A 55870-nucleotide genomic window follows, 5' to 3' on the forward strand; every position below is an offset into this window, starting at 1 on the left:
GGTGGGGGTGTCGGGGGCGCGGGGGCCGAGGGAACAGCCGGCAAGCGTTGCTACGATCGCAAGCCCGACCAGCCACTGGAGTCCATTTCTCATGGGTTTGATTCTGCTTGAAGCCCTCGCCGCGGGACTCGTCCTGATCTTGATCATCTGGTGGACCATGTTTTCCGGGCGTAACAAGGGTGAATTGCATGACGACCCCGACGCCGAGCGTGAGGACAAGGATTCGCCGCCCAAAGTGTGAATTGCTCGTGTAGCCACACGGCGCGGCCCACTGTCGGACAAGCACCCCATTGCTACAACTTTAGTAGCAATCATCGCAGCATTCACGGGCGATGGCGAAAGTTTTCTTATTTTCCGTAGGGCTTTGAGCACGTACCATCGCATACCCGCCGGGGGCTAAGCTGTGGCCCGCTTGATTCAACCTTGAAAGGGATCGCCATGAAAAAGTTCGTTCTTGCAACCACCGCAGCTGCCCTCGTCCTGTCCGGCTGTGCCGGCGGAATGACCGACACCCAGCGCAACACCGGCATCGGTGCCGGCATCGGCGCACTCGGCGGCGCCGCCATCGGCTCGGCCACCGGCGGCAACCGCGGTGCCATCGGCACGGGCGCGGTGGTCGGCGCGGCAGCCGGCGCACTCGGCGGCTACCTGTGGTCGCAGCGCATGGAAAACCAGAAGCGCCAGATGGAAGCCGCCACGCAGGGCACCGGCGTGGCCGTGACGCAGACGGCCAACAACGAGCTCAAGCTCGCCATTCCGAGCGACGTGTCGTTCGACGTGGGCCGCTCCAACATCAAGTCGAACTTCGCGCCCGTGCTCGACCAGTTCGCCAACGGCCTGCGCAACAACCCGAACGCCGAGGTGCGCATCATCGGCCACACCGACAGCACCGGCTCCGACGCCATCAACAACCCGCTGTCGGTGGACCGCGCCGCCAGCACGCGCGACTACCTGGTGGCACGCGGCGTGAGCGCCGCGGCGTTCCGCATCGAAGGCCGTGGCTCGCATGAGCCGGTGGCCGACAACAACAGCGACGCCGGCCGGGCACAGAACCGCCGCGTCGAGATCTACGTGGGCGAGCGCGCACCGCGCGGCTGATCGCAGCCCCACCGGGAAACCGGCCGCCGCATCGAACGGCCGGTTCCCGCTTCAGTTTTCATTGGTCCAAGCAGAGGGAAAATTCATGAGGAAGTTTGTTGTGTCTAGCGCGGCCCTGGCCGCTGTGTTGTTCATCGCGGGGTGCGCATCGTCGACCCCGCCGGCCGAAGCACCGGCCGCACAGCAGGCCGCACCGGCCAACAGCTGGACCGCCCGACTGGACGCGCTGAAGGCCGAGCTCGAAAGCTCCACCAAGGGCACCGGCGTGGTGATCTCGCAGACCGCCGACAACCAGCTTCACGTCGTGATTCCGAATGAACTCTCGTTCGACACCGGCCGTGCCAACGTCAAGCGCAACCTGGCGCAGGTGCTGGACAAGGTCGCCGAAGGCCTGAAGAGCGCCACCACCGCCAGCCTGCGCGTGGTCGGCCACACCGACAGCACGGGCAGCGAGGAAGGCAACGAACGCCTCTCGGTGAGCCGCGCCGACAGCGTGCGCAACCACCTGGTGGGCCGCGGCGTGTCGACCACGGTGATCACCACCGACGGCCGCGGCTCGCGCGAGCCGCTGGCGGACAACGGCACGGCCGCCGGCCGCGCGCAGAACCGCCGCGTCGAAATCTTCGTCGCCGAGAAGATCTGAGCGCAGGTGCTGCGCGCACCCCGCGCGGCACCGTCAGGAAATCCCGCATGAGGGCTCGGCACCGCCGGCCCTAACATCGCGCGGCCTGCACGCGGCGCGCGCACCGCGCGCCGGGCGGACACGAGAGGAAACTCCGATGAACGCCATCGCGCCGGCCCCATCGAGCGTCGCATCCCGCTTTGCCCCGGACATCATCGCCGCGGGCACTGGCGCGCAACCGCAGTACCTCGTGACCGGCGGCGACCAGCTGTTCGCCGCCCGCTGGCAGCAGGACGCGTGCTGGCTGCCCTTTCACGGCGCGGCGCATCACGTGCTGGTGCTGCACGAGAACGGCAGCACGGCGGTGCGCAAGTACGAGCGCGGCAAGCTCGTCGCCTCGCGCTCGCGGTTGGGCAGCGTGAGCTTCATTCCCTGCGACGGCACCGAATGGGAAATCGGCGGGCGCTGCGGCGTGGTGCACCTGTACATCGGGCAGGCGCTGATCGCGCGCGTCGCCGCCGAGGAAGGCCTCGGGCCGGCGGTGGAGATCGACCCCTTCTTCGCGATCCGCGACCCGTGGCTGCAGGGCTTCTTCCAGATGCTGGTGAGCGAGGTGGAGCTGTACGGCAGCGTGCCCGCAAGCCCCGATTCGCTGCTGCTCTCGCAGAGCCAGCACCTGCTGGCCCACCACCTCGTGCGGCGCCACTGCGCACCGGGGCGCGGTGCGCCGCCGCGCGCGGAGGGCGCGCGCCGGCAGCCGGTCCTGACGCCGCGGCAGCTGCGCCGCGTGACCGAGCACATCGACGCGCACCTGGCCACGCCGCTGGGCCTGGCCGACCTGGCGGGGCTGGTGCACCTGTCGCAGGACCACTTCATCCGCAGCTTCAAGGCGGCCAGCGGCATGGCGCCCTACCAGTACCTGCTGCGCCGCCGCCTGGAAGGCGCCGCCGAACTGCTGCGCACCAGCGACCTGCCCGTCGAGGCCGTGGCCGCGCGCATGGGCTTCGGCAGCGCCGCGTACTTCTCGACGCGCTTCCGCGCCTTCCTCGGCGCGGCGCCAAGCGCCTACCGCCGCATGCGCTGAACCGCGCAACAACTTGCGCAAAAGCGCGCCGCTTTCGACATCCCGTGCTTCGTTCGGGCCAACATGCCATGGCGTGGGAAGCCGCTCCTAGACTGGCTTCGCAGGCCGATCCCGGCCGCATCACCCACGGAGACACCATGACCCTGACCGCCCTGAAAGCCACGCCGCCCGCCAGCGCCGCCCACGCGCGCATCACGCTGCCGTACCCGCATTTCCAGAAGCTCGACAACTATCCGTGGAAGCCATGGGTCATGCCCGGCGTGGCCTACAAGCTGCTGAGCATCAACCGGCGCAGCGGCGGCTTCACCTGCCTGCTGAAGGTCGATCCCGGCACCGAGGCGCCGGTTCACCACCACCTGGGCGCCATCGAGGTGATCGTGCTCGAGGGCGACATCTACTACGAGCGCAACGACATCGGCCGCCCGGGCGACTACATGCACGAGCCCGCCGGCGACATCCACCAGCCGCGCTCCGACGGCGGCTGCGTGCTGTTCTGCGTGTTCGAGGGCGCCATCGCCGGGCTGGGCGAGGACGGCAACGTCGTCGGCATCGTCGACGGCCGCAGCATGCTGGAGATGGCCACGCGCGACGGCGCGGCGCAGCACGTGCACAGCTGAGGCCCGACCTGCGGTGCGGGCTAGAGGTCGCGCAGGCGGTTGGCCAGCTCCACCGCCGACTTCACTTCCATCTTCTCGAACACGCGCGCCCGGTGGACCTCCACCGTGCGCACGCTGATCGCGAGCTGGTCGGCGATGAGCTTGTTCGGCAGGCCCTCGACCACGAGGCGCATCACGTCGCGCTCGCGGTCGGTCAGCTCGGCGATGCGGTCGGCCAGGCCGCGGCGCACGCGCTGCACCTCGAGCGCGCGCTGCGACATGCCCAGCGCCTGCTCGATGCGGTCGACCAGCGCGTTGTCCGAGAACGGCTTCTCGCAGAAGTCGAAGGCCCCGCGCTTGACCGCCTCGACGGCGGTGGGCACGTCGGCATGGCCGGTCAGGAAGATCACGGGCATCTCGGCCAGCAGGCCGCGCTCGGCCAGCCGGTCGAACAGCACCAGCCCGCTCATGCCAGGCATGCGCACGTCCAGCAGCAGGCAGCGCGGCTGGTCGGGCAGCGGCGCCTCGTCCAGGTACTGCTCGAAGGCCTCGGCGCTGCCGAAGTGCTCGCTGGCCAGGCGGCGCGAACGCAGCAGCCAGGCCAGCGCCTCGCGCACGCTGGCGTCGTCGTCCACGATAAAGATCAAGCCATCGATCAGCGGTTGCATGCCATGAGGTCCAGCGGAACAGAGAAAACGAAGAAGAAGAAAAAGGCGGCTATCCCGCAGCCGGGAGCGTAAACCTGAAGACGGTGCCCCGGGGACGGTTGGGCTCGAACATCAGCGCGCCGCCATGTTGCTCCACCACGGTGCGGCACAGGCTCAGGCCCAGACCCATGCCGTCGGGGCGCGTGGTGAAGAAGGGTGTGAACAGGCGCGCCGCCACCTCCTCGCTGATGCCGCAGCCCAGGTCGACCACGGAGAACTCGAGCCAGCGCCGGCCGTCGGCCGGCACGGTGGCGCCCACCGGCAGGGCGCGCGCCACGCGCAGGCGCAGCACGCGGCTGCCGGGCGCGTGGTCGGCGCCGTCCATGGCCTGCATGGCGTTGCGCGCCAGGTTCAGCAGCACCTGCTCGACCAGCGTGCGGTCGCACACCACGGCGGGCAGGCGCTCTTCGCACACGATCTCGATCGTCACGTCGAGCTTGCGCGCCTGCAGCCGCACCAGCGGCAGCACGGCGTCGATCAGCGCCTGCGGCGCCACGGCCTCGCGCATGCGGTCGCGCCGGCGCACGAAGTCGTGCACGCTGCGGATCACCTGGCCCGCGCGGTCGGCCTGCTCGGCGATGCGCTTCACGGCCATGGCCACCTCGGCCTGCTCGCCGCGCGCCTCGGGCCCGATCAGGTTGAGCGAGCCGGTGGCGTAGCTGGCGATGGCGGCCAGCGGCTGGGTGAGCTCGTGGCTCAGCAGCGAGGCCATCTCGCCCACGGTGGCCAGGCGCGCGCTGGCCTGCAGGCGCTCCTGGCTGGCGCGCGAGAGTTCCTCGACGCGGCGCTGCTCGCTCACGTCGATGAAGGCGCTCATCCAGCCGGTCTGCACCTTGTGCGCGTTGATCAGCGGCGCCTCGAAGATGAGCACCGGAAAGCGCGTGCCGTCCTTGCGCATGAAGACCGACTCGAAGCCCTCGCGCGGCGGCAGGCCGCCCGCGAAGCGGCGCGTCTGGCGCAGGTGGTACTCGTGCGCCAGCTCGGTCGGCCAGTAGGGCGCCTCGACGCTGTCGGCCATGAGCTCTTCGGGCGTGAAGCCGACCATCTCGCAGAAGGCCGGGTTGACGTAGGTGATGCGCCCCTGCAGGTCGCGCGCGCGCAGGCCGGTGATGACCGAGTCTTCCATCGCCTTGCGAAAGGCCAGCGCGTCGGCCAGGTCGCGCTCGGCGCGCAGGCGGCGGCGGGTGTCGCGCGCCAGCAGGACGAGCACCGACACGAGCGCGATCGAGATCGCCGTGACCAGCGCCGTGAGCATGTTCGGGAACAGGTCGGGCGCGGCGCGCCAGCCGTCCACGCGCAGCATGAGCGAGGCGCCCGGCAGGTCGATGCGCTGCTGCGAGGTGAACACGCGCGTGCCGATGCGCCGCGAGGTGCCCAGCGCCACCAGCCGCGTGCCGTCGGCCTCGGTGAAGGCGACCTCCTGCCCGCGCGTGAGCGTGGGGCCGACCAGCTCGACCAGCGTGTCGCGCAGCGAATAGCTGGCCACCAGGTAGTCGCCGGCGTCCATCGGCAGGCACAGCTCCATCACCTCGACGCCGCCGCCGCCGGCCACGGGCACGTAGTGGCTGGGCGAGTAGGCGGGCGCGCCGGCCTTGCGCGCAGTGGCGCAGGCCTGCGCCACGTCGGCCTGCGCGGGACCGCGGTTGCTTTCTTCGAGGATGCGCGTGCGGTAGGGCGTGTTCACAGCTTCGATGGGTTGCAGCTGCGCATCGCGCCATTCGAGCCGCAGCCATTCGCGGTGCTCGCGCAGCTGCGCCGCCGCGCGGTCGGCCCAGTGCGTGCGCTCCATGCCCGGCGCGAGCGTGGCGCGCAGGCTCTGGGCGTTGCGCTGCAGGCCGCTGCGCAGGTCGACGACGGCGTCGGCGGTGTCGCGCTCGAGCGCGGCCTGCACCTGCTCGACCTCGTGCCGACCGGCCAGCCACACGACGGTGACCAGCAGCGCCGACACCAGCACCGCCAGCAGCAGCCACAGAAACCAGCGCTTCCACAGCGAGCGCAGGCGCGCGAAGGCGATGCCCCATCCCCGGCGCTGCGGCTGCTGTTGCGGCGGCGGCGGTGCAGGAACGTCGAGCGCCTCGTCGGCCATCGTCAGGCGAGCACGCGGTGCGACAGCGCGGGCAGCTGGGCGCGCGTGCGCTCGACCTGCCGGGCGTCGAGGTCGAACAGCACCACGCCCTCTTCGGCAGCCTGCTGCGCGACCACCGTGCCCCAGGGGTCGATGACCAGCGACTGGCCCCAGGTCTGGCGGCCGTTCTCGTGCGTGCCGCCCTGCGCGGGCGCGACCACCCAGGCCAGGTTCTCGATGGCGCGCGCGCGCAGCAGCACCTCCCAGTGGGCGGCGCCGGTGGTGCGCGTGAAGGCGCTGGGCACCAGCAGCAGGTCGGCGCCCTGCCCCGCCAATGCGCGGTACAGCTCGGGAAAGCGCAGGTCGTAGCACACGCTCATGCCCACGCGCCAGGCATGGCCGTCGCGCGAGGGCAGCTCGAACACCACGGGCTGCGCGCCCGGCGCGATGACGCGGCGCTCGTCGTAGCGCTCGGTGCCGTTGTCGAAGAAGAACAGGTGGATCTTGTCGTAGCGCGCCACGCACTTGCCTTCGGGCGAGAAGGCCAGCGAGCTGTTGAAGACGTGGTCGGCGTCGTCGCTCTCGATGGGCAGCGTGCCGCCCACGATCCACAGGCCGAACTCGCGCGCCGCGTCGGCCAGGAAGCCCTGCACCGTGCCGGCGCCGGCGGTTTCGCGCAGGCCGAGCTTGTCGGTGTCGCGCGCGCCCATCATGCAGAAATACTCGGGCAGCACCGCGAGCTCGGCGCCGTCGCGCGCCGCCTGCCCGAGCAGCGCATGGGCGCGCACGAGGTTGGCTTCGCGGGCGATGGCGGACACCATCTGGATGGCTGCGACTTTCATTGCGTGGTCTCCGTTTTCTTGCCTTCGCTGGCGCCCGTCGATGTCGATCCACCACCCGGCAGGCCGGGCAGCAGCTGCAGCGAGCGCGGCACCTTGGCGATCTTGGGGTCGGCCCAGGTGCCTTCGACGTGGAACTCCTGCGTGGCGGCCGCGGCGAGCGGCTTGCTCAGCACCCACTGCGCGAGGAAGGTGCCCAGGCCGATGGCCGGGTTGATGGCCGTGGCCACCAGCGCGGCCGTGCCGGCGTTGATCTCGGGCACCACCACCACGCGCAGGTTCTGCGTCTCGCGCACGATGTCGGCCGAGCCGTCCATGAGCGCGGCGGCGTTCACGCCCTTCATCTGCAGGTTGTTGGTGCTGGCGATGCCCTTGTTGATCTTCGCGTCGCCGCGGATGAAGTCGAAGGCGAAGCCCTGGCTGAACACGTCGCGGAAATCGAGCGTGAGCCGGCGCGGCAGCGCCTGCAGGCTCAGCACGCCCAGCAGCTTGGCCAGGCCCGGGTCGGCCTTGAGGAACTGGCCCTGCTCCACGTCGACCTGCAACTGGCCGCCCAGGCTCGGGTAGTCGAGCGAGAACGGCGAGCCGCGCCAGTTCACCTCGCCCTCGAGCCGCCCCTTGCCGCGGCGCAGCACGCCGGGCATGCCGAAGCGCGTGAGCAGGTCGCCGGCGTCGGCGATGTCGAGCTTGAAGTTCATGGCCGTGGTGCGGCGCTGGCCGGCGCTTGCGCCGCCGCCCGCCGGCGCGGCCCAGGTGCCCTTGGCGGTGAAGGTGGCCTCGGGCACGCTGAAGGCGAGCTTGTTGAGCAGCCATTCGCGCCCGCCGCGGTTGACGGCGTCGATCTCGGCGCGGCCCAGGCGCTTGCCGAGCAGCTCGAAGTCGTCGACCACGATGTCCAGCGCCGGCAGGGTGCCCGGTTGCTCGTCGAGCAGGGTCTCGACCTGCGTGGCCTCGGCCGGCGCGATCTTCAGGCGCGCGAGCCGCGCATAGAGCCGGCCGGCCTGGCTGTGGCTGTACTCGGCGTAGCCGCTCAGCTCGGAGGCGTCGACGTTGGCGCGCCACAGCGCGCCTTCGCGCGTGCCGCCGAGCACCACGTTATGCAGGGTGCGCCCCGCGATGCCCAGCTGCTGCGCGCGCACCGCGATGCGCGTGGGCAGGTAGGCCAGGTCGGGATCGTCGGCGCGCTCGCCGCCGCCGACCACCGCGGCGGTGCCCACCAGCGTCTGCCAGGCGCCCATGTCGAGCTTGGCCACGTTGACGTTGGCGAACACGCCGCGGTCGGGCGGCAGCGCCGTCTCGCCGGGCGCCAGCCCGACGCCGATGCCGCCGCGCAGCACGTGCGCCTGGCCGTTGGCCGACAGCTCGCGCACGTACTGCACCGAGCCGACGCGGCCGAGCTCGAGCGTCAGCTGGTCCTGCGTGGCGCGGCGGGCGTCGCGCGCCAGCACCTTCTTCTCGATGCGCAGCGGCATCAGCTCTTCGGCCGTCTTGACCAGCGGCGTGGGCAGCGCCAGCGCCAGCCCCTGCAGGCTGCTGGTGAGCGAGAACTCGGGCGTGTCGTCGCGCATCGAGAAGGTGGCGGCGTAGGGCGTGCTGCCGGTGGCGTGCTTGGCCAGGCGCGCGAGCCAGTCGACCTCGCGCGCGCCGCGCAGGCCTTCGGCGCTGGCCGTGCCCTGCGCCTTCAGCGCCAGTTCGCGCTGCGGCCCGCTGAAGCGGCCCTTGCCTTCGACGCGCACCTCGCCGCCCAGCAGGCGGGCCTGCACGCCGGCCAGCGAGAAACCGGTGTCGGTGAAGCTGAGCGTGCCGCGCGCCTGCGTGAACGGCGGCGCCTCGGGCACCACCTGCAGCTCGTTGTCGGCCAGCGTCACGGTGGCCTGCACCTTGGTGCTGTCGACGTTTTCCAGCGGGAGGTCCAGGCGCAGCTTGTAGTCGGCCGAGCCGGTGGCGCGCGCGCGCTGCAGGAAGGGCCCGGCCTCGCCGGCCAGCGGCGCACCGGCGCGCAGCACCTCGCCCAGCGGCCCCTTGGCCTGCGCATCGACACGCAGCAGTGCGGCATGGTGCGACATGTCGGCGATCTGCGCCTCGGCCTTCGTGATCTCGACGCCGGGCGCGCCCGCGATGCGCCCGCGCGCATTGCGCACCAGCATGCCCGCGCGCTCGAAGACCAGCTCGCCCGACACGCCCGTGAGCGCCGGCCACACGGGCGGCGGCGCGGCGGGCGGGCCGGTGCGCGACGCCGGGGTCGCGGGCGCGGCGGTGGCGGCCGCGAGCGAGGGCGGCACGTAGGCGTAGTGCACGTCCGACACCTTGGCCGCGATGCGGAATTCGCCCTGCTTCGGGTCCATGAAGGGCATGTCGTGCAGGTCGCCGCGCACGCGGAAATCGACCGTGCTGGCGGTGCCCTTGACGACCGACTCGCGCACGTAGTCGCGCGTGTGCTGCGGGATGTCGAGCGGCAGGTAGCGGAACACGCGGGTGCCGTCGGCGCGCGTGAGCTTGCCCTGCAGGTCGAGCACGCCGGGGTGCTGCGCGCGGCTGCTCGAGGTGGCCGGGTCGCTGGTGCGCCAGTGGGCCTCGGCCTCGCCCTCGGCGTCGGCGTTGGCGAAGCGCAGCTTCGACATCTGCACCTGCATGGCGCCGTTGTCGAGCTTCCACTGCAGCTGGGTCGAGAGCCGGTCGATGGGGATCACCGGGTCTTCGAACACGCCGGGGAATTCGAGCGTGCCCTTGGCCATGGCCAGCGTGGCGGTGCCGCCGGTGTGGCTGGCGTCGAAGTCGAGCGTGGCGCCGCTGAGGCCGGGGGTGCCGGGGTGCACGCGCGGCGGCGCGGCGGGGGCACCGGCCGGCGCCGGGGTGCTCGGGGCGGTGGCTGCAGGCGCCGGCTGCGAGGCCACGCGCAAGCCGCTGACCCGGCCCTTGGCCTGGTAGCGCGCGATCGCGTCGGGTGCGCCCTGCCAGTTCATGTCGATGCGCTCGACCAGCCCGCGCGGCGCGTAGGCGCCCAGCACGCGGTGCGTGGCCTCGCCCAGCGGCAGGCGGTCGGCGATGAGCGCCAGCGCCGCGAGGTCGAGCCGGTCGGCCTTCAGCGCGCCGTGCTCGGGCGTGCGGCCCTTGGCGGGCGTGTGCTGAAGCCACAGGTTGCCGCCCGGCCAGCGCAGGCCGTCGACGGTGTCGAACTGCAGCGCGGTGGTCGAGAACTCGAAGGTGTCCGCGTTCATCTGCCCCGCCAGCCGGCCGGTGACGGCGCGCAGCACCAGCGGCTGCAGCCCCTTGCCGAGCGAGGCGTCGATGCGGTTCAGGCCCAGGTCGGCCGCGCCGCCGACGATGCGCCCGTCGTCCACGTCGGCCCACAGGCGCAGCGCGCCGTTGCCTTCGCGGATGCGCGCGTCGAGCGAGACGTACTGGCCCAGGCGCGTGACGTCGATGTAGGGCAGGTCGGCATAGAGCTGGCCGTCCCAGGTCTGCCAGTGGCCGCTGCGGATCGACAGCAGCGGCTGGCGGAACTGGCCGCGCAGCGTGAAGCGCTCGCCCCAGCCGGCCGGCGGCGTGGCATCCAGCCGCAGGCCGTGGCGGCGCGCGCCGTTGCGGGACACGAAGCGCACGTCGGTCAGCAGCAGCGGTTCGGCGCGGCGCTGCTCGTCGGTCCAGCGCACGGTGCCGCCTTCGATGACGAACTCGCGCTGCGCGAAAAACCAGTCGGCGGCGCGGGTTTCTCCGGTCGTGTCGGTCTCCATGTGCAATCCAGCCACATGGAGTTTTCCCTGAGTGTCGCGGCGCACGTCGAGCTGCGGGCCCTCAATGTAGAGCTGCTCGAAATTCAGGCGCCACAGCGAGCGCGGCGACACGCTCGCCACCACCCGCACGAGGCGAAGGGCCTCGCGCTGGTCTGCGTCCTGCAGCACCACGTCGCGCAATTCGAAGGCCGGAAATAGCCCTTCGGAACGGGCGGTGATGGCGCCGATGCGCACCGGGACACCGATGGCCTTGCTAGCCTGCGCCTCGAGTGCACCGCGAAAATCGCCGATTCGCGGCACAATCCACGCGTGCAGGACCACGACTGACAGTGCCAGCAGAAGCCACGCAGCGAAGAGCAGACCCAATAGCCAGCGCGCTGTCACAGCGGTGATTTGGAGCAGACGTGAAGGGGAAGACGCCGTGTCGTTCATTGAGGATCGCGCTGTGTCGGGAATTATGACCGCCAGCCTTGAGCCGGGTTCCGCGCCAACCCACACCAGTGTGAATCAGTTGCCATCCAATCCGACGCCTTCCGCGTTTTCTTCCAGTTCCCGATTCGTCCAGCGGCTGCGCCGCCGCTATGCGGCCGAGCTCGAATTGCTGCCGCCCGGCGAGCCCCGGCGCGAATCGATGACCGTCGCCTACGATGCCCTGCGCGCACGCGGCGTGGCCGTGGGCGATGCGTTGCGCATCGTGCGCCAGCTCACGATGGAACGTCTGGTCACACTCGACTGCGACCAGCAGGCCCCGCTCGCGGTGGTGACCACCGCCGTGACCGAGCTGGCCGAACTGGCCCTGGACATCGCCTGCCAGGACGCCTGCCATGAACTCGACGCCCAGCACGGCGCGCCGCTCGGCCCCGAAGGCCAGCGCTCGCAGCTGTGGGTGATCGGCATGGGTAAGCTCGGCGCGCGCGAGCTCAACGTGTCCAGCGACATCGACCTCATCTACCTGTACGACGTGGACGGCGACACAGCCGGCGATGCCGACGGGCGCGGCAAGCTGTCGAACCAGGAGTACTTCGCGCGGGCCGTGAAGCGCATCTATGCGCTGGTGGGCGACGTGACCGAGCACGGCTTCGTGTTCCGCGTCGACCTGGCGCTGCGGCCCAACGGCAACTCGGGGCCGAGCGTGGTCTCGCTCGATGCGCTCGAAGAGTATTTCCAGGTGCAGGGCCGCGAATGGGAGCGCTTTGCCTGGATGAAGAGCCGCGTGGTCGCGCCGCGCGCCGTGGTGCTCGGCGGCCAGGCCCAGGCGCTGCGCAACGTGGTGCTGCCCTTCGTGTTCCGCCGCTACCTCGACTACAGCGTGTTCGACTCGCTGCGCATCCTGCACCGCCAGATCCGCGAGCAGTCGGCGCGCCGCAGCGCCGGACGCCCCGAGCGCGCCAACGACGTGAAGCTGTCGCGCGGCGGCATCCGCGAAATCGAATTCACCGTGCAGCTGCTGCAGGTGGTGCGCGGCGGCCAGTTTCCCGAGCTGCGCACGCGCCCCACGCTCGACGCGCTGCAGCGGCTGGCGCGCGCCAACCTCATGCCGCAGGACACGGCCGACACGCTGGCTGCGGCCTACGAGTTCCTGCGCCGCGTGGAGCACCGCATCCAGTACCTGGACGACCAGCAGACCCACGTGCTGCCGGTCAACGACGACGACCTGCGCTGGATCGCGCAGTCGATGGGCTATGCCGACTGCTGCCCCTTCCTCGAACAGCTCGACACGCACCGCGAGTTCGTGGCGCAGGAGTTCGACAAGCTGCTGGGCGGCGAGAAGCCCTGCAACGGCAAGTGCAACGGCAAGAAGGCCGCCGCGCCCGCCGACCTGGCCGACCTGCTCGACGACCTGCCGCCCGTGTTCGCCGAGCGCATCCGCGACTGGTGCGAAACGCCGCGCGTGCTCGCCCTGCGCGAGGAAACCCGGGGCCGCCTGCGCCAGCTGGTGCAACGCACCGGCCAGTGGCTGAAGGAGCCCGACGGCGAGGGCGCGGGACAGACGCCGCGCCACGTCGATGCCGCCATGCGCTGGGCCGACTGGATCGAGCCGCTGATGCGCCGCGAGAGCTACCTGGCGCTGCTGGTCGAACGCCCCGCCGTGCAGGAGCGCCTGCTGCGCCTGCTGGGCGCCGCGAAATGGCCGGCGCGCTACCTCATGCAGCACCCCGGCGTGATCGACGAGCTCGCGAGCGACGAGATGCTCTCGGGCCGCTTCATCGCCGACGAATTCGAACGCGAGCTCGAAGCGCGCCACACCTCGCTCACCCGCACCGGTGAGGCCGACGAAGAGCGCCTCTTGAACCTGCTGCGCCACGCCCACCACGCCGAGGTGTTCCGCACGCTGGCGCGCGACGTCGATGGCCGCATCACCGTCGAGCAGGTGGCCGACGACCTGAGCGCGCTGGCCGACACCACGCTGCGCGTGACCGCGCGCTGGTGCTGGCCCCATGTGCGCAACCGGCACCGCGAGGTGCCGCAGTTCGCGATCATCGGCTACGGCAAGCTGGGCGGCAAAGAGCTGGGCTACGGCAGCGACCTGGACATCGTGTTCGTCTACGACGATGACGACGAGCGCGCCGGCGAGGTCTATGCGGCCTACGTGCGCAAGCTCATCAACTGGCTCACGGTGAAGACGCGCGAGGGCGACCTGTTCGAGATCGACACCGCACTGCGGCCCAACGGCAACTCGGGCCTGCTCACCACCAGCTTCGAGGCCTACGAAAAGTACCAGCTCGGTCGCGGCAGCAACACCGCATGGACCTGGGAGCACCAGGCCATGACGCGCGCGCGCTTCGTGCTGGGCAGCGCCGACCACGGCGCCGAACTGGGCGCGCGTTTCGACCAGGTGCGCGAGGCCGTGCTGGTGGCCCCGCGCGACCGCGAGGCGCTGAAGGCCGAGATCATCGGCATGCGCAACAAGCTGCGCGGCGCCCGCCCCGTGAAGGCCGACCGCTTCGACGTGAAGCACAGCCCCGGCGGCATGGTCGATGCCGAGTTCGCGGTGCAGTTCCTGGTGCTGTCGGCCTCGGGCGCGCACCCCGAGCTGATTCCCAACCTGGGCAACATCGCGCTGCTGCTGCGCGCCGAACAGGCCGGGCTGCTGCCCGAAGGCGTAGGCCGCGCCGCCGCCACCGCCTACCGCGAGCTGCGCCGCGTGCAGCACACCGCACGCCTGAACGAAGAGCCCACACAGGTCACGCCGCCCGCCCTGAGCGCCGAACGCGACGCCATGCTGGCCTTGTGGAAGGCGGTCTTTGGCTGACCGCGCCCTCGCCTCCCGCGCGCTGACGGCCTGCGCCCTGGCCGCCGCGCTCGTGCTGGCCGGCTGCGCCAGCGGACCGCGCAGCAGTGGCGGCGGCGTCGCCAGTGGCCGCGACGGCCCCGGCAGCAACATCCCGTCGGACCTCGACCGCGTGCCCGACGCCGAGCCTCGCGTCGAGGCGATCCGCAGCAGCGGCGGCACCAGCAAGCCGTACACGGTGCTGGGCCGCGGCTACCAGCCGATCACCGACGACCGGCCGTTCCGCGAATCGGGCATCGCCTCGTGGTACGGGCGCAAGTTCCATGCAGCTTCCACCGCCAGCGGCGAGCCTTACGACATGTACGCCATGACGGCCGCACACAAGACGCTGCCGCTACCGAGCTACGTGCGGGTGCGCAACCCGGCCAACGGCCGCGAGGTGATCGTGCGCGTGAACGACCGCGGCCCCTTCGTGGACGGCCGCGTGATCGACCTGAGCTACACGGCGGCGCTGAAGCTCGACCTGCTGCGCGGCGTGGCGCCCGTGGAGATCGAGCGCATCACCAACGAAGACATCCGCACCGGCGCCTGGCGCCGCGATGCGGGCACGGCCTATGCGGCGGCGCCTGCTCCTGCGCCCGTCCGGGTGGCGGCTGCGCCGGTGGCTGTGCCATCGGCCTGGGTCGCGCCGGTTGCAATGACGGCTGCTGCGGCACCCGCAGCGACGATGCCCGTGGCACCACAGACGCCAGTGATGGCCGCGGCACCGTCGGAGCCCGAGGCACCGGCCGGCCCGCGCGAAGCGATGGTGGTGACGGACCTCGCGCCGCTGGCCCCGCTCGCGGCGCCCGCCGCACCCTCGACGCCTTCTGCGTCCGCCGCGTCCGGCTTCTGGGTGCAGCTCGGCGCGTTCCGCGAGCGCGACGGTGCCGAGAGCCTGAGAAACCAGGCCGCGCGCGGCCTGCCCACGCTGGCACCGCAGCTGCGCGTGTTCAGCGAAGCCGGCACGCACCGCCTGCAGGCCGGCCCGTTCCCGTCGCGCAACGCGGCGGGCGAGGCCGTCACGCAGTTGCGCGACAGCCTGCGCATCGCGCCGATGGTGGTCGAGCGGCGCTGAGGCTCAGGGCATCGCCTTGGCCACGACCTGCGAACGCAGGCCCACGCCCAGGCGGTTCCAGGCGTTGATCTGCGCCACAGCGAGCGAGAGCTCGACGATTTCCTGGTCGCTGAACACGGCCTTCAGGGCTTCGAACTCGGCATCGCGATCGGCGTGGTGGTCGGCCAGGCGCGTGAGCGTCTCGGCCCAATCCAGCGCGGCGCGCTCTCGCTCGTTGAACAGGCTCACTTCGCGCCAGGTGGCGAGGCTGTTGATGCGCTGCCAGTCTTCGCCCTGCACGCGCAGGTCGCGCACGTGCATGTCCAGGCAGTAGGCGCAGCCGTTGATCTGCGAGACGCGGGCAAAGACGAGGTCGATCAGCACCTTGCCGAGCGTGCTCGACTCGAAGCTGCCGTTGACGGCGATCATGGCCTGGAAGGACTTGGGGGCGAACTTGGTCCAGGCGAGACGGAGGGCGGGGGCTTGGCTCATGAGATGTACTCCAGGGTGGTTGATGAGGAAGAGAAACGAAATCTGCTTGCTACACCCTGAAGACGCGCCAGCCACCGGCCCTGTGACAGGCCGCGCGAATTTTTTCTTCAGGCGCCCCGTTTGGCCGCGAACAGCTGGGCGATGCGCGCCAGCTTGTCGGGGTTGCGCTGGGCGCGGATGCGCACGATGCGCTCGCCCTCGATCTCGAAGGTCTGGGCCGATTCGAGTTCGCCGTCCAGAAAACGCAGCATGCCAGGCTCGCCGTTGAGCTCGACCAGCTCCATGTGCACGCCGGCGCCCATGCGGCGCCAGAGCGAGAAGTACAGCTGCGCCAGCCGCTGGCTGCCGCGCAGGATCTTGCTGAAGGTCTGCACCTTGCCCCCGCCGTCGCCGATGAGTTCGACGTCTTCGGCCATCAGCGCCTTCAGGTCCTGCATGCTGCCGCGCGCGGCGGCGTCGGCAAAGGCGCGCAGCAGGCGCTGGTGGGTGTCGCGCGAGACCTGGAAACGCGGGCGGGCCTCCTGCACCTGGGTCTTGGCGCGGTGCACCAGCTGGCGGCAGGCGGCCTCGCTCTTGCCGAGGGTCTGGGCGATCTCGTCGTAGTCGGCGTCGAACACCTCACGCATGAGGAAGGCGGCGCGCGCCTCGGGCGCCAGCCGCTCGAGCACGGCCAGGAAGGCGACGGAGATGTTGTCGACGCGCTCGAGCGTTTCTTCGGGCGTGTCGGGCGACCCGGTGAGCGTGGGCTCGGGCATCCACGGGCCGATGTAGTGCTCGCGCTGGACCTTGGCGCTGCGCAGCCGGTCGATCGACAGGCGCGTGACGACGGTCACGAGCCAGGCTTCGGCGCTGTCGAAACTGGCCTTGTCGGCCTCGTGCCAGCGCAGCCAGGCGTCCTGCACCACCTCTTCGGCCTCGGCGACGGAGCCGAGCATGCGGTAGGCGATGCCCTGGAGGCGGCGGCGGTGGCTGTCGAAGGTGAGGGTCGGGTCGTCCATGCCCGATTAGACGTTTGACGCCGCCGCGTTGTGACAGCGAGCGCCCAAAAAAAATCGCCCCGGCATGCGGGGCGATTTCATCGAACTCTTGGGGGCGGCTCAGGCGCCCTGGTATTCGGGCTTGGGGCCCAGCGTGGCCGAGACTTCCTTGCGGTAGCGGTTCAGCTCCTGCACGGTCTTGAAGCTGCGGTTCATCAACAGGCTCAGGTTGTGCAGGATGCGCTCGCCGACCTTGGTTTCCCAGCCGGCGTCGAACTTGATCTGCTTGTCCAGCCAGTGCTCGAGCCAGTCGGGATCGGGCATGCGGCTCTGGATGGTGTCGTTCGGGAACAGCGCCTTGTTCACGTGCAGGTTGGTCGGGTGCAGCGCCTGGGCCGTGCGGCGCGCGCTGGCCATCAGCACGCCGACCTTGGTGAAGGCGGCACGGGCCTCGTCGCCGAACTTTTCCATGGCGCGCTTCATGTAGCGCAGGTAGGCGCCGCCGTGGCGGGCTTCGTCCTGGCTCAGCGTGGTGTAGATGTGCTTGATGACCGGCTCGGTGTGCCACTGGGCGGCGCGGCGGTACCAGTGGTTCAGGCGGATCTCGCCGCAGAAGTGCAGCATGAGGGTTTCGAGCGGGGGCGCCGGGTCGAAGTCGAAGCGCACCTCGTGCAGCTCCTGTTCGGTGGGCGCGTGCTGCGGGCTGAAGCGCTTCAGGTACTCCATGAGCACCAGCGAGTGCTTCTGCTCTTCGAAGAACCAGATCGACATGAACGCCGAAAAGTCGCTATCGTGCCGGTTGTCGCGCAGGAACATCTCGGTGGCCGGCAGCGCCGACCACTCGGTGATGGCATTCATCTTGATGGTCTGCGCCTGCTCTTCAGTCAGCAAGGAAGCGTCGAACGACTGCCAGGGGATGTCCTTGTCCATGTCCCAGCGGACGGATTCGAGTTGTCTGAAGAGTTCCGGGTAGAGCATCAAAGTCTTTCAATGGCCGCCGATTTTAGTCGGGCCGTTTGGCGCGCCCGTGACAGACGCGCGATGATGTGCTTGTGCGCGCGCCCGCGCCATAGATGCACACCCCCCTTTTCGATCCAGGAGCCCGTCATGCGAACCCCCGCCCGATTGTCGATGCTGCGACGTTGCGCCACGGCCTTTTCCCTCGTGGCGGGCCTGTCCGCCGCCCTGTCGGCGGGTGCCCAGACGGCCCCCGCAGCCCCTGCCGCGCCCGCGGTGGGCGGCGCCACCGGGTGCCCGGCGATCCTGCAGCACAGCTTCCCGCGGCTGCAGGATGAAAAGCCCCAGAACCTGTGCCAGTACTCCGGAAAAGTGGTCCTGGTGGTCAACACGGCCAGTTTTTGCGGCTTCACGCCGCAGTACAAGGGGCTGGAGGCGCTGGACATGAAGTACCGCGCCCGCGGTCTGGTGGTGCTGGGCTTCCCGTCGAACGATTTCTCCCAGGAATCGGGCTCCAACAAAGAAATCGCCGATTTCTGCGAAAGCACCTTCGGCGTGAAATTCCCGATGTTCGCCAAGTCGTCGGTGCGCGGCACCGACGCCAACCCGCTGTTCAAGCAGCTCGCGCAGGCCTCGGGCACGACGCCGAAGTGGAACTTCTACAAGTACCTGATCGGGCGCGACGGCAAGGTGGTGCAGGCGTGGTCGAGCATGACGGCGCCCGACGAGAACGGCTTCATCCAGGTGATCGAGAAACAGCTCGGCCCCAGCGGCGACTGACCGCCCTGCAATGTGAACTTTGAGTCACAAACGTTTACCACTCGAACGGGAACCGTGCGGCGGCACCGCGCTCATACTTGAGCGTGGGCGGCCAAGGCCCACAGGTTTTCATGTTGCGAGGTCTTCCGGGCGCCTGCCGTCCGGTTGAAATCCCGAGGCGATTCTTCTCCTCCTCCCTCCCTCCCTCCTTCGTGTCGGGGCGCCTCGCAGCATTTTTGTCTTCCCGCCGACAGCGGGGCCCGCGATGACGCAGCGCCCCCTCGGCCTTCCCGCATGCGGTGGCCCGAACGGCCCCAAGAAAAAAGCGCCCCGCGGGGCGCTTTGTCGTTTCAGGGCTGGGTGTCGATGAAGCTCGGCCGCAGCATGAGCTTGTCGTACAACTTGGCCAGGTTGGCGTGGTCGCCGCGCCAGTCGATCTCGGGAAACCGCAGCCCCAGCCAGCCCAGCGCGCAGCCGACCGCGATGTCGGACAGGCTCAGGTGGATGCCGCTGCAGAAGGGCTTGTCGCCCAGGCCCTTGGCCATGGCGGCCACGCCGGCCTGGACCTTGGCGCGCTGGCGCTCGATCCAGGCGGCGCTGCGCTCGGCGTCGGCGCGGCCGGACCAGGTGGCTTCGAGGCGCCAGAGCACGCCGGCGTCCATGACGCCGTCGGCCAGCGCTTCCCAGGTCTTGACCTCGGCGCGCTCGCGGCTTTGCTGCGGAATGAGCTTGCCCACGGGCGACAGGGTGTCGATGTATTCGACGATGACGCGCGAGTCGAACATCGCCTCGCCGCCTTCCATGATCAGGCACGGCACCTTGCCCAGCGGGTTCGAATGGGCGATCGTGGTGTCTGCGGACCAGACGTCTTCGATCACGAACTGGTAGTCGAGCCGCTTTTCGGCCAGCACCACGCGCACCTTGCGCACATACGGGCTGGCGGCGGATCCGATCAGTTTCATGAAGGCTCTCTCCCCATCGCTTGTTAACGTTTGTTCGCAGGCATTTTAGGTGAAGGGAAAAAGACAGCGCCCGAATTCCCCCGCGGCGCGGCCACCCGGCGGCCGCCTAAAATTCGGGCATGAGCTTTTCCACCGTCTCCGCCCTCTCCCCCCTTGACGGCCGCTATGCGGCCAAACTCGCGGCCTTGCGCCCGCTGATGAGCGAACAGGGCTATATGCACCGTCGCGTGCAGGTGGAGGTGGCCTGGTTCATTGCGCTGTCCGACTGCGGCTTTGCCGAGTTCAAGCCCCTCACGGGCGGCGCCCGCAAGTACCTGATGGGGCTGGTGTCGCACTTTTCCGAGGCCGACGCGCTGGCCATCAAGGACATCGAGAAGACCACCAACCACGACGTGAAGGCCGTCGAATACTGGATCAAGTCGAAGTTCGAGGCCCGCCCCGAGCTGCTGGCCGCCGCCGAGTTCGTGCACTTCGCCTGCACCAGCGAAGACATCAACAACACCAGCCACGCCCTGCAGATCCAGGCCGCGCGCGACACCGTGGTGCTGCCGGCCATCGACGGCCTGATCGCCAAGCTGCGCGAGATGGCGCACCAGTTCGCCGACGTGTCGATGCTCTCGCGCACGCACGGCCAGACCGCCAGCCCGACCACCGTCGGCAAGGAAATCGCCAACGTGGCGGTGCGCCTGACCAAGGCCCGCGCGCAAATCGCCGCCGTGCAGCTGCTGGGCAAGATGAACGGTGCCGTCGGCAACTACAACGCCCACCTGGCCGCCTGGCCCGAGTTCGACTGGGAAGCCTTCAGCCGCAAGGTCGTCGAGACGCCCGCGCCGCTGGGCCTGGGCCTGAGCTTCCAGCCGTACAGCATCCAGATCGAGCCGCACGACTACATGGCCGAGCTGTTCGACGCCGTGGCGCGCGTCAACACGATCCTGGTCGACTTCTCGCGCGACATCTGGGGCTACGTGAGCCTGGGCTACTTCAAGCAGCGCCTGAAGAAGGGCGAGATCGGCTCGTCGACCATGCCGCACAAGGTCAACCCGATCGACTTCGAGAACGCCGAGGGCAACCTGGGCCTGGCCAACGCGGTGCTGCGCCACCTGAGCGAGAAGCTGCCCATCAGCCGCTGGCAGCGCGACCTGACCGACAGCACGGTGCTGCGCAACATCGGCGTGGCCTTCGGCTACGCCACGCTGGCCTACGCGAGCCTGGCCACCGGCCTGGGCAAGCTCGAGATCAACCAGGAAGCGCTGGCCGACGACCTCGAGGCCTCGTGGGAAGTGCTGGCCGAGCCGATCCAGACCGTGATGCGCCGCTTCGGCGTGCAGGGCGCCTACGAGCAGCTCAAGGAAGTCACGCGCGGCAAGACCGTGACGGCCGAGGCGCTGCACGGGTTGATCCGCTCGCTGGCCATTCCTGAAGAGGAAAAAGCCCGCCTCCTGGCCATGACGCCCGCCAGCTACACCGGCAAGGCGGCCGAGCTGGCCCGTAGAATTTAGGCCTCCCCCGCGACGATCCGCCGGCCCGTGCCGCCCACGGCCGGCGCGCCTCGTTCGCCCACCGATACCTCCCAGCCAACGTGCCCCGTTTGGGGCACGCCAGCCGACAACCCAGACGGGACGCCCCGACGTCCCCGTTGTTCATGCGGCGCGCCCCCCTGAGACGCCTCTGGCTCACGCTCCACCGATGGATCGGCCTCACGCTCGGGCCGCTGCTCGCCCTCACGGCGCTCCTGGGCGCTGTGCTGGTCGTAGCGCTGCCGCTCGACCGCGCGGCGCATCCTGAGCTCTTCGTCGCGCGCAGCAACAGCAGCACGGCCCCGGCGCCGCTGGAGCCGTTGCGCCAGCGTCTGCTCGCCGAGTTCGGCCCCGACACCAACCTCACGCTGCGCCCGCCGCGCCAGCCCGGCGACACGCTCTGGGTGCTGGTGCGCGGCCCGTGGGACGGCACGCTCTACCTCGACCCCGCCACCGGCGCCGAACAGGGCCGCCGCGGCACGCACGAAGGCGCCTACAACCTGCTGTTCGAGCTGCACAGCAGCCTGCTGCTGGAAGACACGGGCAAGGGCATCCTCGCCATCGCCGCGCTGGCGTACCTGTTCCTGCTGGTCACCGGCGTGGTGCTGTGGTGGCCGGCGCGCTGGCCGCCCTCGCTGCGCATCGTGCTGGACCGCGGCCTGCTGCGCGGGCTGTTCGACCTGCACCGCACGGGCGGCGCCGTGCTCGGACTGCTGATCGCGGTGTCGGTCTTCACCGGCGCCTACATGGCCTGGCGACCGCTGGGCGGCTTCATCTCGACCACCCTTGGACAGACGCCGGCCAAGGCGCCGGCCGTGCCCAAGGGCACCGCCACCGGCCCTCGCCTGCCGCTCGACGACCTCGTCGCCCGCGCGCAGGCCGTGTTCCCCGGCCAGCCCATCGGCTACGTGCAGGTGCCCGGCCGGTCGGACCGGCCGCTGCGCGTGCGCTTCCGGCTCGCCGACGACCCGCACCCGAACGGCATCGGCTCGGTGTGGGTGCATCCGGTCACGGGCGAGCTGCTCGGCGTGCGCCGCTGGCAGGACATGGACACCGGCAACGGTGCGGTGGCCGTGATCTACCCGCTGCACACCGGCGTGCTCGGCGGCGCGGTGCACCAGACAGTCACCGCGCTGCTGGGCCTGACGCTGGCCGGCCTCGGCCTGAGCGGCGTGTGGCTCTGGTGGCGCCGGCGCGCCGTGGCTGCGGCCGCGCGCAGCCAGGCGCTGTCGCGCGGCGCGGCGCCCTGAACGACGCGCGCACCCCATCCCTTCATCCATCACAAATACATCGAGGAGGACTCCCCTTGTTCCCGCACAAAAAGACCGCCATCGCCCTGGCCCTGCTGCCCCTGAGCCTGCACAGCTTCGCGGCCGACGCCGAGCCGTCGAAGTCGCTCGAGGCCATCACCGTCACCGGCGACTGGCTCGGCACGCCCACCGAGACCAAGGTGCTCGAGCACGCGGGCGCGCGCAGCATCGTCGAGCGCCAGCAGATCCAGGAAAGCGGCTCGGCCAGCGTGCGCGACGTGCTGCGCCAGGTGCCCGGCGTGCAGGTGCAGGAGAGCAACGGCACCGGCGGCAGCGACATCTCGCTCAATGTGGGCGTGCGCGGCCTGACCTCGCGGCTGTCGCCGCGCTCGACCGTGTTGCTGGACGGCGTGCCGCTGGCCTACGCGCCCTACGGCCAGCCGCAGCTGTCGCTGGCACCGGTGTCGCTCGGCAGCCTCGAGGCGGTCGACGTGGTGCGCGGCGCAGGCTCGGTGCGCTACGGCCCCCAGAACGTGGGCGGCATCATCAACTTCGTGACGCGCTCGATCCCCAAGCAGTTCGCGGGCGAAGTCGGCGTGGGCGTCGAGAGCGCCAGCCACGGCGGCGGCACCAAGAGCACGCCCAGCCTGTTCATCGGCGGCACCAACGAGAACGGCCTGGGGCTGGCACTGCTTTATTCGGGTACGCACGGGGACGGCTTTCGCCAGAGCAACGACAAGACCAGCATCGACGACCTGATGCTCAAGGGCGCCTACCGCCTCTCGAAGACCGACGACATCGCGATCTCGCTGCACCACTTCGAAGGCAAGGGGCGCATGCCCGGCGGCCTGACGACGGCGCAGTTCGCGGCCAACCCGTTCCAGTCGGACCGCCCCTTCGACGAGTTCACCGGGCGCCGCACCGACGGCTCGCTCAAGTACACGCACAACGACGGCGTGAACAAGTTCGAGATGCTGACCTACTACACGGACTCGTACCGCAGCAGCTACCTCGAGCAGGAAGGCACGGGCGCCAACGCCAACCGCCGCCGCCTGACCACCGCGCCGCGCAACTACAAGACCTACGCCTTCGAGCCCCGCTACTCGCGCCTGATCGACTCGGGCAGCGTGCTGCAGGAAATCAGCATCGGCGCGCGCTACCTGAAGGAAGAGGCCTCCGAAACGGCCACGCGCAGCAGCTACTACCGGCCGGCGCCGGGCTTCGACGCCTACGCGCTCGCGCAGCCCGCGTACCAGACCAGCAAGGGCGGCACGACCGCGCACGCGTTCTACATCGACGACCGCATCGACTTCGGCAACTGGACGGTCACGCCCGGCGTGCGCTACGAGTCCTTCCGCTCGCACAACGACGTGTTCACGGTGGCCAACAACCGCATCACCAACGCGATCTACCCGAAGATCGATTCCAACGAGGTGCTGCCCACCCTGTCGGTGCTCTACCGCATGAGCGAGCGCTGGACGCTGTTCGCCAATGCCGGCGTGTCGTTCGGGCCGCAGCAGTACGCCCAGCTCGCGCAGTCGACCACCAGCCTGCACCCCGAAAAAGCCAAGACCTACGAGATCGGCACCAAGTACAAGGGCGAATCCTGGAGCGGCGAGCTGACGCTGTTCAACATCAACTTCGACAAGGAGCTGCAGCTGGCGCGCTCCATCACCGGCGACGTCGGCCAATGGACCGACCTGGGCGCCACGCGCCACCGCGGGCTGGAGTCGGCGCTGCGCTACGACCTGGGCAGCCTGAGCGACGCGCTCAAGGGGCTGTCGGTGTCGGGCACCTACACCTACACGCAGGCCACCTCGAAGGCCGGCGTGTTCGCAGGGCGCGACCTGCCCTTCTACTCGCGCCACGTCGCGACGCTCGGCGCACGCTACGAGCGCGGGCCGTGGACGCTCAACGCCGACCTCTACGCGCAATCGAAGCAGCGTTCGCCGGGCTCGCCGGACGACGGCGCGAAGTACATCACCGTGGAAGACCCGAGCGGGCGGCTCGGCGACATCCCGGGCTACGGCACGGTGAACCTGCGCGCCGCCTACGACTTCGGCCCCTCGCTGAGCCACCTGAAGCTGGCCGTGGGCGTGAAGAACCTGTTCGACCGCCGCTACTACAACCGATCGGTCGACAACAACGGCGGCAAGTACGTGGGCCAGCCGCGCACGGTGTACCTGCAGGCGTCGCTGGCGTTCTGAGGCCGAAGGGGCGCGCGCATACACTCGCGCACCCATGGCTCTCAAATCCACCATCTTCAAGGCCACCCTCGCGGTGGCCGACATCGACCACGGCTACTACGCCGACCATGCGCTGACCCTGGCGCGCCACCCCAGCGAGACCGACGAGCGGATGATGATCCGGCTGGTCGCGCTCGCGCTCAACGCGCACCAGCTGCAGGACATCTGCAACGGCGACGGCACGCTGGCCTTCGGCGCGGGCCTGTCGAACGTCGAGGAGCCCGACGTGTGGCTGCGCGACTTCACGGGCCAGACCAAGATCTGGATCGAGGTCGGCCAGCCGGAAGACAAGCCCATCATCAAGGCCTGCGGCAAGGCGGACGAGGTGATCGTCTACTGCTTCAACCACGCGGCCGAGATCTGGTGGCGCGGCATCGAGAGCAAGCTCACGCGCCCGCAGAACCTGAAGGTCTACCGCGTGCCGACCGAGGCCTCGCAGGCGCTCGCCAGGCTGGCGCAGCGCAGCATGCAGCTGCAGGCGACGATCCAGGAAAGCACGCTGACGCTGGGCGACGGCGTCAACAGCATCGACGTCGAGCTGCTGCGCTGGAAGTAACGAGCCCGCGCGGCTAGGCCGCCGGCATCATCTCGCCGCACTGCCAGCACTGCTCGAAGCCGCCTTCGACCTGCTCGCCGCACACGCAGCGCCAGCTGCGCTGCGGACGGTGCTGCAGTTCGTGCAGCAGGCGCCGCGCGAGTTCGTACTGCGATTCGTCGTCGATCCAGATCTCGGGCAGGCACTGGTCAGGCGGCAGCTGGCCCATGACCGCGCCGAGGAATTCGCGCTGCACGGTGGCGGCCACGCCCTCCTCGCACAAGGCGTGCGCCCACACGGTCGCGATCGCGAGGTTGGGGGCTTGCGCGAGGCGGCGCATGGTCAGGGGGCCCAGTTTTTCTCGTCGTCCGGGTCGAACTCGGGCTGCGCAGCCGTGGGCTCGGCTTCGCGCGCGCGCTCGGCATAGCGGTTGAAGCGCCAGGCCGAGTCTTCCATGGTGATGCGGCGCCAGGTGACGCGCTTCTCGACCGGCGTCATGGCCGGCCAGTACTGCACCTCGTCGAAGGTGCGGCCGCACCCCTTGCACTCGTCGTCGCCCTGGCTGGTCGAGCAGATCGCGATGCAGGGCGTGTCGGGCGTGCTGTGGTACCAGTCGAGCCAGGCGGCCCAGGCCTTGGCGGGAAAGCCGACCTCGTCGACCTCGTCTTCGTGGTGGAAGACCATGAGCGCGTAGACCTCGGCCAGCGCGCGCAATTCGGGCGCCAGCGTGATGCCGTCGGGCGAGGGAGACTTCTCGCGCCAGTGGTTGATGGCGGCCTCGATGTCGGTGATGTGGATGGCGGCCATGGAGAGTGAAAAAACAGCGAGCGGCGATCATAGTCCCGCAATGTCCCGCCCCTTCCTAGGGCCATAGGCGCTCCCAAAAATGGAGCATCAAATGCCCGCTGCATGCGCCCCTCCGGACATTTGCCTTCAAATGTAAAGAAAACTTTTGGTTGCCTCGGCGCGGTCTTCAATGCTCTAATCCCGCCCACGAAGGGGAGTAGCTCCCGATCGCTGTCCCCGGGCAGCGTGAATCGTCAGGTCGTCAATACGAAGCACAACACTTCCGGCCTGTCGGGCGACACACGCGCGGACCCAGGTCGGCGCGCTTGCTGTTGTCGAGCGAGACCTTCGATTTGAACCTGCGCAGGTTTGGTCGAAGCGTTCGCAAGTCCCCGGTGTCACCCGGCCTTCGCTCCCCCGCTTTCGACCGCACCCGCGCAGGGTGAATCGAAACGCATCGGCATGCCGCTGCCCGTCGTGGTCCCCATCAGGGAGCTGCGGGCGTGGCGCCAAGACAAAGAGGAATCTATGGAACAGTTCATGGCCCCGGAATTCTGGGTCGCGGTCGGTCAGATCATCATGATCGACATTCTTTTGGGCGGCGACAACGCCGTCGTCATCGCGCTGGCCTGCCGCAAGCTGCCGCCCGCGCAACGCACCCAGGGCATCCTGTGGGGTACCGCCGGCGCCATCGTGCTGCGCGTGATCCTGATCTTCTTCGCGCTCACGCTGCTCGCGATTCCGTTCCTGAAGCTGGTGGGCGCAATCCTGCTGCTGTGGATCGGCGTGAAACTGCTGGCCCCCGACCATGACGACGCGCACGGCAACATCGCCGGCAGCGACCGCCTCTGGGGCGCCGTGAAGACCGTGATCGTGGCCGACCTGGTCATGAGCGTGGACAACGTGATCGCCATCGCCGGTGCCGCACAAGGCGCGGGCGACGGCCACCAGATGCCGCTGGTGATCTTCGGCCTGCTCGTGAGCATCCCGATCATCGTCTGGGGCAGCCAGCTGGTCATCAAGCTGATGGACCGCTTCCCGATGATCATCACGCTGGGCGGCATGCTGCTGGGCTGGATCGCCGGCACGATGGCCGTGTCCGACCCGGCCCTGGCGAACCCCGCCAACTGGACCTGGGTGCCGAAGGTGCCGCAGACCGACACCATCAAGTACGCCGCCGGCATCATCGGTGCGCTGCTGGTGCTGGCGATCGGCAAGTGGGTGGCTTCGCGCAAGCCGGCCCCCGCCACCCCGGCCCACTGAGCGTTCGTTGAACGATAAACGCCCCGCACTGAAACTTCTTGCATCAATCCGGTCTCTGTCACTCTAACTATCAAAGGAGAGCACTCATGGAAAAGATCATTCTTTACGTCGACGACGCCGTCTATGCCAGCGAGCAGTTCGCCGAACTGGCGCCGGATGCCGACAACGTCGTGGCGCGCCATTGGGTGCTCGTGGCCTGCGCGCCGCGCATGACACACCGGATCAGCAAGTGGGTGAGCCACAGCGCGCGCGAGAACTGGCGCGCCAAGTGGTTCAGCAAGGTGCAGGCGCAGATGCTGCCGCTGCTCGAGCGCAACGGCGGCCAGGTGACGGCGGTGCTGGCCAAGGGCCCGCTGACCGACCTGACGCAGCAACTCAAGCGCGAGCACGCGGCCACCCACGTGGTCGATGCGCGCCGCCCGAAGATCGGCGTCGACCTGGAACCGGTCACGCCCGACCAGACCCCGGCCAAGCAATCGGGCTGGGCCTTTCCCGGCGCCGTGATGGGCATGGGCGCGCTGCTGGTGCTGGCCAACGAGCTGGCCGAGTAAGCCTGATCAGGGCCGCACGCCCTCCCGAACCGACACAAGCCCCGCTGCGGCAACGCAGCGGGGCTTGTTCTTTTGTGCGGGCCCGTGGGGTATCCTGCGGCGCATGCGCATCCTCCTCAAATGGCTGCTCAGCGCCGTCGCGCTGCTCGCGGTCGCCTACCTCTACAGCGGCGTCCAGGTCCAGAGTTTCGGTTCGGCGCTGCTCGCGGCGGCCGTGATCGGCCTGCTCAACATGGTCGTGCGGCCGGTGCTGGTGATCCTGACGCTGCCGGTCACCATCGTCACGCTCGGGCTGTTCCTGTTCGTGATCAACGCCCTGCTGTTCTGGGCCGCCTCGGGCCTGCTCGGCGGCTTCCATGTGAACGGCTTCCTCGCCGCGCTGCTGGGCTCGCTGATCTACTCGCTGCTCGGGCTGCTCATCGAGAGCGCACTGGGCGGGCTGCTGTCCTCCCGGCGCTGAACGCCGCCCCTCGACGCATCACTACTTCAGCGGCGGCTCCTCGGCCTGCTGCTTGACCAGCACGTCGACGGCGCGTGCGCGCGTGTCGATGATCGATGCCTCGTAGTGGTCGATGGGCGCGCCCGACTTGCGGACCAGCTCCTGTGCCGCCTTGAAGCGGTCGCGCGCCGCCGGGTAGTCGAGGATCGCCACGTTGGCCTCGGCATCGGCACGAATGGCGCGCAGCGTGTCGCTCTGCGCCCCGTACAGATTGGCCAGCGTGCGCCAGGCCGTGGCATCGCGCGGATGAACGGCCACCCAGTCGCGCAGCACGGGCACCATCGGCGCGGGCTGGCGCTGGGCGATCGCCGCTTCGGCCGCGAGGATCATCTCGGGCCGCTCCTTCGACTTGGCGTCGAGCAGCGCCGCCGCACGAGCGGCGCCGCCGCCCGCGAGTTCGATCTCGGCCTGCAGCCAGCGCGCCTGCTTGCTCGCGGCCGCATCGTCGGCCGTGCGGGCCACGAGCCGCTCGGCCAGCGCGCGCGCCGCCTTGAAATCGCGCAACTCCTTGGCCGCCATCGCCGCCGCGTAGAGCGTGCCCGCCTGCTGGGCTGGTGAACTGCCCGCGAACTCGCCGCTCGAGGCCGCATTGACCCACAGCCGCAGCACGTCGACGCCCGGGCGCGTCAGCACGCGGGCGCGCGAGGCGACCATGGCGTGGTCCATCACCAGCGGCACCGTCGGCGGTGCCGCTTCGGCACGGAACTGGAACCGGCCCTGCATGTCCGAGATGCGCTCGGTGGTCAGCGGGTGGCTGCGCAGGTAGGGGTACGAGCCGTTGTCGTTCAGGCGCGAGGCGTACTGCAGCTTCTCGAACATCGCCGCGGCGCCCTGCGGCGCAAAGCCCGCCTGCGTCATCACGCCGAAGCCGATGCGGTCGGCCTCGCGCTCCATGTCGCGCGAGAAGCTCAGCTGGTTCTGCATGAACAGCGCCTGGCTGCCCATGATCACCGCCTGGCCGGCGTCGGAATTGCGGCTCTTGCTGGCCGCGATCATCCCCAGGATCAGGCCGGCGATCATCAGGGGCATCTGCTTGCCCTGCTTGTTCATGATGCGCGAGATGTGGCGCTGCGTGACGTGCGACAGCTCGTGCCCGAGCACCGTCGCCAGCTCGTCGCGGCTGCCGACCGCGGCCAGCAGCCCCAGGTTCAGCCCGAGGTAGCCGCCCGGCAGCGCGAAGGCGTTGATGTTGCGGTCGCGGCCCAGCAGGATGGTCCAGGCGAAGCGCTCGTCGAGCTCGGGCGTGAGCTCGCCGCGCGAGCGCGCGGCCGCCAGCAGGCGCTGCCAGATGTCCTGCACGTAGGCGGCGATCACCGGGTCGTCGATGTAGTCGGTGTCGCGGTACAGCTCGCGCACGATCTGGTCGCCCAGCCGGCGCTCGGCACTCGCCGTCATCTCGCCGCCGTCACCGAGGCCCGGCAGGATCTGCTGCACCTGCGCCAGCGCGGGGGCCGGCAACAGCACCTGGGAAGCTATCAAAAAGGTAGCACACACCGCATGCCGGAGGGGCGTCGGGCGGGTTTTCTTGTGGGAAGAAGGAGTCAAGCGCGGCATTCCTCGTCTGTGGCTCGGGCTCGTATGATGCATCTTCAAAACGAACGTTCACCGATGAGCACCCTCACCCATTTTGACGCCCAGGGCCAGGCCCACATGGTCGACGTGGCGGCCAAGCCCGCCACCCACCGCGTGGCCGTGGCCACCGGCCGCATCGAGATGCAGCCTGCGACGCTGGCGCTGATCGAGTCGGGCACCGCCAAGAAGGGCGACGTGCTGGGCATCGCGCGCATCGCCGGCATCCAGGCGGCCAAGAAGACCAGCGACCTGATCCCGCTGTGCCACCCGCTGGCGCTGACCCGCGTGGCCGTGGCCTTCGCGCTCGCCGAGGGCGGCCAGGCGCCGCAGGTGGCCTGCACCGCGACCGTCGAGACCGTCGGCCCGACCGGCGTGGAAATGGAAGCCCTGACCGCCGTGCAGGTCGCGCTGCTCACCATCTACGACATGTGCAAGGCCGTCGACCGCGGGATGCGGATCACCGACGTGCATGTGCTGGAGAAGCACGGCGGGAAGTCGGGGAGCTACGTCGCGACGGCGGGCTGAAATCCAGCGGCTATAGCTCGGGCGCGTCGTCCGGGCGGTTGTCCAGCCAGCGGGCGAACGCGGCCGGGAACGCTACACGGAAACGCTCGGCCAGCGCTTGCGCTTCGGCATCGCGCCCCAGCAGCTCGGCGCTTTCGATCAGCTTCACGATGACGCGCGGCTCGGGCGAGAAGTGCAGCACGCGCCCGGCCAGTTCGTGCATGTGCGCGGCATTCGCTGGCGTGACGGCTGTCAGCGTCACCTCGGCGAAATCCACCTGGCGTGAGAACAGCCACGAGCCCTGGAGCTTGGCGAGCGTGTCGTCGCGGTAGGCCGGCATGCGGGCCTCGCGCGGCAGGTAGATCTGGCTGATGCGGGTGTAGTCCCAGGCGGCGTAGCCGATGAGGGCCACCCAGGCTGCGGCGGCGGCGAAGGCGGCGAGCTTTCTGCCGTTCGCTTCCGGGCGCTTGGACGATGCCGGCCACAGGATGCCGAGGCACAGCCCGAAGACCAGTTGGAACGGGCCGTACCAGAGCGGGTACTCGAGCAGGCTGTGCAACAAGATGACGCCGAGCAGGCCCCACGCCATCAGCCGCAAGGGATCGCGCTCGCGCCACGGCTTCGCCACACCCACCATCCACAAGAAGCCACCGCAGATCAACAGCGCCGCCGGAATGCCCAGCTCAACGGCGAGGTGCAGCGGCAGGTTGTGAGCGTTGTCGAGGATCACGGGGAAACGCGGACCGTTGTACAGCGTGGCGAAGTGCGCGAAGCTGAGTTCGCCCCAGCCCCAGCCGGTGAGGGGACGCTGGGCGATGAGGGACAGGACGTTCTGCCAGAGAACGACGCGGCTGTCGGTGGTGACGACGGTGGGCTGCAGGCGTGACGTCAAGGCCGCAGCGGCGATCTGGCCGTCACCGCCAGCCGCCAGACCGGGCAGCAGGACATCGAAGACGAAGTAAAGCGGAATCCCTGCCAGCAGGACGAGCGGAGGCGGGAGACGAAACGATGCCGGAACCCCCTGTACACAGCGTTCTCGCCAAGCCGCAAGGCTCGCCGCCGCCATGATCAACAGAAACTGAAGCAGCCCCGTGCGCGACAGGGAGGCGGCTGCTGCTGCGACCAGCAAGACGGCCGCCACCATCAACCCCCATCGCACCCGTCGAGAGCCCAGTGTTCCATGCAACCACAGCGTGGCAACCAAGGCCAAGCTCAGCAGCGTCGCGAACTGGTTGCGCTGGCGCAGTGTGCCCCATGCCCGCCCTGCTGGAGGAGAAGCGAACCAGGACGCCATGTCTCCCGCAAGGTGGTAGTACTGCAGCAGGCCAAGGACGGCATTGATCAGGCCCGCGCCGAAGAGTCCCCAGGCCAACGCGGCCGGCACCGAGGCGCCCCGACCTGCTGAGCCCGCCCCCAGACCGACTGCCATCGCCATGGCGGCGAGAACGGCAAGCGCGGATGCGAGAGGCCACCCGCCGGAATCCCATGTTCCCGCGAGCACCAGCACCAACGAGCTGGCACACAGCCATCGGGTCAAGGCCGGTGCGGGCCAAGCCAGGACCGGCGCACAGAAGAGCCAGCCCGCGAGGCACATCCAGGACACCAGCTGCTGCCACACCGTGAGCGACGGCCCCATCGCCAGCGGCGAGAGAAACGCGAACGCCAGCAGCACCGCGCACACGCCGCACAGGGCCTGGCCCGACGAGGGAAGCATTTCGATAAGGGCCGAAGAGCGCTGCACGGACCCATTGTGATGCCCGCGCGATCCGATAAATGGTCGCGGCGACCGGGCGAATGGCTTTGCTAACAAAAGCAAATGGACACAAGATTTAACAATATTTCCCAATTGTTTCTACGGCTCGATCCGCGGGCGTGATTACAGCTTGAAAGGCAGTCTTGATGAATCAGCGAGTTGCATTGACTTGTTCAAGGGCGGGCGCACCAGAACCACGACGGGTGCTGAAGGGGTTCACCTTGATCGAGGTGATGGTCACGGTCGCCATCGTGGCCATCCTTGCGACCATCGCTTACCCGAACTACACGGACTACGTGCGACGCGGCAAGGTGCAGGAGGCGCCCGGCAATCTGTCGAGCTATCGCGCCCAGCTGGAACAGCACTACCAGGACCATCGCACCTACGACAAGGGCGATGGCACTTGCGGCCGCCTCCCGCCGGACGCAACAACCAATTTCCAGTACGGCTGCACCCTCACGCGCACGGGCCAGGGCTACTCGCTCACCGCAACCGGCCAGGCCGGTACCGCTGTCGCGGGCCTCGAATACAAACTGAATGAGCTCAACAAGCCGAGCACCACGTGCACCCGGTGCGCCTGGAACTTCAGCGGCGAACAGTCCTCCTGGATCATGCGCAAGCCATGAACTCGAGGGTTCACCGCTCGACAGGGGGCTTCACCCTGATTGAATTGATGGTCGGGATCGCTCTTCTCGGGATCCTGCTCATGCTTGCGTACCCGAGCTATACGAGCTTCATCCGCAACGCACAGGTCCGCGGTGCCGCAGAGTCGGTGCTCAACGGCTTGCAGCTGGCCCGGGCTGAAGCGATCCGGCGCAATGGCAACGTCCAGTTCACGCTGACGAACACCTCGAAGGGCGCGGCTCTGGCAGGAAGCACCGACTGGAATGTCTACGCCGCGCTCCCCGCAACCCCCACGGTTTTCGACGACCTGGTGCAGGAACGCCTGGCAGGTGATGCCTCGTCCAATGCCCGCGCCCAGGTTTCCACGACCGTGGGCACAAAGACCGCCGACCCCGGTGCCGGCATGCCGGCGACCATCACGTTCACCGGTCTTGGCCGCCTCGCTGCGGCGACGACCGTGCGTCAGATCGACTTCACCGGCGCAACCACCGACGTGCGCCGACTGGCGATCGTCCTGGCTCCGGGCGGCGATGTGCGCCTGTGCGATCCCGGGCATTCCCTCGCAACCAATCCGCAAGGTTGTTCATGAGCACGCAGAAAAGGACATCACGTACCGTCCGTCGTCTACCGCGCGCCCAGCGCGGCGTCATGCTGGTCGAAGCGCTCGTGGCGATTGCCATCTTTTCCTTTGCCGTTCTTGGCATCGTCGGCCTGCAAGCCACCGCCATTCGCACCGTTCGCGATGCCGACTACCGCGCCAAGGCCAGCTTCTTCGCGAACCAGATCGTCGGGCGCATGTGGGTGGACCGCTTCAACGTTCCGACCTACGCCCTGAATGCCGCAGCCACGGCCTGCGACGAAGGCGACAACACGGCAGCCAACCCGCTGGTGACCAGTTGGATTTCAGGGTTGAGCGATGCAACCAACCAAGGCGCGCTGCCCGGCGCGGCCGGGTTGCAGCAACAGATCGTCGTAGGACCGAACAACGTCGTCACGGTGACGCTCTGCTGGAAAAGCCCGCAGGACGACGCGGCGCACAACTTCACGCTCACGACGCAGATTCAAGGCTGAGACCCCATGCCCCCACTCCATCAACTCAAGCGCCAACAAGGCTTCGGTCTCGTCGAAACACTGGTCGGCATGGTGGTCGGACTCGCTGCGACGATCATCATTTACCAGGTCATATCGACCTACGAAGACATCAAGCGCTCGACCACCTCCGGCGCCGATACGCAGCAAAACGGCATCTTCAGCCTCGCAACGATGGAGCGCGACCTGCGCGCCGCCGGCTGGGGCATACCGACCGCGGCGATCATGCCGTGCACCGAGTACTTCACGTACTACAGCAATGGCACGGCCAGCGGCCCCGTGCCCAACTTTCCGGGCACGCCCGTGCGCATCGCCGATGGCGGCGTTGCGGCAGGCGCCTCGGACAGCATCACGATGCTCTGGGGAACGTCCATCCGCAGCAACGTGCGCAACATGTTGCTGCAGAACGCGACCATCAACCCGCCCGGCACGTCGGCCGCCAACCTGCAACCCACCAGCAAGGTCGCGCTCTCGGGCGTCGGCGGCTTCGTGTGGCTGACCGATGACGACGGCCGATGCACGCTCGCCCGCATCACCGCAAGCGATGCCAACCCTGCCAATGCGAACAGCGTCGTCCTTTCGCACGCCGCAGCAACAGGCACCGCCACGCAACCGACCTACAACCCGTCGGGCAACGTGATGACCGACCTGGGTTGGCCCACGAGCTTCACCAAGAATCCGCGGATCTACGACCTCGGCACCTTCACGCAGCGAACCTATTCGGTGACAAGTGGCTCGCTCGTGTCGCAAGACTTCTTCAGCTCGATGACGCAGGTGCAACTCGCCAACAACGTGGTGAGCCTCAAGGCGATGTACGGCATCAGCGATGCCAACAGCCAGGTGGTCACCAACTGGGTCCGGGCCACCGGGGCGTGGGCGACCCCGACCATTGCAGACGCCCGGCGCATCAAGGCCGTTCGCATTGCCGTGGTGGTGCGCAGTCCGTTGAAAGAGCGGCTAAAGGGCGATGCGCAAGCCTGCGACATCACGACCACAGCGCCAGAAAGCTGGCCCGGCGGGCCCGCCATCGATCTGAGCAACGACGCCGATTGGCGCTGCTATCGCTATCGCGCCTTCGAAACCATCGTGCCGCTTCGCAACGTTCTCTGGGCCAATTTGTCATGAGCCACCCCTGCGCCTTCTCCTCTGCGCCCCCTACCCTCTCCCGTCGGCCACCTCGCGGTGGCACGCGGCAAAGAGGCGTGGTGGTTTTCATCGCACTGATCGCGGTGCTGGTTCTCTCGTTGGCTGCAGCCGCGCTGCTGCGCTCCACCGACACGGCGGGCGTGATTTCGGGCAACGTGGCATTCAAGCAGGCGGCCACCAGCATCGCCGATACCGGGGCGGAGCGCGCCTTCAATGCACTGCCGGCACTCGCCAACGCCGATGCCGATGTGGCGGGCAAGTACTACCGGCTGATGCAACCAGCGGATGCCACCGGCGTCCCCAGCACGATCAATTGGAGTTCGGTCCCCTGCTATGACCATAAGGACGGCGTCGCAGCTATTTCGTGCACGGACGAGTCGTTGTACCGAGTGCAGTACGTGATCGACCGGCTGTGCACCGCGGCCCCCGCGAAAACCGATCCGTTGACCCTGCTGACCAGCAAGTGCGTAGCAGGGCAGCCTTTCTCGGCGGGAGGAACCGAAGAGGAAGACAACAACAGCCATGCGCAGACCACCAACATCTTCGGGAGCCTGACGCCGCCCCCGCCAACACGACCGACGATTCACTACCGGGTGACGGTGCGTGTTCTAGGCCCACGCAATACCAGCAGCATTGTTCAGACAACCATCGAATTGCCATTTGGTTGATCCCCCGCAACAACCCGCAACCCTATCATGCAAAAGTCATATTTTTCGCGCGCCGTTGCCAATGCGGTGATCGCCTCTCTGCTCCTTCAATCTTTTGTTTCCCTGGCGGCGACAGATCTGACGGATGTGCCGCTCATTGTTCAGAGTCGGGTGAAGCCCAACATTCTCTTCACGCTCGACAATTCGGGGAGCATGGCATGGGAAACAATCACTGGCAGCGATGCAAAAGCGGAATACAACAGCGGGAAGACAAACCGCGCGTTCTATTCGCCCAGCTACAACAAGCTTTACTACAACCCGACAATCACCTATTTGCCGGCAGTCAAGTACGACAGCGATGCGACGACATTCACATCCAGCAGAGGTGCAAGTCCTGCCGCCGCGGCTCTGGTCAACCCATACTCCGGAACAAGCAAGGTCAATTTGACGGAAAAATGCTGGGGAACGCCAGATATCGATCTCCCGCTTTATAACTCCACATCTTTTGCGAAAGTCGACAGTTGCCCCAATAGCAGCACCAAGTACTACAGCAAGCAGTACGCACGCTACGCCTTCTATTACTCTTGGGAAGGCACCGGAAATCCGAATGGCGGCGACACCCAAAACAATGACAGCAGCTACAAGAGAGTGGAAATTGTTCCAGCAGTCTCTACGTACCCACGCGCTGCATCCCGCACCGATTGTGGTATAGAGATCGCATGTACCTATGAGCAGGAAATACAGAATTTCGCCAACTGGTTCACCTACTATCGCACGCGGATCCTGACGGCAAAATCGTCTCTGGGGCTTGCTTTTTCAGCACTCAATGAAAAGTCAAGGGTCGGGTTTTCGACCATCAACGATAACAGCAGCAACGACAATACGAGCGGCGCAAATTTCATCCCGCTCGCTGAATTCGATTCGACTCAAAAACTCACTTGGTATTCCCAGGTTTATGGGATTTCCCCCAATGGAGGGACGCCCCTGGTCACGGCACTGGATCGCGCAGGCCAGTACTACGCAACCGGCAAGATGCCCGGAGGACCTTCGGCGACACGCGCCACCACCGTTCCTCTGGCCTGCACACCGAACTACACGATCCTTTCGACCGATGGCTATTGGAATGGCGGGGCGCCAACGGGAGTGGGCGACTTGGACCGAACGGTTCCCACCCTGCCGGCCAACGTCTATTACGACACCGAGGCCAAGGTGGCGATCAACGATCCCATCGCCGGTGTTCCGCTGGTCGCAGGGGAAAAATTCCCCGCGCCCTTCTACGACGGGAACAGCAGATCCAACACCCTGGCCGACGTCGCCATGAAGTACTGGATTTCCGACCTCGCACCCAAGCCGTCAGCCGGCAAGGTCGCGGCCAACCCCTCCGATCCTGCGACATGGCAGCACATGGTGACCTTCACCATCGGCCTGGGCGCAAGCGGCACCCTTTCTACGCCACCGACCGGTTCGAACTCATGGCCCACGCCGGTGGCCGATTCGGCGACCGCCATCGATGACCTCTGGCACGCGGCCCTCAACGGTCATGGTCAGTACTTCAGCGCCAATGACCCGGCGAAGCTGCAGACAGCGCTCTCGTCGATCCTGAACAACATCGTCAACCGTACCGGCGCGGCAGCCTCTGTGGCCGTGAGCAATCCGAACGTCCGCTCGGGTGACAACACGGCCTTCACCTCCAACTTCAATTCAGGCACTTGGTACGGTGATCTTGAAGCGTTCGCCATCAATATCGATACAGGCCTGTTGGGCACAACTGCACTTTGGTCTGCACAGTCGCTGCTGGACAAGAAGGCATTCGGCACCCGCAAGATCGCCAGCTTCAACGGCTCTGCGGGCGTGGCCTTCACCACCGACGGCCTGAGCGCCACGCAAGTAGCGCGTCTGAACTCGCCTGCAACACCGCCCGGCCCAAGCGATAGTGCCGCCGTGATCTCGTACCTGCGGGGCGATCGCACCAAGGAAGGCACCGACAGCGCCAGCGCACGCCCCTACCGGACGCGCACCCACGTGCTTGGAGATATCGTGAACGCAGAGCCCACCTATGTTTCGGCGCCCCGCTCCAGCTACACCGATACCGGTTACGCCACCTACAAAGCCGGCGCTGCAGCCAACCGGACCAAGGTCGTGTATCAGGGAGCCAACGACGGGATGCTCCACGCGTTCGATGCCGCCAATGGCAACGAACTCTGGGCCTATGTGCCTGGCAGTTTGCTGGACATGAATCTCTCCGCCACGGTCACGTCGACCAGTGCCCTGGCCGGCCTCACCCAGCAGTCCCCGTCGTTCCAGCACCGCTTCTATGTCGACGGCACCGCTGTGGCCACGGACGTGGACCTCAGCAACACATACGCCAACCAACCAACGCCCCCGACGCCCAGTTGGGCCACCGTGCTCGTTGGCAGCCTCGGCAAAGGGGGGCGAGGTTACTACGCCCTGAACGTGACAGACCCATCGGCCGCCTCGGATGCCGATGTCGCGAGCAAGGTGATGTGGGAGTTTCCCAATGCAAACACCACAAGCGAGGTCAAGAACAGCATCGGCTATTCCTACGGCAGCCCCCTGAACGTCAAGACCAAGGCCGCCGGATGGGTCACGCTGGTGACCTCCGGCTACAACAACGGGACAGACACGGGTGGCGACGGGACCGGGCACCTCTACGTTCTGAATACGGCGACAGGCGCAGTGATCAAGGACATCAGCACCGGAGTGGGCACCAGCGCCGACCCGAGCGGGCTGGCTAAAGTCAGTGCGTTCCTGGTCAAGCCCGGCACGGACGACACGGTCGACTACGCGTACGGCGGGGATCTTTACGGCAACGTCTGGCGTTTCGATCTTTCGTCCAATTCGACGACCGACTGGAACGTCAAGCGGCTCGCCACATTGGTCGACGCTACCGGTAAGGTGCAACCCGTCACCAACTCGATAGAGCTAGGGGTGGTGAAGCGCAAGCGCATGGTGTTCGTTGGCACTGGCAAGTACCTTGGCGCCTCCGACATTCCCGGCGGAACCGATGCCAACACCAACGCCAGCCAACCGCAGTCTTTCTACGGCCTGATGGACGACCGGTCCGACTCACCGACCATCACGCCGTTACGTCTCAATCTTGTCAGGCAGACGGCAACCAAATCTGGCGACAACATCAATGTGACAAGCAACCCTCTGGACCTGACGACCAAGAAAGGCTGGGTGCTCGACTTCGCAACGACGCCGGCGGGCGAGCGCTCGTACACGAGCCCAGTGCTGTTCCAGGGCGTGCTGGCCTTCACGACCAACACGCCTTCGAGCGACGAGTGCTCGCCAGGAGGAAGCTCCAACCTTTACTTCCTCAACTACGCGAACGGTGGAGCAATCCCCAACTTGAGCAGCCGGTTCGTCGGCAATGTGCTTGCGAGCCGCGTGCAGCCCGAGGGGTTGCCGAACGGGTCGATCAAGATCCTCGTGCGCACGTCCGACGGGAAGAACAAGGTTTATGACGTGAGCGTGCCTTCGGCCACGACGCCTACGCGGATCATGTGGCGGGAAGTCATCACGAACTGAAAAAGCGGGCACAGCGCTGATCAGCACACTCAAAAGAAAGGATCGGGGCCGTACGCGGGCTCGCGCAGCTGCCGGCCGTGCTGCTCAAGCCGTTGGCCCAGCTTGCGCGGGTTAATGGCGGCGCGATCGTGCTCGAGCCCTTAGTCGAAGCAGAACCTCAGCTCAACGCCTTCGATCTCTGCCTTCAGTTCCGCCCGCTGCTCGCCCGATACCTCGTTGTCGTGCGCCAGCCGCTCGGCACTGACACTCGCAATGTGACCATTGCATCGATCTGCTCGATCTGCAGCTGCAATTCGAGTAGCGCGAGCAGGTCGTTGGCCCCATAGGCTTGGTTTGCCTTCTGCGTCAGCGCCGTCTTGACGCAGCGCTGCTGTACATAGGTCGCGCGGTCAGGATGCTGAGCGCTGGCAAGCTCGCAGAAGACTCGAGCGCGGATTGCATAGCCTGTTGCTCCTCAGCTTCGCGCCGCTGCTGCGCTGGCCTTGTGGCAGGGCGGGGCGTAGCAACGGTGTTCCGTCAACCTACCTGGCGGCCTCGTCCCAATGGCACCAGCGCCTGCGTATACATCTGGCCGTAGGTGCCGATGCCGGCATGCCACGCAGCCAGCGTCTGGCGGGCCTTCTCGATCTGGCGGATCAGGGTGTGAAGCGCTTCTGCTGCGGTGTCAGTGCGGGCCGGCTTTGCTGGGGGAGATTTGCAGGGCTTGGGCACATTGAGCGGCTTCGGAATCGACGGCGGAAGATCGCATTGTTGATGAGCGCCTGCGCATCAACGCGCCGTGGCCTTGGAGCGGCAAAAATGACCTGCTGGGGATTGGATCCTGACCCAATTTTCTCGATCGGAAGTTCAACTCGTGAAGGGGAAGGGAGGAGCCTTTGGTGGACCGTTGATGAGGATCTGTCTGTCCGTCGAACAATAAAGCAGGGGAATTGACTTCCCCAGTTTTCATTCAAACAAGCGCAAAAAAGCCGCCCGAAGGCGGCTTCAATCTAAGCTGGAGACTTACGCGCAGTCGCCTTGGCCCGACTTCAGGCCCCGGACTGGGTCGCAGATGGTGCCAGCGCCAGGTGTCATGGTCCACGTCATGTTGGCTGCGCCTGCTGCGATCGTGGGCGTGTTGACGATCGTCAGATTCACGGGCGGGGTCGCATTGGTGGTCGCGCCGGAGGTTGCCGTGATCACTCCATCAGTAACGCTGACCGCGAGAATGTTCTTCGTAGCCGTAGCAGCGCCAGCGGCAACTGCATTAGGAATGCCATTCGTGCCCGAGTTGCAACCAGCGAGCGCCAACGTGTCGTTGTAACAAACGGAAATGGCCGACTTGATCGAATTCAGCTCTGCGACAGCACCTGCAGCACGAGTGCGCGAGGTGTAGTTCGAATATTGGGGGATTGCGATGGCGGCCAAAATGCCGATGATGGCGACCACTATCATCAATTCAATAAGGGTGAAACCCTTTTGCACATTGCGTGCGATAGAACGACGGTTCATTCATTAACTCCAGGTTGGTTTGTAAAGCCCGGGAACCAGCCCGGAGCGGAGTAACTTCCGCAGCATCCGTGCCACCCAGCTTCCCCACCCTGCAGCCCCCGTTCGGGCCACCTTTGGTCACAAGATGGTTACATGATGTGACACAACTCGCACTCAGATGCCAATTGTGTCGACAAATTTGTCATGCCCAGCCAGACCCGGTCAGAAGGTCAGCACCCCGTTCGCCTTGAGCCAGCGAATGTCCCGCTGCGCCAACCCTGCCACCTCCCGCCCCGCCAGCATCTCGATCTGGCTCATGATTTCTTCGGTCTCCGCCGGCTTGGTGTGGGTGATGTAGATCGGGTATTGCTTGCCCGGATCGATGTGCGCCAGTTCGTGCGCCAGCGCCACCGGCGACAGATGCAGGCTGCGTTCGGCCAATGCCTCTTCGCGGGAGCTGAAGGCCGTTTCGATGACCAGCATCGCCACGTCGATCGCGTTGACGCGCTCCCAGAAGGGCGGGTTGCGTTCGGTGTCGCCGCTGAAGACCCAGTGGGCGCCGCCTTCGGCCCGTCGGATGGCGAAGCCGCAGGCCGGCACGGTGTGGACGGCCGGCAGCACTTCGATCAGCTTGGGGGCGTCGCTGCCCAGCTCGAGGCGTTGCCCGACCGTGATCTCGTGAAAGCTCACGAACGGCGATTCAGGGCTGGGAATGCGTTCGAAATTCGGCCAGATGACGTTGTTGAATACATGCGCCCGCAGCGCGTCGATGGTGGCGGCCAATGCATGCACGCGCAGGGGCCGGGCGCGGCGGCTGCCGACGGCGTCGAGCATCAGGGGCAGGGCGGCGATGTGGTCGAGGTGCGAGTGGGTGAGCACCACGTCGTCGATGGCGGCCATTTCGTCGAGGGTGAGATCGCCAACGCCCGTGCCAGCGTCCACGAGCAGGTCCGCATCGACCAGGAACGAGGTGGTGCGGCAGTCCTTGGCGATGGCGCCCGAGCAACCCAGCACGCGAACCTGCATTGTGGAAGACCCCTTGTATGCGTCTGTCGTCATTTGGTGTCGAACCGGGTGGCGCCGTCCCAGTCCGGGTCCTGCGGGCGAAGCGCCATCGAGGCTAAACGCTGGGCGTAGAGCTGGTAAAGGACTTTTTTCGCATCCGCGGCGAGCAGGGGAGCCAGCAAGTTCCGGCCCAACGCCCAATCCTGGCGGCGGTAGGCGGCGAGCACCTGGCTCCAGCGGTCGAGTTGCTGCCGTGTGTCCTGCGCCTCGGCCGCAGCTTCCGGCACGAGTGGGGTGTAGATGGCGACAGCCTGGGCCTTGCCCTTGACGCGCACGCTGTCGAGTTCCTGCCAGACGAAGCCGGGCGCCGCCTCGCGGGTGGCGCCGCTGGCCACGATCTCGACACCGTAGTGTCCGCTCAGGCCCTCCAGCCGGGACGCGAGATTGACCGCGTCGCCGACCACGGTATAGCTGCGGCGCGCGGTCGAGCCCATGTCGCCGACGCTCATGAGGCCGCTGTTCAGGCCGATGCCCGCGCTGATTTCGGGGCGGCCGTTGGCGCGGTGCTGGCGGTTGATGTCGTGCACGGCGGCGGCCATGTCGATCGCCGCCTGCACGGCGAGCGCGGCATGGCCGGGGGTGTCGATCGGCGCGCCCCAGAAGGCCATGACGCAGTCGCCCATGTATTTGTCGACGGTGCCGCGGTGCGCGCTGATCACCTCGGTGAGCCGGCTGAAGACGGTGTTCAGGAAGGCTTGCAGCTCGGCCGGCGCCATCTGCTCGGACAGCCGGGTGAAGTCGCGCATGTCGCAGAACATCACAGTCATTTCCTTGCTCTCGGCGCGCATGCTGTAGCGGCCGGGGCGCACGAGCATTTCGTCGACCAGCTGCGGCGGCACGTAGGTGCCGAAGAGCCGCACCAGCCCGCGCCGCGCACGCGATTCGACGAAGTAGCCCCAGCTCATGTTGAGCGCGAAGGCCAGCGCCACCATGACGAGCGCCGACGCCAGCGGGAGCACGAGGCTGTGGCCGACGTAGAGCCAGGTGTTGAGGCCGACCAGCGCGGCGACCACGCCCGCGCCGAGCAGCACGGCGCGCGATGCGGACAGCAGCGACAGCCCGAACGCGAGCAGCAGCCCCGCCGCCAGCACGGTCAGCACTTCATATCCCGGCGCGTAGTCGGGCACGGCCAGCAGGCGCCGGTCGAGCAAGCCCGAGACGATGTTGGCGTGCACTTCGACGCCCGGAAACGCCGCGCCGACCGGGGTGGCGCGCAGGTCCTGCAGGCCGGGCGCGGTGGCGCCGAGCAGCACGATCTTGTCCTTCAACTCTCCCGGCGCCAGTCGGCCTTCGAGGACGTCGGCAGCGGCCACGTAGCGGAACGACCCCGCGCGCGGACCGCCGGGGCCGCGAAACGGCACCTGCAGGCTGGCGCTCTGGTCGACCGGGATGCGCAGCGACCCCAGCACCAGCGCCTGCAGGCGTGGAAAGTCGCCGTCGCCGGCCACGAGCGCCGGCCGCACGGGCGGCGAGCCGTTCGCCAGCCGGTACACCGCCAGCGCCAGCGACTCGTAGTGCCCGGGCGACGCATGCTCGCCTTCGTAGCGGGCGATGAGCGGCACGCTGCGGATCACGCCGTCGTCGCTGCCGTCACCGACCAGGGTGTTCAAGAACCCCGCGACCGGCGCCGCGCGCCCCAGCACCGGCAGGCTGGCGCCGAAGCCGTTCCAGAGCGTGACGAAGGAAGCATGGGGCGGAAAGGCGTCGGGTGGCAGCACGGGCGTCGCCGGCAGCAGCCCCTTGGCGCTGGGCTGTTCGGTGCGGGTGAAGTAGTAGCCGAGCGCCACGGGCTGGCCACGCAGGGCCTGAGCCAGTGTGGCGTCGTGGTCGAGGGTGGGCGCGAGCTGGTCGATTTCGGCAGCGAGGCCCGGCACGCCGCTCAATGGCCCGGCTGCGATCTCCTTCAGGCGCCCGAGGCCCGAGCTGCGATCGGGCTCGAGAAACATCACGTCGAAGCCGAGCACGGCCACGTGCTGACGGGCCAGCAGTTCCGTCGTGAGGCTGGCGATCTTGTCGCGCGGCCAGGGCCACTGGCCCTCGCGCGCCAGGCTGGCGTCGTCGACATCGACGATCACGACCCGCGTGTCGGGCGTGCCCGGCATGGTGGCGCGCAGGCGGGCGTCGTAGATCAGGTGATCCAGGTGCTCGATCACGCCCAGCCGCCAAACGCCGGTGGCATGAAGCAGCGCCAGCAGCACAGGCAGCAGCGTGATGGCGATGCGCGGCCAGTGCCGCCGCAATGCGCTCATGGCTGGTCAGCCTTGGACAACAAATGCCTGCCGGCGAGAAAACGGGGAACGGAGCAGGGCGTCCGGGCCGGCTCAGATCCGGACGAACTGCATGCGCGAGGCACCGCCGAGTTCGAGCACGTCGCCTTCCTGCAGCGCGACGGCCTCGGCGCCCAACGGGGCGCCGTTGAGCGTGACGCTGCCGACGACGGTGGCCGCCACGTAGCCCTGGCGGCGGCGGGTGACGACGGCCACGGCGACGCCGGGCTTGCCGATGGTGGTGACCACCTTCTGCAGCGGGACGTCCTGGCCTTCGTTGGCGCCCGAGAGCACGCGCAGCACGGGCACGCCCAGCTCGACCAGCGCGCCCGATTCAGTGGGCGCCGACGAGAGCGGCATCGGCGCCGAATACTCGGAGAGCGAGGCCCGCACGGAGCCGGGGCCGGCCATGAGGTTGCTGTGCGAGCGGAAATGGATGCGGCAGCCGCCGACCTCGATGACGTCGTTGTCCTGGAGCGCCTGCTTCTGGACGGCCAGCGCATTGACGTAGGTGCCGTTGGTGCTGTTGAGATCTTCAATTTCGACTTCGCCGCCGCTCATGTGCAGCACGGCATGCTCGCCGCTGACGGCGAGATTGTCGATCACGATGTCGTTGTAGGCGCGCCGGCCCAACGTCGTGCGATTCTTGGCGAGCGCCACTTGGCCGATGACGACGCCATCGACCGAAATGATCATCTTCGGCATGGCCGATTACTCCCCGTTTGCAAAGATCCAGCACCGTCAGGCGGCGCAAACGGTCCGCCGCCTGGGTTGGCTGCTACATGGCCCCGCGGGTCGCTTCGCTGACGCCCGCCTTGGCCAGAACAACTGAAATGTTATCCCGTCCGCCATTGTCGTTTGAAATTGCAACCAAAAGTGAAGCCATCTCCTTCAGCCCCAGATCACGGCTCAAAAGCGTGAAAAGCTGCGCATCCGGCACCATCTCGCTGAGCCCGTCGGAGCACAGCATGTACAGGTCGCCCGGCCTGGCGCTGTGCTCGTGCATCTCCAGCAACACCTGGGCTTCCACGCCCACGGCCCGCGTCACGAGGTTGCGGGTAGGGGAGTTCAGGGCTTCTTCGGGCGTGATGGCGCCCGCGTCGAGTTGCTGCTGGCGCAGCGAATGGTCGCGCGTGAGCTGCTCCAGCTTGTTGTTGCGCAGGCGGTAGCAGCGCGAATCGCCGATGTGGCCGACCACCACGCGCTGGGGGCGGAACGCCGCCAGCACCAGGGTCGTGCCCATGCCCCGCAGTTCTTCGTGGGTGATGCCCGCCTGGAGGATGGCGCCGTTGGCCTCGTCGGTGGCCGCCTGCAGCGCACGCCGGACCACGCGGGCCGGCGCCTGCATGCCGGCCTGGGCGAACCAGCGGCCGAAGCTCGCGTGCATCAGCGAAATGGCCATGGCACTGGCCACCTCGCCGCCCTTGTAGCCGCCCATGCCGTCGGCCAGCAGCGCCAAGCCGAGGGCCGGGTCGACATGCACCGCGTCCTCGTTGTGGGCGCGCAGGCGCCCGACATCGGTCAGCGCCGCAAACTCCCAGCTCAGCGCCGGTCGACTGGAGAAAAGGGAAACGCCAACACCTGCCATCGTTTGTCAGCGCTCGCTTTTTAAGGGATCAGTGCGCAGCAGCGCGTGCGCGCCGTTGCAGGAAGCGGCCCAGGGCCACGACGAGCACCGCGCCGGCGATCGCGCCCACGTAGTGCATCCAGGGGTTGGCCGCCAGCGCCTCATGCAGCGACACGTCGCTCACGATGGTCTCGCCGCCGACCCAGCCGATCAGCGCGGCACCCAGCATGACGATGATCGGGAAGCGTTCCATGAGCTTGATCATGAGCGTGCTGCCGAAAATCACCAAGGGGATGCTGATGGCCAGACCCAACACCAGCAGCACCATGCTGCCTTGCGCGGCGGCCGCCACGGCGATCACGTTGTCCAGGCTCATCACCAGGTCGGCCAGCAGGATGGTCCGCACGGCCGCGAACATGCTGCCGTATTCCTTGGAATCGCCGTCGCCTTCGTCTTCCTCGCTGAGCAGCTGCAGGCCGATCCACAACAGCAGGGCGCCGCCGATGATCTGCAGGTAGGGCAGCGCCAACAGCTTGGCCGCCACCACCGTCAGCACGATGCGCAGCACCACGGCCGCGCCCGAGCCGAACAGCACGGCTTTTTTCTGTTGCGCGGGCGGCAGCGATCGCGCCGCCATGGCAATCACGACGGCGTTGTCGCCCGAGAGGATGATGTTGATCCAGACGATCTTGATCAGACCGATCCAGAAGTCCGTGCTTTGAAGAAGTTCCATGTCTCTGATTCCACTGTGTTGTAGTTAAAAAAGCGCCCGCAACTCAATGCGGGCGCTTTTTCATTTCTGCGTGGTAATGCGAGCGGCGGGAATGCCGCCAGCGGTGGGTGTGCTTTTTACAGCTTGCCCTTGAGCAGCTTGGCCAGCTCCGAGAAGTTGCGCGTCACGGTGAAGCCGCACTCTTCCATGATGGCGAGCTTGGCTTCGGCCGTGTCGGCACCGCCCGAGATCAGCGCGCCGGCGTGGCCCATGCGCTTGCCGGGAGGGGCGGTGACACCGGCGATGAAGCCGACGACCGGCTTCTTCATGTTGTCCTTGCACCAGCGGGCTGCGTCAGCCTCGTCGGGGCCGCCGATTTCGCCGATCATGATGACGGCGTCGGTGTCCGGATCGTCATTGAAGGCCTTCATCACGTCGATGTGCTTCAGGCCGTTGATCGGGTCGCCGCCGATGCCGACTGCCGACGATTGGCCCAGGCCGATTTCCGTCAGTTGAGCCACGGCTTCGTACGTCAGCGTGCCCGAGCGCGAAACCACGCCGATGCGGCCCTTGCGGTGGATGTGGCCGGGCATGATGCCGATCTTGATTTCGTCGGGCGTGATCAGACCGGGGCAGTTCGGGCCCAGCAGCAGGGTCTTCTTGCCGCCGGCCGCTTCCTTGGCCTTCATCTTGTTGCGCACTTCGAGCATGTCGCGAACCGGAATGCCTTCGGTGATGCAGATCGCCATGTCCAGGTCGGCTTCGACAGCTTCCCAGATGGCGGCCGCGGCGCCTGCCGGCGGCACGTAGATCACCGACACGGTGGCGCCGGTCTGCGTGGCGGCTTCCTTCACCGAACCGAAGATCGGGATGTTGAAGATCGACTCGCCGGCCTTCTTCGGGTTCACGCCCGCCACGAAGGCGTTCTTGCCGTTCGCGTATTCCTGGCACTTCTCGGTGTGGAACTGACCGGTCTTGCCGGTGATGCCTTGCGTGATGACTTTGGTGTCTTTGTTGATGTAGATCGACATGACTTGTTCCTTAGGCCTTCTTGACTGCTGCCACGACCTTCTGGGCCGCGTCCGCCATGGTGTCGGCGCTGATGATCGGCAGGCCCGACTCGGCCAGCAGCTTCTTGCCTTCGACTTCGTTGGTGCCCTTCATGCGCACGACCAGCGGCACTTGCAGGTTCACGGCCTTGCAGGCTGCGATCACGCCGGTGGCGATGGTGTCGCACTTCATGATGCCGCCGAAGATGTTCACGAGGATGGCTTCCACGTTCTTGTTCTTCAGCATGATCTTGAAGGCTTCCGTGACCTTCTCGGGGGTGGCACCGCCGCCCACGTCCAGGAAGTTGGCCGGCTCGCCGCCGAACAGCTTGATGGTGTCCATGGTGGCCATGGCCAGGCCGGCACCGTTCACCAGGCAGCCGATGTTGCCGTCCAGCGAGATGTAGGCGAGGTCGAACTTCGAGGCTTCGACTTCGGCCGCGTCTTCTTCGTCGAGGTCGCGCAGGGCCACGATTTCGGGGTGGCGGAACAGCGCGTTGCTGTCGAAGTTGAACTTGGCGTCCAGGGCGACGACGTTGCCCTTGCTGTCACGGTTGAGCGGGTTGATCTCGACCAGCGAGGCGTCCGTCTCCATGTAGCAGGTGTAGAGCTTCTTCAGGATGTCGACCGTCTGGGCGGTCGAATCGGCCGGCATGCCGATGCCGTCGGCGATTTCCTTGGCTTGCGCGTCGGTCAGGCCGTCCTTGGGGTCGGCGTAGACCGTGATGATCTTCTCGGGGGTGGAATGGGCCACTTCCTCGATGTCCATGCCGCCTTCGCTCGAAGCGATGAACGCCACCTTCTGGGTGGCGCGGTCGGTCACGGCCGAAATGTAGTATTCCTTGTTGATGTCGGCGCCGTCTTCGATGTAGAGGCGACGCACCTTCTGGCCTTCAGGGCCGGTCTGGTGGGTCTTGAGCTGCATGCCGAGGATCTCGCCAGCCAGCTTCTTGACGTCTTCGATCGACTTGGCGACCTTGACGCCGCCGCCCTTGCCGCGGCCACCCGCGTGGATCTGGGCCTTGACGACCCAGACCGGGCCTCCAAGCTTCTGGGCGGCCTCGACCGCCTCCTGAACCGTATAGGCCGGGATGCCGCGCGGCACCGGCACGCCGAACTTGGCAAGGATTTCCTTGCCTTGGTACTCGTGAATCTTCATGAGGGATGTCTCTCGGAAGGAGGAGGTTGAGAACGGGAGATCGGGAGTGAGACTGTTGTTTCTGCTCTGTTGTTCGCGGGCGACGGCAGCCTGACGGCTGGGGGCGGCGAACAACCGCGGACTGTATCATGGTGCGCCGCACCAATACTTGATGTGCGGTTGCGGTCAATACGTACTTTCTTCTAGCCACCCTACGCATACTCCGATATGGCCAAGGTTTTCATCGACGGCGAAGCCGGCACCACCGGCCTGCAAATTCGCGAGCGGCTGCAGACGATGCCGCAGATCGAGCTCGTGAGCATCGCGCCCGAGCTGCGCAAGGACGTGGCCGCCAAGCGCGAGCTGATGGCCGGCGTCGACCTCGTGGTGCTGTGCCTGCACGACGACGCGGCACGCGAGTCGGTCGCGCTGATCGACCAGCTCCCGGGCAAAAAGCCCAAGATCATCGACGCCTCGACCGCCCACCGCATCGCGCCGGGCTGGGTCTTCGGCTTCCCCGAACTCGTCGAAGGCCACTGGCAGGCCGTGGCCCAGGCCGACCGCGTCGGCAACCCCGGCTGCTACGCCACGGGCGCCATCGCCATGGTGCGCCCGCTGATCGACGCGGGCCTGCTGCCGGCCGATTTCCCGGTGTCGCTGCCTTCGGTGAGCGGCTACTCCGGCGGCGGCCGGACCATGATCGAGGACTACGAGGGCGGCAAGGCGCCGCTGTTCGAGACCTACGCGCTGGGCCTGAAGCACAAGCACATCCCCGAAATCATGACCTACACCGGCCTCACGCGCCGCCCGGTCTTCATTCCGTCGGTGGGCAACTTCAAGCAGGGCATGCTGGTCCAGCTGCCGCTGCACCTCGACCTGCTGCCCGGCAAGCCCAAGGCCGGCGACCTGCAGGACGCCCTGGCCGCGCACTATGCCAAGAGCAACACGCCCGAGCAGTTCGTGAAGGTGCTGCCGCCGACCGAGAACGGCAAGCTCGACGCGCTGGCGCTCAACGACACCAACCAGCTCGAGATCCGCGTGTTCCCGAACGAGGACCACCGCCACGCCGTGGTGATCGCGCGCCTGGACAACCTGGGCAAGGGCGCCAGCGGCGCCGCGGTGCAGAACCTCAAGCTGATGCTGGCGCTCTGAGCCCCCGCTTCAAGCGCTGACAAGAAGGAAAGGCCGGCCCGCAAGGACCGGCCTTTCTGCTTTCAGTCGGCCCGCATCGTGCCCGTGTCGCGGTAGCGCACGTGCCATGAAAAGGCCTCTTCCAGCCGGTGCGGCGTGTGGCCGCCGCAGGTCGCCACAGCACGCGCGTGGTAGTCCTGCAGCATCGCGCGGTACGGCTCGGCCGCGCAGTTGGCGATGATCGCCGCCGCCCGCTCGCGCGGCGCCAGCCCGCGCAGGTCGGCCAGGCCCACCTCGGTGACCAGGATGTCGACGTCCTGCGGCGCATGGTCGACGTGCGACACCATCGGCACGATGCTCGACACCGTGCCCTGCTTGGCGACCGACTTGGTCGCGAAGATCGACAGGTAGGCGTTGCGCGCGAAGTCGCCCGAGCCGCCGATGCCGTTCATCATGTGCGTGCCCAGCACGTGGGTCGAATTGACGTTGCCGTAGATGTCGGCTTCCAGCGCCGTATTCAGCGCGATGATGCCCAGGCGCCGGATGATCTCCGGGTGGTTGCTCACCTCCTGCGGCCGCAGCACCAGCCGGTCCTTGTAGCGCGCCAGGTCGCCGAACACCTGCCGTGCCTTCGCGGGCGACAGCGTGATCGACGAACCCGAGGCGAAGTCCAGCTTGCCGGCGTCGAACAGGTCGAAGGTCGAGTCCTGCAGCACCTCCGAGTACATCGTGAGGTGCTCGAAGGGCCCCGCGCCCAGCCCCGACATCACCGCGTTGGCGACCGTGCCGATGCCCGCCTGCAGCGGCAGCAGCCGCTCGGTGAGCCGGCCCTGCGCCACCTCGCGCTCGAAGAAGGCCACCAGGTGCGCCGCGATGGCCGCGGTCTCGGCGTCGGCCGGCAGCACGGTGGAGGTGCTGTCGGCCTTGTCGGTGATGACGATGCCCAGGATCTTCTCGGGCGGGATCTGGATGGCGCTGGTGCCGATGCGGTCGTGCGGCGCCACCAGCGGCATCGGCTCGCGCTGCGGGCGGTGCTTCGGAATGAAGATGTCGTGCAACCCTTCGAGCGCGGTCGATTGCGAGGTGTTGATCTCGACGATCACCTTGTCGGCCAGGATCGCGAAGCTCGCGCTGTTGCCGATCGAGGTGCTCGGCACCAGCGCGCCGGTCTCGGTGATGGCCACGGCCTCGATGATCGCGATGTCGATCGGCGGGATCTGACGCGTGCGCAGCATCTCGACCGTTTCCGACAGGTGGTGGTCGATGAACATCACCTCGCCGCGGTTGATCGCCTGGCGCAGCACGGTGTCGACCTGGAACGGCATGCGCCGACTGATGGCGCCGGCCTCGGTCAGCTGGCGGTCCACGTCGCCGCCGAGCGAGGCGCCGGTCATGAGCGTGATCTTCATCGGCTCGCGGCGCGCGCGGGCCGCGAGCGCCAGCGGCACGGCCTTGGCGTCGCCGGCGCGCGTGAACCCGCTCATGCCGACCACCATGCCGTCGCGGATCCATTCGGCTGCGGCCTCGGCGGTGGTGATCCTGCTGCGCAGGGCGGGCAGGCGGATGCGGTCTTCGTGCGGCATGGGGGACAAAACGTCTTTCTTTCGTCAGGCAGGGAAAAGAAAAGCCGGCACCGCGCGCGCGGCGGGTGTCAGCGCAGGAAGTAGTCGACCGGCACCAGCGGCGCCGGCGCCGGGGCGCCCACCGACTGGCACAGGTCGATCTCGAGCGTGCGGCACAGGGCCTCGAGCGGCAGGTCGTTGGACTCGGTGCCGAAGGGCTCCTCGATCTCGTCGCCGAGCGCGTCCAGGCCGAAGAAGGTGTAGGCCACGATCAGCACCACCACCGGCGTCATGAACCCGACCGAGTCCACCAGCCCGAAGGGCAGCAGGTAGCAATACAGGTACGCCGTGCGGTGCAGCAGCAGCGTGTAAGAAAAGGGAATGGGCGTGCTGAGGATGCGCTCGCACGACGCAGCCGCCGCACTCAGCGCCGACAGCGTGCCGTCGACACCCGCCGCCAGGGCCGGGTCGATGCGCCGCGCGCGCAGCGCTTCGCGCAGGTCGGCGCCCATGTGCATCAGCAGCGCATGCGGCCGGTTGGCGACCTGGGTCAGGCCCTGCCACTCCGCCTCGCGCAGGAAAGGCTTGGTGTCGCTGGCGGCATCGGTGCCGCGCAGCTGGTGGCGCAGCGCATGGGCAAACGCTGCGGCGCGCAGGGTCATGCGCACGCGCAGGTCGTCCAGGCGGCGGATGGTGTCGGCGCCGGCGTTCACCGGCGCATCGCCGTCGATGAGGCTCTGGCACTGGCGCGCCAGGTTGCGCGAGCGCAGGATCACCTCGCCCCAGAGCTTGCGCGCCTCCCAGAAGCGGTCGTAGGCCGCGGTGTTGCGAAAGCCCAGGAAGATCGCCAGCGGCAGGCCGAGCAGCGCGAAGGGCACGGTGCCGAGCGGGATCTTGATCGAGCCGAAGCGCCCGTGCAGCACCGTGACGACGATGGCCACGATCACGTTGAGCGTCAGCGCCGCAGCGATGCGCGGCAGGACGGAGCCCCGCCAGGACAGAAACAGCTTGAGCCCGGACGGGCGTTTCCGGACGATCATGAAAGCGGGGGGCAGGGGAGACAGGCAGGCATGGAGGCCGCGCACACCGCAAGGCCCGCGCGGGCGCTGATTGTCGCCGAGGCGTCAGCGCGAGGGCGGCGGGCCGCCCCAAGACCGACGAAGACGGTCGGGCTCAGCGCACGAGCCACAGCCCCACGCCCAGCAGGACGGCCTGCGCCGCCAGCGCGATGTAGAAGAGCTTGCGCGAGGGCGTCGCCATCTCCTGCAGCACCTCGTGGATGCGGCGCGTGAGCAGGGCGCGCAGCGCGGGGTCTTCGCCCGTCGCCGGCGTCGTCGCACCGTGCGCGGCACGCTCCTGCTGCCACTCGGCCAGCATGTCGCTCAGGGGCAGGCGGCCCAGCACGAAGCCGACCACCGCGCGCACGGCCCGGCCTTCGCCGAGCACCGGCGCGAGCTGCTGGCACAGGGCGTCGGGCGAGAGCCAGTCGGCCACGCGCTGCAGGCCGCCGTGGGTGCGCGGCATGGCTTCGATGCGCCCCGCGATGGCGTCGCCCAGCCGCTGCGACACGGCCTCGCCGCGCGCCGCGACCAGGTGCTGCATCGCGCGGGCGCGACCCCGCTGCACGCCGAGCAGGAAGTACACGCCGACGAACAGCGACAGCAGCACGGCCACCAGCAGCGGCGGCGACATGAGCAGCGCCAGGATGGCGCCCGCGCCACCGGCCCGCGCCGCCGGGATGCCCGGGCCCTGCAGCTGGGTCAGGTAGTAGAAGAACACGCCGCCGCCAAGGAACAGGCCGATCAGCGCGCCCTTGATGGCCGAGCCGGCGAAGGCGAAGCCGGCCTTGGCGCCGGTGCGAACGAGGGACTGCGGGTGGGCGGGTGGCGACGACATGAAGGGTTCCTCCGGTTTTTCTGGAAAGCCGCCTCCTGCGAGGCCGGTCGCTGGCGATCATGCCACCGCCTTCCCGCACCATAATCGCGCCACACAACAACGAGGAGGATCGTCATGGGAACCGTCAAGTTTCAGAAACCGACCGGCGCATTCGTCGCCGCATCCTGGGCCGCGCTGATCATCGGCGCCATCGTGTACTTGCTCGGGCTGTGGAATGCCGCGATGCAGCTCAACGAGAAGGGCTACTACTTCACCATCCTCATGTACGGCCTGTTCTCGGCCGTGTCGCTGCAAAAGACGGTGCGCGACCGGCTCGAGGGCATCTCGGTCACCGGCATCTACTTCGGCCTGTGCTGGGTCTCGCTGCTGCTGTCGGTGGGCCTGCTGGCCGTGGGCCTGTTCAACGCCTCGCTGGCCGCGAGCGAAAAGGGCTTCTACGCCATGGCCTTCCTGCTGAGCCTGTTCGGCGCGGTGGCGGTGCAGAAGAACGTGCGCGACATCGCCGCCTACAAGGCCGAGAACCCGCTGGCCGACGACGTCACGGCCACCGAGTAAACCAGGCCGGGCTCAGCCCGCCTCGAGCAGGCGGCGCAGGGCCTGCAGGTCGCGCGCGATCCATCCGGCATCCCGCGCAAAGGCCGCATCGTCCATGTGCGGCTGGCGCAGCAGCGTGAACTGCAGCTCGCACACGCCGGGCGCCACGCCGATCACGCGAAACGGCAGGTAGACCTCGGGCACGCCTTCGGGCGCCACCCAGTGGTCGAGCACGCCCAGGTCGTTGGGCGGCGCAAAGCGCATGCGGGCCTCGCCGCTTTCGGGCGTGCGCACGATCCAGTGGTCGCCGTGCGGCACCAGCGCGCTCTTGGCGAGGCCGCTGGCCCAGTCGGGCAGCCGCTTCGGGTCGGACGCGAGCGCATAGGCGTCGCGCCATTCGCAGTGCACGCGCTGCGTGATGACGCGGGACAGGGCCGCGTCGCCTTCATTCGCCGTTGGGGTCGTCGCTTGGGTCATCGAAGTCGCTCCTGAGCACCTTGGACACGACGGCGCCCGAGAAACCGCGCGCCATCAGGAATCGCATCTGTTTCGCGCGCTCCTTCGCATCGGCAGGTGGCGCGTCGAAGCGGCGGCGCCACAGGGCCGTGGCGCGCTCGACTTCGGTCTCCTGCAAGCCGGCCACCGCCTGCGCGATGGCTTCGGGTGCGATGCCCTTGGCCTGCAGTTCCTGCTTCACGCGCAGCGCGCCCGAACGGGCGACGCGCTGGTGCAGCACCGAGGCGACGACGCGCGGCTCGCTGATGAAGTCCTTGGCCGCCAGCTCGTCGAGCGCCTTGGCCAGCGTGCCGGGCTCTTCCTCGTGCTTCGCGAGCTTGCGCTCCAGCTCCGCGCGCGAATGCTCGCGCTGGCTCAGGAGGCGCAGGGCGCGGCCTTTGAGGGAGGGGGCGCTGAAGGCCATTCGGGGGGTGGGTCGCTCACGCGGCCCACGCACTGCGCGAAGGCCGCTTATCTCAAACTTACTCCGCCGCCTTGTCGGCCTTCGAGGCCTTGGCGGGCTTCTCGGCCTTCTCGGGTTCGCTGCCAGCATCGGCTGCGAGCAGCGGAATGCCCAGCGACTCGCGCACCTTGTTCTCGATCTCGCGCGACAGGTCGGGGTTCTCGCGCAGGAATTCGCGGGCGTTGTCACGGCCCTGGCCGATCTTCTCGCCGTTGTAGGCGTACCAGGCGCCCGACTTGTCGATGATCTTGGCGTTCACGCCCATGTCGATGATCTCGCCCTCGCGGCTGATGCCTTCGCCGAACAGGATGTCGAACTCGGCCGTCTTGAACGGCGGGCTGACCTTGTTCTTCACCACCTTCACCTTGGTTTCGTTGCCGATGGCTTCGTCGCCCTTCTTGATGGTGCCGATGCGGCGGATGTCCAGGCGCACCGAGGCGTAGAACTTCAGCGCGTTGCCGCCGGTGGTGGTTTCGGGCGAGCCGAACATCACGCCGATCTTCATGCGGATCTGGTTGATGAAGATGACCATGCAGTTGGTCTTCTTGATCGTGGCCGTGAGCTTGCGCAGCGCCTGGCTCATCAGGCGGGCCTGCAGGCCGGGCAGCGAGTCGCCCATTTCGCCTTCGATTTCGGCCTTGGGCGTGAGTGCGGCCACCGAGTCGACCACGATCAGGTCGACGGCGCCCGAGCGCACCAGCGAATCGACGATCTCGAGCGCCTGCTCGCCGGTGTCCGGCTGGCTGATCAGCAGGTCGGACAGGTTCACGCCGAGCTTCTGGGCGTACTGCACGTCGAGCGCGTGCTCGGCGTCGACGAAGGCGCAGGTGCCGGCCTGCTTCTGCATGGAGGCGATCACCTGCAGCGTGAGCGTGGTCTTGCCCGAGGATTCCGGGCCGTAGATTTCAACGACGCGGCCACGGGGCAGGCCGCCGACGCCCAGCGCGATGTCCAGGCCCAGCGAGCCGGTGGACACCACCTGGATGTCTTCCAGCGCCTCGCCTTCGCCCAGGCGCATGATCGTGCCCTTGCCGAACTGCTTTTCGATCTGGGCCAGCGCGGCCTGCAGGGCCTTGGCCTTTTCACTGTTGGCGACCGAGATGCTTGCGCCCTTGACGACTGCGTCCATGTGGAAATCTCCTTGAATATCAACGGTTTGTGTCGGGATTCATCCATCTGCTTTTAACCACAGGCTGGATGCTTGAACAGTAGTGTAGGGGCTCATGGCGTTTCGCAAACCCACTTTAAAGTCAGTTTGCCTTACCATCTGAGGCCATGGCCGACCCCGCCTTTCCCACCGATCCCGACGCCTGGCGCCAGACCCACCTGGGCCGCCTGCTGGGCCACGCGATGCGCCGCTTCGACGAGCGCGTGCTGGCGCTCATGGCGCACGACATCGACGTGCCGCTGGCGCTGTCCAACCTCGCGGCGCGCGCGCAGGTGAGCGCGGCGCACATCCACATCACGCGGCACCTGGCGCGCGAGGGCTCGCGCCTGACCGAGCTGGCCGAGCGCGCCGGCATGACCAAGCAGGCCATGGGCACGCTGGTCGACCAGTGCGAGGCCTGGGGGCTGGTCACGCGCGGGCCCGACCCGCTCGATGCGCGCGCGCGGCGCGTGCTGTTCACGGCCGACGGGCTGGCCTGGCTGGACGCCTTCCGCCGCGCCGTGACGCAGACCGAGCGCGAGTTCCGCGCCAGCGTGGGCGACGAGATCGCCACCGTGGTAACCATCGGACTCGAAGCCTATACAGCGGGCTAGACTCGC

General features: G+C 67.8%; 51 protein-coding genes. 25 read left to right on the forward strand and 26 right to left on the reverse strand.

The window, feature by feature from the left end; translation table 11 throughout:
• From AC07Y4_RS20690 to AC07Y4_RS20710, 5 genes are all read left to right on the forward strand, one after another.
• Positions 1-241 (forward strand): hypothetical protein (locus AC07Y4_RS20690; RefSeq protein WP_495274993.1); only part of this gene is annotated, 241 nt, incomplete at its 5' end.
• Positions 242-438: 197 nt separating this feature from the next.
• Complete coding sequence (locus AC07Y4_RS20695) at positions 439-1098, forward strand: YiaD family glycine zipper/OmpA-like lipoprotein (protein ID WP_056575284.1); 660 nt, start codon at positions 439-441, stop codon at positions 1096-1098.
• An 85-nt stretch (positions 1099-1183) separates the two neighbouring features.
• Positions 1184-1741, forward strand: a complete 558-nt coding sequence (locus AC07Y4_RS20700; RefSeq protein ID WP_062480792.1) for an OmpA family protein — start codon at positions 1184-1186, stop codon at positions 1739-1741.
• A gap of 136 nt (positions 1742-1877) precedes the next feature.
• Entirely contained in the window at positions 1878-2804 is a 927-nt protein-coding gene (locus AC07Y4_RS20705) for a helix-turn-helix domain-containing protein (protein ID WP_487847636.1), read from the forward strand.
• 137 nt (positions 2805-2941) lie between these two features.
• A complete protein-coding gene (locus AC07Y4_RS20710; protein ID WP_159279179.1) occupies positions 2942-3421 on the forward strand; it encodes a 2,4'-dihydroxyacetophenone dioxygenase family protein in 480 nt (159 codons plus the stop codon).
• A gap of 20 nt (positions 3422-3441) precedes the next feature.
• On the opposite strand, the gene AC07Y4_RS20715 is transcribed toward AC07Y4_RS20710, so the two are convergent.
• From AC07Y4_RS20715 to AC07Y4_RS20730, 4 genes are read right to left on the reverse strand one after another with little or no spacing between them, the layout of a single operon-like run.
• The gene (locus AC07Y4_RS20715; protein WP_062480799.1) at positions 3442-4068 is read right to left on the reverse strand and encodes a response regulator transcription factor; all 627 of its coding nucleotides are present in this window, start codon (positions 4066-4068) and stop codon (positions 3442-3444) included.
• Positions 4069-4117: 49 nt separating this feature from the next.
• Positions 4118-6193 (reverse strand): sensor histidine kinase, encoded by a 2076-nt coding sequence (locus AC07Y4_RS20720; protein WP_487847638.1) that lies wholly within the window; start codon positions 6191-6193, stop codon positions 4118-4120.
• Between the two features lie 2 nt (positions 6194-6195).
• Positions 6196-7014: a carbon-nitrogen hydrolase family protein gene (locus AC07Y4_RS20725; RefSeq protein ID WP_095747289.1), complete on the reverse strand. Its 819-nt coding sequence runs from the start codon at positions 7012-7014 to the stop codon at positions 6196-6198.
• Entirely contained in the window at positions 7011-11177 is a 4167-nt protein-coding gene (locus tag AC07Y4_RS20730; RefSeq protein ID WP_487847639.1) for a YhdP family protein, read from the reverse strand. Before AC07Y4_RS20730 ends, AC07Y4_RS20725 begins: the two co-directional genes overlap by 4 nt.
• 25 nt (positions 11178-11202) lie before the next feature.
• Between AC07Y4_RS20730 and glnE the strand changes: the two genes are divergently transcribed.
• Both glnE and AC07Y4_RS20740 read left to right on the forward strand, forming a co-directional pair.
• Positions 11203-13998 (forward strand): bifunctional [glutamate--ammonia ligase]-adenylyl-L-tyrosine phosphorylase/[glutamate--ammonia-ligase] adenylyltransferase, encoded by a 2796-nt coding sequence (glnE, locus tag AC07Y4_RS20735; protein WP_487847640.1) that lies wholly within the window; start codon positions 11203-11205, stop codon positions 13996-13998.
• Positions 13991-15094 carry a septal ring lytic transglycosylase RlpA family protein gene (locus AC07Y4_RS20740; RefSeq protein ID WP_487847641.1) on the forward strand — a complete coding sequence of 368 codons (1104 nt, stop codon included), beginning with the start codon at positions 13991-13993 and terminating at the stop codon, positions 15092-15094. The genes glnE and AC07Y4_RS20740 overlap by 8 nt, the downstream gene beginning before the upstream one ends.
• A gap of 3 nt (positions 15095-15097) precedes the next feature.
• Here AC07Y4_RS20740 and AC07Y4_RS20745 read toward each other — a convergent pair whose 3' ends face one another.
• The 3 genes from AC07Y4_RS20745 to AC07Y4_RS20755 all read right to left on the reverse strand — a co-directional run bounded on the left by AC07Y4_RS20745 (position 15098) and on the right by AC07Y4_RS20755 (position 17520).
• The gene (locus tag AC07Y4_RS20745) at positions 15098-15565 is read right to left on the reverse strand and encodes a carboxymuconolactone decarboxylase family protein (protein ID WP_062475252.1); all 468 of its coding nucleotides are present in this window, start codon (positions 15563-15565) and stop codon (positions 15098-15100) included.
• A 107-nt stretch (positions 15566-15672) separates the two neighbouring features.
• Positions 15673-16563 (reverse strand): RNA polymerase sigma-70 factor, encoded by an 891-nt coding sequence (locus tag AC07Y4_RS20750; protein ID WP_487847642.1) that lies wholly within the window; start codon positions 16561-16563, stop codon positions 15673-15675.
• A 99-nt stretch (positions 16564-16662) separates the two neighbouring features.
• Positions 16663-17520 (reverse strand): ferritin family protein, encoded by an 858-nt coding sequence (locus AC07Y4_RS20755; protein ID WP_062475258.1) that lies wholly within the window; start codon positions 17518-17520, stop codon positions 16663-16665.
• Positions 17521-17649: 129 nt separating this feature from the next.
• Here AC07Y4_RS20755 and AC07Y4_RS20760 point away from each other — a divergent pair, with 129 nt between their 5' ends.
• Positions 17650-18279, forward strand: a complete 630-nt coding sequence (locus tag AC07Y4_RS20760) for a glutathione peroxidase (protein WP_062475261.1) — start codon at positions 17650-17652, stop codon at positions 18277-18279.
• A 329-nt stretch (positions 18280-18608) separates the two neighbouring features.
• Here the strand turns inward: AC07Y4_RS20760 and AC07Y4_RS20765 are convergent, their stop codons facing one another.
• Positions 18609-19220: a glutathione S-transferase N-terminal domain-containing protein gene (locus AC07Y4_RS20765; protein ID WP_159279173.1), complete on the reverse strand. Its 612-nt coding sequence runs from the start codon at positions 19218-19220 to the stop codon at positions 18609-18611.
• Positions 19221-19339: 119 nt separating this feature from the next.
• On the opposite strand from AC07Y4_RS20765, the gene purB reads away from it, so the two are divergent.
• From purB to AC07Y4_RS20785, 4 genes are all read left to right on the forward strand, one after another.
• Positions 19340-20719, forward strand: a complete 1380-nt coding sequence (purB, locus tag AC07Y4_RS20770; protein ID WP_070063273.1) for an adenylosuccinate lyase — start codon at positions 19340-19342, stop codon at positions 20717-20719.
• 143 nt (positions 20720-20862) lie between these two features.
• Positions 20863-21987: a PepSY-associated TM helix domain-containing protein gene (locus AC07Y4_RS20775; RefSeq protein WP_487847643.1), complete on the forward strand. Its 1125-nt coding sequence runs from the start codon at positions 20863-20865 to the stop codon at positions 21985-21987.
• Positions 21988-22043: 56 nt separating this feature from the next.
• Positions 22044-24194, forward strand: coding sequence for a TonB-dependent receptor family protein (locus tag AC07Y4_RS20780; RefSeq protein ID WP_487847644.1), 2151 nt, complete (start codon positions 22044-22046; stop codon positions 24192-24194).
• Between the two features lie 34 nt (positions 24195-24228).
• On the forward strand, positions 24229-24789 hold the full coding sequence (locus AC07Y4_RS20785; protein ID WP_095950452.1) for a YaeQ family protein: 561 nt from the start codon (positions 24229-24231) through the stop codon (positions 24787-24789).
• A gap of 13 nt (positions 24790-24802) precedes the next feature.
• Here AC07Y4_RS20785 and AC07Y4_RS20790 read toward each other — a convergent pair whose 3' ends face one another.
• Positions 24803-25108, reverse strand: a complete 306-nt coding sequence (locus AC07Y4_RS20790) for a putative signal transducing protein (protein WP_070063276.1) — start codon at positions 25106-25108, stop codon at positions 24803-24805.
• A 2-nt stretch (positions 25109-25110) separates the two neighbouring features.
• Positions 25111-25575: a DUF3717 domain-containing protein gene (locus tag AC07Y4_RS20795; RefSeq protein WP_095950450.1), complete on the reverse strand. Its 465-nt coding sequence runs from the start codon at positions 25573-25575 to the stop codon at positions 25111-25113.
• Positions 25576-26082: 507 nt separating this feature from the next.
• Between AC07Y4_RS20795 and AC07Y4_RS20800 the strand changes: the two genes are divergently transcribed.
• From AC07Y4_RS20800 to AC07Y4_RS20810, 3 genes are all read left to right on the forward strand, one after another.
• Positions 26083-26817, forward strand: a complete 735-nt coding sequence (locus AC07Y4_RS20800) for a TerC family protein (RefSeq protein WP_062475282.1) — start codon at positions 26083-26085, stop codon at positions 26815-26817.
• Between the two features lie 86 nt (positions 26818-26903).
• Positions 26904-27368 (forward strand): hypothetical protein, encoded by a 465-nt coding sequence (locus AC07Y4_RS20805; RefSeq protein ID WP_070063278.1) that lies wholly within the window; start codon positions 26904-26906, stop codon positions 27366-27368.
• A 103-nt stretch (positions 27369-27471) separates the two neighbouring features.
• Positions 27472-27828, forward strand: a complete 357-nt coding sequence (locus AC07Y4_RS20810) for a phage holin family protein (protein WP_095747298.1) — start codon at positions 27472-27474, stop codon at positions 27826-27828.
• Positions 27829-27849: 21 nt separating this feature from the next.
• Here the strand turns inward: AC07Y4_RS20810 and AC07Y4_RS20815 are convergent, their stop codons facing one another.
• Positions 27850-29421, reverse strand: coding sequence for a M48 family metalloprotease (locus AC07Y4_RS20815; RefSeq protein WP_487847645.1), 1572 nt, complete (start codon positions 29419-29421; stop codon positions 27850-27852).
• Between the two features lie 54 nt (positions 29422-29475).
• Here AC07Y4_RS20815 and moaC point away from each other — a divergent pair, with 54 nt between their 5' ends.
• Positions 29476-29964, forward strand: a complete 489-nt coding sequence (gene moaC / locus AC07Y4_RS20820; RefSeq protein WP_062475294.1) for a cyclic pyranopterin monophosphate synthase MoaC — start codon at positions 29476-29478, stop codon at positions 29962-29964.
• Positions 29965-29974: 10 nt separating this feature from the next.
• Here moaC and AC07Y4_RS20825 read toward each other — a convergent pair whose 3' ends face one another.
• On the reverse strand, positions 29975-31684 hold the full coding sequence (locus AC07Y4_RS20825) for a PglL family O-oligosaccharyltransferase (protein ID WP_487847646.1): 1710 nt from the start codon (positions 31682-31684) through the stop codon (positions 29975-29977).
• 158 nt (positions 31685-31842) lie between these two features.
• On the opposite strand from AC07Y4_RS20825, the gene AC07Y4_RS20830 reads away from it, so the two are divergent.
• The 6 genes from AC07Y4_RS20830 to AC07Y4_RS20855 all read left to right on the forward strand — a co-directional run bounded on the left by AC07Y4_RS20830 (position 31843) and on the right by AC07Y4_RS20855 (position 38754).
• Positions 31843-32322, forward strand: a complete 480-nt coding sequence (locus AC07Y4_RS20830) for a type IV pilin protein (protein ID WP_487847647.1) — start codon at positions 31843-31845, stop codon at positions 32320-32322.
• Positions 32319-32909 (forward strand): GspH/FimT family pseudopilin, encoded by a 591-nt coding sequence (locus AC07Y4_RS20835; protein WP_487847648.1) that lies wholly within the window; start codon positions 32319-32321, stop codon positions 32907-32909. The genes AC07Y4_RS20830 and AC07Y4_RS20835 overlap by 4 nt, the downstream gene beginning before the upstream one ends.
• A complete protein-coding gene (locus tag AC07Y4_RS20840; protein ID WP_487847649.1) occupies positions 32906-33391 on the forward strand; it encodes a type IV pilus modification PilV family protein in 486 nt (161 codons plus the stop codon). The genes AC07Y4_RS20835 and AC07Y4_RS20840 overlap by 4 nt, the downstream gene beginning before the upstream one ends.
• 6 nt (positions 33392-33397) lie before the next feature.
• The gene (locus AC07Y4_RS20845; protein WP_487847650.1) at positions 33398-34534 is read left to right on the forward strand and encodes a PilW family protein; all 1137 of its coding nucleotides are present in this window, start codon (positions 33398-33400) and stop codon (positions 34532-34534) included.
• 80 nt (positions 34535-34614) lie between these two features.
• Positions 34615-35223 carry a hypothetical protein gene (locus AC07Y4_RS20850; RefSeq protein WP_447748343.1) on the forward strand — a complete coding sequence of 203 codons (609 nt, stop codon included), beginning with the start codon at positions 34615-34617 and terminating at the stop codon, positions 35221-35223.
• Positions 35224-35250: 27 nt separating this feature from the next.
• Positions 35251-38754, forward strand: a complete 3504-nt coding sequence (locus tag AC07Y4_RS20855; protein ID WP_487847651.1) for a pilus assembly protein — start codon at positions 35251-35253, stop codon at positions 38752-38754.
• A gap of 1002 nt (positions 38755-39756) precedes the next feature.
• Here AC07Y4_RS20855 and AC07Y4_RS20860 read toward each other — a convergent pair.
• From AC07Y4_RS20860 to sucC, 8 genes are all read right to left on the reverse strand, one after another.
• On the reverse strand, positions 39757-40245 hold the full coding sequence (locus AC07Y4_RS20860) for a pilin (RefSeq protein WP_487847652.1): 489 nt from the start codon (positions 40243-40245) through the stop codon (positions 39757-39759).
• 201 nt (positions 40246-40446) lie between these two features.
• Complete coding sequence (locus AC07Y4_RS20865) at positions 40447-41250, reverse strand: 3',5'-cyclic-nucleotide phosphodiesterase (RefSeq protein ID WP_354348173.1); 804 nt, start codon at positions 41248-41250, stop codon at positions 40447-40449.
• 29 nt (positions 41251-41279) lie between these two features.
• Positions 41280-43538: a CHASE2 domain-containing protein gene (locus tag AC07Y4_RS20870; RefSeq protein WP_487847653.1), complete on the reverse strand. Its 2259-nt coding sequence runs from the start codon at positions 43536-43538 to the stop codon at positions 41280-41282.
• A 72-nt stretch (positions 43539-43610) separates the two neighbouring features.
• Positions 43611-44261 (reverse strand): FHA domain-containing protein, encoded by a 651-nt coding sequence (locus tag AC07Y4_RS20875; RefSeq protein WP_095747310.1) that lies wholly within the window; start codon positions 44259-44261, stop codon positions 43611-43613.
• Positions 44262-44334: 73 nt separating this feature from the next.
• Entirely contained in the window at positions 44335-45144 is an 810-nt protein-coding gene (locus AC07Y4_RS20880; protein WP_070063289.1) for a Stp1/IreP family PP2C-type Ser/Thr phosphatase, read from the reverse strand.
• 28 nt (positions 45145-45172) lie between these two features.
• Positions 45173-45856: a TerC family protein gene (locus AC07Y4_RS20885; RefSeq protein WP_487847654.1), complete on the reverse strand. Its 684-nt coding sequence runs from the start codon at positions 45854-45856 to the stop codon at positions 45173-45175.
• 116 nt (positions 45857-45972) lie between these two features.
• Complete coding sequence (sucD, locus tag AC07Y4_RS20890; RefSeq protein ID WP_056575184.1) at positions 45973-46866, reverse strand: succinate--CoA ligase subunit alpha; 894 nt, start codon at positions 46864-46866, stop codon at positions 45973-45975.
• 10 nt (positions 46867-46876) lie between these two features.
• Complete coding sequence (gene sucC / locus AC07Y4_RS20895; RefSeq protein ID WP_062475330.1) at positions 46877-48043, reverse strand: ADP-forming succinate--CoA ligase subunit beta; 1167 nt, start codon at positions 48041-48043, stop codon at positions 46877-46879.
• Positions 48044-48250: 207 nt separating this feature from the next.
• Here sucC and argC point away from each other — a divergent pair, with 207 nt between their 5' ends.
• Positions 48251-49174, forward strand: a complete 924-nt coding sequence (gene argC / locus AC07Y4_RS20900; RefSeq protein WP_487847655.1) for an N-acetyl-gamma-glutamyl-phosphate reductase — start codon at positions 48251-48253, stop codon at positions 49172-49174.
• 62 nt (positions 49175-49236) lie between these two features.
• On the opposite strand, the gene scpC is transcribed toward argC, so the two are convergent.
• From scpC to AC07Y4_RS20915, 3 genes are all read right to left on the reverse strand, one after another.
• On the reverse strand, positions 49237-50736 hold the full coding sequence (scpC, locus tag AC07Y4_RS20905) for a succinyl-CoA:acetate CoA-transferase ScpC (protein ID WP_487847656.1): 1500 nt from the start codon (positions 50734-50736) through the stop codon (positions 49237-49239).
• A gap of 68 nt (positions 50737-50804) precedes the next feature.
• Positions 50805-51755, reverse strand: a complete 951-nt coding sequence (locus AC07Y4_RS20910) for a bestrophin family protein (protein ID WP_487847657.1) — start codon at positions 51753-51755, stop codon at positions 50805-50807.
• Between the two features lie 133 nt (positions 51756-51888).
• Positions 51889-52611 (reverse strand): hypothetical protein, encoded by a 723-nt coding sequence (locus AC07Y4_RS20915; protein WP_487847658.1) that lies wholly within the window; start codon positions 52609-52611, stop codon positions 51889-51891.
• A gap of 114 nt (positions 52612-52725) precedes the next feature.
• Here AC07Y4_RS20915 and yiaA point away from each other — a divergent pair, with 114 nt between their 5' ends.
• The gene (gene yiaA, locus AC07Y4_RS20920; protein ID WP_062482786.1) at positions 52726-53166 is read left to right on the forward strand and encodes an inner membrane protein YiaA; all 441 of its coding nucleotides are present in this window, start codon (positions 52726-52728) and stop codon (positions 53164-53166) included.
• Between the two features lie 12 nt (positions 53167-53178).
• Here yiaA and AC07Y4_RS20925 read toward each other — a convergent pair whose 3' ends face one another.
• From AC07Y4_RS20925 to recA, 3 genes are read right to left on the reverse strand one after another with little or no spacing between them, the layout of a single operon-like run.
• A complete protein-coding gene (locus tag AC07Y4_RS20925; protein ID WP_095747316.1) occupies positions 53179-53622 on the reverse strand; it encodes a polyketide cyclase in 444 nt (147 codons plus the stop codon).
• Positions 53591-54064 (reverse strand): recombination regulator RecX, encoded by a 474-nt coding sequence (gene recX, locus AC07Y4_RS20930; RefSeq protein WP_487847659.1) that lies wholly within the window; start codon positions 54062-54064, stop codon positions 53591-53593. The genes AC07Y4_RS20925 and recX overlap by 32 nt, the downstream gene beginning before the upstream one ends.
• A 58-nt stretch (positions 54065-54122) precedes the next feature.
• Entirely contained in the window at positions 54123-55232 is a 1110-nt protein-coding gene (gene recA / locus AC07Y4_RS20935) for a recombinase RecA (RefSeq protein WP_062482792.1), read from the reverse strand.
• A 146-nt stretch (positions 55233-55378) separates the two neighbouring features.
• Between recA and AC07Y4_RS20940 the strand changes: the two genes are divergently transcribed.
• A complete protein-coding gene (locus tag AC07Y4_RS20940) occupies positions 55379-55864 on the forward strand; it encodes a MarR family winged helix-turn-helix transcriptional regulator (protein ID WP_062482795.1) in 486 nt (161 codons plus the stop codon).
• Positions 55865-55870 lie beyond the last annotated feature (6 nt).

This window comes from Variovorax sp. GW460-12-1-14-LB1 (assembly GCF_059423605.1).

Excerpts from the sequence above, each read along its gene's own strand:
- AC07Y4_RS20695 (WP_056575284.1), top strand. The coding sequence starts at position 439 with ATGAAAAAGTTCGTTCTTGCAACCACCGCAGCTGCCCTCGTCCTGTCC.
- AC07Y4_RS20700 (WP_062480792.1), top strand. The coding sequence starts at position 1,184 with ATGAGGAAGTTTGTTGTGTCTAGCGCGGCCCTGGCCGCTGTGTTGTTC.
- AC07Y4_RS20705 (WP_487847636.1), top strand. The coding sequence starts at position 1,878 with ATGAACGCCATCGCGCCGGCCCCATCGAGCGTCGCATCCCGCTTTGCC.
- AC07Y4_RS20710 (WP_159279179.1), top strand. The coding sequence starts at position 2,942 with ATGACCCTGACCGCCCTGAAAGCCACGCCGCCCGCCAGCGCCGCCCAC.
- AC07Y4_RS20715 (WP_062480799.1), bottom strand. The coding sequence starts at position 4,068 with ATGCAACCGCTGATCGATGGCTTGATCTTTATCGTGGACGACGACGCC.
- AC07Y4_RS20720 (WP_487847638.1), bottom strand. The coding sequence starts at position 6,193 with ATGGCCGACGAGGCGCTCGACGTTCCTGCACCGCCGCCGCCGCAACAG.
- AC07Y4_RS20725 (WP_095747289.1), bottom strand. The coding sequence starts at position 7,014 with ATGAAAGTCGCAGCCATCCAGATGGTGTCCGCCATCGCCCGCGAAGCC.
- AC07Y4_RS20730 (WP_487847639.1), bottom strand. The coding sequence starts at position 11,177 with ATGAACGACACGGCGTCTTCCCCTTCACGTCTGCTCCAAATCACCGCT.
- glnE (WP_487847640.1), top strand. The coding sequence starts at position 11,203 with ATGACCGCCAGCCTTGAGCCGGGTTCCGCGCCAACCCACACCAGTGTG.
- AC07Y4_RS20745 (WP_062475252.1), bottom strand. The coding sequence starts at position 15,565 with ATGAGCCAAGCCCCCGCCCTCCGTCTCGCCTGGACCAAGTTCGCCCCC.
- AC07Y4_RS20750 (WP_487847642.1), bottom strand. The coding sequence starts at position 16,563 with ATGGACGACCCGACCCTCACCTTCGACAGCCACCGCCGCCGCCTCCAG.
- AC07Y4_RS20755 (WP_062475258.1), bottom strand. The coding sequence starts at position 17,520 with ATGCTCTACCCGGAACTCTTCAGACAACTCGAATCCGTCCGCTGGGAC.
- AC07Y4_RS20760 (WP_062475261.1), top strand. The coding sequence starts at position 17,650 with ATGCGAACCCCCGCCCGATTGTCGATGCTGCGACGTTGCGCCACGGCC.
- AC07Y4_RS20765 (WP_159279173.1), bottom strand. The coding sequence starts at position 19,220 with ATGAAACTGATCGGATCCGCCGCCAGCCCGTATGTGCGCAAGGTGCGC.
- purB (WP_070063273.1), top strand. The coding sequence starts at position 19,340 with ATGAGCTTTTCCACCGTCTCCGCCCTCTCCCCCCTTGACGGCCGCTAT.
- AC07Y4_RS20775 (WP_487847643.1), top strand. The coding sequence starts at position 20,863 with ATGCGGCGCGCCCCCCTGAGACGCCTCTGGCTCACGCTCCACCGATGG.
- AC07Y4_RS20785 (WP_095950452.1), top strand. The coding sequence starts at position 24,229 with ATGGCTCTCAAATCCACCATCTTCAAGGCCACCCTCGCGGTGGCCGAC.
- AC07Y4_RS20790 (WP_070063276.1), bottom strand. The coding sequence starts at position 25,108 with ATGCGCCGCCTCGCGCAAGCCCCCAACCTCGCGATCGCGACCGTGTGG.
- AC07Y4_RS20795 (WP_095950450.1), bottom strand. The coding sequence starts at position 25,575 with ATGGCCGCCATCCACATCACCGACATCGAGGCCGCCATCAACCACTGG.
- AC07Y4_RS20800 (WP_062475282.1), top strand. The coding sequence starts at position 26,083 with ATGGAACAGTTCATGGCCCCGGAATTCTGGGTCGCGGTCGGTCAGATC.
- AC07Y4_RS20805 (WP_070063278.1), top strand. The coding sequence starts at position 26,904 with ATGGAAAAGATCATTCTTTACGTCGACGACGCCGTCTATGCCAGCGAG.
- AC07Y4_RS20810 (WP_095747298.1), top strand. The coding sequence starts at position 27,472 with ATGCGCATCCTCCTCAAATGGCTGCTCAGCGCCGTCGCGCTGCTCGCG.
- AC07Y4_RS20815 (WP_487847645.1), bottom strand. The coding sequence starts at position 29,421 with ATGCCGCGCTTGACTCCTTCTTCCCACAAGAAAACCCGCCCGACGCCC.
- moaC (WP_062475294.1), top strand. The coding sequence starts at position 29,476 with ATGAGCACCCTCACCCATTTTGACGCCCAGGGCCAGGCCCACATGGTC.
- AC07Y4_RS20830 (WP_487847647.1), top strand. The coding sequence starts at position 31,843 with ATGAATCAGCGAGTTGCATTGACTTGTTCAAGGGCGGGCGCACCAGAA.
- AC07Y4_RS20835 (WP_487847648.1), top strand. The coding sequence starts at position 32,319 with ATGAACTCGAGGGTTCACCGCTCGACAGGGGGCTTCACCCTGATTGAA.
- AC07Y4_RS20840 (WP_487847649.1), top strand. The coding sequence starts at position 32,906 with ATGAGCACGCAGAAAAGGACATCACGTACCGTCCGTCGTCTACCGCGC.
- AC07Y4_RS20845 (WP_487847650.1), top strand. The coding sequence starts at position 33,398 with ATGCCCCCACTCCATCAACTCAAGCGCCAACAAGGCTTCGGTCTCGTC.
- AC07Y4_RS20855 (WP_487847651.1), top strand. The coding sequence starts at position 35,251 with ATGCAAAAGTCATATTTTTCGCGCGCCGTTGCCAATGCGGTGATCGCC.
- AC07Y4_RS20860 (WP_487847652.1), bottom strand. The coding sequence starts at position 40,245 with ATGAACCGTCGTTCTATCGCACGCAATGTGCAAAAGGGTTTCACCCTT.
- AC07Y4_RS20865 (WP_354348173.1), bottom strand. The coding sequence starts at position 41,250 with ATGCAGGTTCGCGTGCTGGGTTGCTCGGGCGCCATCGCCAAGGACTGC.
- AC07Y4_RS20870 (WP_487847653.1), bottom strand. The coding sequence starts at position 43,538 with ATGAGCGCATTGCGGCGGCACTGGCCGCGCATCGCCATCACGCTGCTG.
- AC07Y4_RS20875 (WP_095747310.1), bottom strand. The coding sequence starts at position 44,261 with ATGCCGAAGATGATCATTTCGGTCGATGGCGTCGTCATCGGCCAAGTG.
- AC07Y4_RS20880 (WP_070063289.1), bottom strand. The coding sequence starts at position 45,144 with ATGGCAGGTGTTGGCGTTTCCCTTTTCTCCAGTCGACCGGCGCTGAGC.
- AC07Y4_RS20885 (WP_487847654.1), bottom strand. The coding sequence starts at position 45,856 with ATGGAACTTCTTCAAAGCACGGACTTCTGGATCGGTCTGATCAAGATC.
- sucD (WP_056575184.1), bottom strand. The coding sequence starts at position 46,866 with ATGTCGATCTACATCAACAAAGACACCAAAGTCATCACGCAAGGCATC.
- sucC (WP_062475330.1), bottom strand. The coding sequence starts at position 48,043 with ATGAAGATTCACGAGTACCAAGGCAAGGAAATCCTTGCCAAGTTCGGC.
- argC (WP_487847655.1), top strand. The coding sequence starts at position 48,251 with ATGGCCAAGGTTTTCATCGACGGCGAAGCCGGCACCACCGGCCTGCAA.
- scpC (WP_487847656.1), bottom strand. The coding sequence starts at position 50,736 with ATGCCGCACGAAGACCGCATCCGCCTGCCCGCCCTGCGCAGCAGGATC.
- AC07Y4_RS20910 (WP_487847657.1), bottom strand. The coding sequence starts at position 51,755 with ATGATCGTCCGGAAACGCCCGTCCGGGCTCAAGCTGTTTCTGTCCTGG.
- AC07Y4_RS20915 (WP_487847658.1), bottom strand. The coding sequence starts at position 52,611 with ATGTCGTCGCCACCCGCCCACCCGCAGTCCCTCGTTCGCACCGGCGCC.
- yiaA (WP_062482786.1), top strand. The coding sequence starts at position 52,726 with ATGGGAACCGTCAAGTTTCAGAAACCGACCGGCGCATTCGTCGCCGCA.
- AC07Y4_RS20925 (WP_095747316.1), bottom strand. The coding sequence starts at position 53,622 with ATGACCCAAGCGACGACCCCAACGGCGAATGAAGGCGACGCGGCCCTG.
- recX (WP_487847659.1), bottom strand. The coding sequence starts at position 54,064 with ATGGCCTTCAGCGCCCCCTCCCTCAAAGGCCGCGCCCTGCGCCTCCTG.
- recA (WP_062482792.1), bottom strand. The coding sequence starts at position 55,232 with ATGGACGCAGTCGTCAAGGGCGCAAGCATCTCGGTCGCCAACAGTGAA.
- AC07Y4_RS20940 (WP_062482795.1), top strand. The coding sequence starts at position 55,379 with ATGGCCGACCCCGCCTTTCCCACCGATCCCGACGCCTGGCGCCAGACC.